The 57,671-nt window shown below is 45.2% G+C and carries 51 protein-coding genes (2 of these 51 cut by a window edge); 23 read left to right on the forward strand and 28 right to left on the reverse strand.

Annotated elements, in window-relative coordinates; all coding sequences use genetic code 11:
* From AAC006_RS10480 to AAC006_RS10500, 5 genes are all read right to left on the reverse strand, one after another.
* A protein-coding gene (locus tag AAC006_RS10480; protein WP_013786040.1) for a bifunctional acetyl-CoA hydrolase/transferase family protein/GNAT family N-acetyltransferase crosses the window boundary here: on the reverse strand, positions 1-1,773 show its 5' portion. 69 nt of this gene lie to the left of the window's left edge; the window shows 1,773 of its 1,842 coding nt (coding positions 1-1,773); the start codon lies at positions 1,771-1,773; the stop codon falls past the left edge of the window.
* Positions 1,774-1,885: 112 nt separating this feature from the next.
* Positions 1,886-2,386, reverse strand: coding sequence for a YqiA/YcfP family alpha/beta fold hydrolase (locus tag AAC006_RS10485; protein ID WP_013786041.1), 501 nt, complete (start codon positions 2,384-2,386; stop codon positions 1,886-1,888).
* Positions 2,387-2,407: 21 nt separating this feature from the next.
* Positions 2,408-5,506: an efflux RND transporter permease subunit gene (locus tag AAC006_RS10490; protein WP_126872659.1), complete on the reverse strand. Its 3,099-nt coding sequence runs from the start codon at positions 5,504-5,506 to the stop codon at positions 2,408-2,410.
* A gap of 17 nt (positions 5,507-5,523) precedes the next feature.
* Positions 5,524-6,666: an efflux RND transporter periplasmic adaptor subunit gene (locus AAC006_RS10495; RefSeq protein ID WP_013786043.1), complete on the reverse strand. Its 1,143-nt coding sequence runs from the start codon at positions 6,664-6,666 to the stop codon at positions 5,524-5,526.
* A gap of 426 nt (positions 6,667-7,092) precedes the next feature.
* Positions 7,093-7,764: a DNA-J related domain-containing protein gene (locus AAC006_RS10500; protein WP_041453106.1), complete on the reverse strand. Its 672-nt coding sequence runs from the start codon at positions 7,762-7,764 to the stop codon at positions 7,093-7,095.
* A gap of 227 nt (positions 7,765-7,991) precedes the next feature.
* Here AAC006_RS10500 and AAC006_RS10505 point away from each other — a divergent pair, with 227 nt between their 5' ends.
* Positions 7,992-8,708 (forward strand): DUF1499 domain-containing protein, encoded by a 717-nt coding sequence (locus tag AAC006_RS10505; RefSeq protein ID WP_126872660.1) that lies wholly within the window; start codon positions 7,992-7,994, stop codon positions 8,706-8,708.
* Positions 8,709-8,795: 87 nt separating this feature from the next.
* On the opposite strand, the gene AAC006_RS10510 is transcribed toward AAC006_RS10505, so the two are convergent.
* Entirely contained in the window at positions 8,796-9,113 is a 318-nt protein-coding gene (locus AAC006_RS10510; RefSeq protein ID WP_126872661.1) for a multidrug efflux SMR transporter, read from the reverse strand.
* A gap of 58 nt (positions 9,114-9,171) precedes the next feature.
* A complete protein-coding gene (locus AAC006_RS10515; RefSeq protein ID WP_126872662.1) occupies positions 9,172-9,774 on the reverse strand; it encodes a LysE family transporter in 603 nt (200 codons plus the stop codon).
* A 149-nt stretch (positions 9,775-9,923) separates the two neighbouring features.
* Here AAC006_RS10515 and AAC006_RS10520 point away from each other — a divergent pair, with 149 nt between their 5' ends.
* The 7 genes from AAC006_RS10520 (at position 9,924) to AAC006_RS10550 (ending at position 16,721) form a co-directional block, all read left to right on the forward strand.
* Positions 9,924-10,811, forward strand: a complete 888-nt coding sequence (locus tag AAC006_RS10520) for an ArgP/LysG family DNA-binding transcriptional regulator (protein ID WP_126872663.1) — start codon at positions 9,924-9,926, stop codon at positions 10,809-10,811.
* Entirely contained in the window at positions 10,808-11,401 is a 594-nt protein-coding gene (locus tag AAC006_RS10525; protein ID WP_013786049.1) for a class I SAM-dependent methyltransferase, read from the forward strand. Before AAC006_RS10520 ends, AAC006_RS10525 begins: the two co-directional genes overlap by 4 nt.
* A gap of 96 nt (positions 11,402-11,497) precedes the next feature.
* Positions 11,498-13,435, forward strand: a complete 1,938-nt coding sequence (locus AAC006_RS10530) for a diguanylate cyclase (protein WP_126872664.1) — start codon at positions 11,498-11,500, stop codon at positions 13,433-13,435.
* A gap of 73 nt (positions 13,436-13,508) precedes the next feature.
* Positions 13,509-14,462: a DUF3034 family protein gene (locus AAC006_RS10535; RefSeq protein ID WP_126872665.1), complete on the forward strand. Its 954-nt coding sequence runs from the start codon at positions 13,509-13,511 to the stop codon at positions 14,460-14,462.
* Between the two features lie 10 nt (positions 14,463-14,472).
* Complete coding sequence (locus AAC006_RS10540; protein WP_126872666.1) at positions 14,473-14,940, forward strand: group 1 truncated hemoglobin; 468 nt, start codon at positions 14,473-14,475, stop codon at positions 14,938-14,940.
* Positions 14,941-15,106: 166 nt separating this feature from the next.
* Positions 15,107-15,706 (forward strand): hypothetical protein, encoded by a 600-nt coding sequence (locus tag AAC006_RS10545; RefSeq protein WP_126872667.1) that lies wholly within the window; start codon positions 15,107-15,109, stop codon positions 15,704-15,706.
* Between the two features lie 184 nt (positions 15,707-15,890).
* Positions 15,891-16,721 carry a mechanosensitive ion channel family protein gene (locus AAC006_RS10550; RefSeq protein WP_013786054.1) on the forward strand — a complete coding sequence of 277 codons (831 nt, stop codon included), beginning with the start codon at positions 15,891-15,893 and terminating at the stop codon, positions 16,719-16,721.
* Positions 16,722-16,874: 153 nt separating this feature from the next.
* Here AAC006_RS10550 and AAC006_RS10555 read toward each other — a convergent pair whose 3' ends face one another.
* From AAC006_RS10555 to gmk, 15 genes are all read right to left on the reverse strand, one after another.
* Positions 16,875-17,705 carry a helix-turn-helix domain-containing protein gene (locus AAC006_RS10555; RefSeq protein ID WP_013786055.1) on the reverse strand — a complete coding sequence of 277 codons (831 nt, stop codon included), beginning with the start codon at positions 17,703-17,705 and terminating at the stop codon, positions 16,875-16,877.
* Between the two features lie 63 nt (positions 17,706-17,768).
* Positions 17,769-19,091, reverse strand: coding sequence for a nitrilase-related carbon-nitrogen hydrolase (locus tag AAC006_RS10560; RefSeq protein ID WP_288388871.1), 1,323 nt, complete (start codon positions 19,089-19,091; stop codon positions 17,769-17,771).
* Between the two features lie 168 nt (positions 19,092-19,259).
* Positions 19,260-20,441: an NAD(P)/FAD-dependent oxidoreductase gene (locus tag AAC006_RS10565; RefSeq protein WP_013786057.1), complete on the reverse strand. Its 1,182-nt coding sequence runs from the start codon at positions 20,439-20,441 to the stop codon at positions 19,260-19,262.
* A gap of 199 nt (positions 20,442-20,640) precedes the next feature.
* Positions 20,641-21,654, reverse strand: coding sequence for an ABC transporter ATP-binding protein (locus AAC006_RS10570; protein WP_013786058.1), 1,014 nt, complete (start codon positions 21,652-21,654; stop codon positions 20,641-20,643).
* Positions 21,654-23,174, reverse strand: a complete 1,521-nt coding sequence (locus AAC006_RS10575; RefSeq protein ID WP_013786059.1) for an iron ABC transporter permease — start codon at positions 23,172-23,174, stop codon at positions 21,654-21,656. Before AAC006_RS10575 ends, AAC006_RS10570 begins: the two co-directional genes overlap by 1 nt.
* Positions 23,171-24,205 (reverse strand): extracellular solute-binding protein, encoded by a 1,035-nt coding sequence (locus AAC006_RS10580; RefSeq protein WP_126872668.1) that lies wholly within the window; start codon positions 24,203-24,205, stop codon positions 23,171-23,173. Before AAC006_RS10580 ends, AAC006_RS10575 begins: the two co-directional genes overlap by 4 nt.
* 16 nt (positions 24,206-24,221) lie before the next feature.
* Complete coding sequence (locus AAC006_RS10585) at positions 24,222-25,031, reverse strand: hypothetical protein (protein WP_013786061.1); 810 nt, start codon at positions 25,029-25,031, stop codon at positions 24,222-24,224.
* Positions 25,032-25,436: 405 nt separating this feature from the next.
* The gene (locus AAC006_RS10590) at positions 25,437-25,910 is read right to left on the reverse strand and encodes a peroxiredoxin (RefSeq protein ID WP_013786062.1); all 474 of its coding nucleotides are present in this window, start codon (positions 25,908-25,910) and stop codon (positions 25,437-25,439) included.
* Between the two features lie 9 nt (positions 25,911-25,919).
* Complete coding sequence (locus AAC006_RS10595; RefSeq protein WP_126872725.1) at positions 25,920-26,744, reverse strand: class I SAM-dependent methyltransferase; 825 nt, start codon at positions 26,742-26,744, stop codon at positions 25,920-25,922.
* Entirely contained in the window at positions 26,737-28,809 is a 2,073-nt protein-coding gene (gene recG / locus AAC006_RS10600; protein WP_339891283.1) for an ATP-dependent DNA helicase RecG, read from the reverse strand. Before recG ends, AAC006_RS10595 begins: the two co-directional genes overlap by 8 nt.
* A gap of 145 nt (positions 28,810-28,954) precedes the next feature.
* A complete protein-coding gene (trmH, locus tag AAC006_RS10605; RefSeq protein ID WP_013786065.1) occupies positions 28,955-29,686 on the reverse strand; it encodes a tRNA (guanosine(18)-2'-O)-methyltransferase TrmH in 732 nt (243 codons plus the stop codon).
* A gap of 3 nt (positions 29,687-29,689) precedes the next feature.
* Complete coding sequence (locus AAC006_RS10610) at positions 29,690-30,076, reverse strand: RidA family protein (protein WP_057794787.1); 387 nt, start codon at positions 30,074-30,076, stop codon at positions 29,690-29,692.
* A gap of 26 nt (positions 30,077-30,102) precedes the next feature.
* Positions 30,103-32,211: a bifunctional GTP diphosphokinase/guanosine-3',5'-bis pyrophosphate 3'-pyrophosphohydrolase gene (gene spoT, locus AAC006_RS10615; RefSeq protein WP_339891284.1), complete on the reverse strand. Its 2,109-nt coding sequence runs from the start codon at positions 32,209-32,211 to the stop codon at positions 30,103-30,105.
* Positions 32,212-32,353: 142 nt separating this feature from the next.
* Positions 32,354-32,626, reverse strand: coding sequence for a DNA-directed RNA polymerase subunit omega (gene rpoZ, locus AAC006_RS10620; RefSeq protein WP_013786068.1), 273 nt, complete (start codon positions 32,624-32,626; stop codon positions 32,354-32,356).
* A gap of 111 nt (positions 32,627-32,737) precedes the next feature.
* A complete protein-coding gene (gene gmk, locus AAC006_RS10625) occupies positions 32,738-33,379 on the reverse strand; it encodes a guanylate kinase (protein ID WP_013786069.1) in 642 nt (213 codons plus the stop codon).
* A gap of 211 nt (positions 33,380-33,590) precedes the next feature.
* Between gmk and AAC006_RS10630 the strand changes: the two genes are divergently transcribed.
* Positions 33,591-34,247, forward strand: a complete 657-nt coding sequence (locus AAC006_RS10630; protein WP_339891285.1) for an alpha/beta fold hydrolase — start codon at positions 33,591-33,593, stop codon at positions 34,245-34,247.
* A gap of 99 nt (positions 34,248-34,346) precedes the next feature.
* On the opposite strand, the gene AAC006_RS10635 is transcribed toward AAC006_RS10630, so the two are convergent.
* A complete protein-coding gene (locus AAC006_RS10635; RefSeq protein ID WP_339891286.1) occupies positions 34,347-35,405 on the reverse strand; it encodes a GGDEF domain-containing protein in 1,059 nt (352 codons plus the stop codon).
* Positions 35,406-35,601: 196 nt separating this feature from the next.
* Between AAC006_RS10635 and hemC the strand changes: the two genes are divergently transcribed.
* From hemC to AAC006_RS10655, 4 genes are read left to right on the forward strand one after another with little or no spacing between them, the layout of a single operon-like run.
* Positions 35,602-36,537 carry a hydroxymethylbilane synthase gene (hemC, locus tag AAC006_RS10640; protein ID WP_126872726.1) on the forward strand — a complete coding sequence of 312 codons (936 nt, stop codon included), beginning with the start codon at positions 35,602-35,604 and terminating at the stop codon, positions 36,535-36,537.
* A gap of 35 nt (positions 36,538-36,572) precedes the next feature.
* Positions 36,573-37,304: a uroporphyrinogen-III synthase gene (locus AAC006_RS10645; protein ID WP_339891287.1), complete on the forward strand. Its 732-nt coding sequence runs from the start codon at positions 36,573-36,575 to the stop codon at positions 37,302-37,304.
* Entirely contained in the window at positions 37,305-38,513 is a 1,209-nt protein-coding gene (locus tag AAC006_RS10650) for a uroporphyrinogen-III C-methyltransferase (protein ID WP_013786074.1), read from the forward strand.
* The gene (locus tag AAC006_RS10655; protein ID WP_013786075.1) at positions 38,510-39,682 is read left to right on the forward strand and encodes a heme biosynthesis HemY N-terminal domain-containing protein; all 1,173 of its coding nucleotides are present in this window, start codon (positions 38,510-38,512) and stop codon (positions 39,680-39,682) included. The genes AAC006_RS10650 and AAC006_RS10655 overlap by 4 nt, the downstream gene beginning before the upstream one ends.
* Before the next feature lie 102 nt (positions 39,683-39,784).
* Here AAC006_RS10655 and hydA read toward each other — a convergent pair whose 3' ends face one another.
* The 5 genes from hydA to AAC006_RS10680 all read right to left on the reverse strand — a co-directional run bounded on the left by hydA (position 39,785) and on the right by AAC006_RS10680 (position 47,275).
* A complete protein-coding gene (hydA, locus tag AAC006_RS10660) occupies positions 39,785-41,236 on the reverse strand; it encodes a dihydropyrimidinase (protein ID WP_126872676.1) in 1,452 nt (483 codons plus the stop codon).
* A gap of 24 nt (positions 41,237-41,260) precedes the next feature.
* On the reverse strand, positions 41,261-42,736 hold the full coding sequence (locus AAC006_RS10665) for an NCS1 family nucleobase:cation symporter-1 (RefSeq protein WP_013786077.1): 1,476 nt from the start codon (positions 42,734-42,736) through the stop codon (positions 41,261-41,263).
* Positions 42,733-44,007: a Zn-dependent hydrolase gene (locus AAC006_RS10670; protein WP_013786078.1), complete on the reverse strand. Its 1,275-nt coding sequence runs from the start codon at positions 44,005-44,007 to the stop codon at positions 42,733-42,735. Before AAC006_RS10670 ends, AAC006_RS10665 begins: the two co-directional genes overlap by 4 nt.
* Positions 44,008-44,402: 395 nt before the next feature.
* The gene (locus AAC006_RS10675) at positions 44,403-45,902 is read right to left on the reverse strand and encodes a CoA-acylating methylmalonate-semialdehyde dehydrogenase (RefSeq protein WP_339891290.1); all 1,500 of its coding nucleotides are present in this window, start codon (positions 45,900-45,902) and stop codon (positions 44,403-44,405) included.
* Between the two features lie 44 nt (positions 45,903-45,946).
* Entirely contained in the window at positions 45,947-47,275 is a 1,329-nt protein-coding gene (locus AAC006_RS10680) for an aspartate aminotransferase family protein (protein ID WP_339891291.1), read from the reverse strand.
* A 102-nt stretch (positions 47,276-47,377) separates the two neighbouring features.
* Between AAC006_RS10680 and AAC006_RS10685 the strand changes: the two genes are divergently transcribed.
* The 10 genes from AAC006_RS10685 to AAC006_RS10730 form a co-directional block, all read left to right on the forward strand.
* Complete coding sequence (locus AAC006_RS10685) at positions 47,378-48,307, forward strand: LysR family transcriptional regulator (RefSeq protein ID WP_126872677.1); 930 nt, start codon at positions 47,378-47,380, stop codon at positions 48,305-48,307.
* A gap of 134 nt (positions 48,308-48,441) precedes the next feature.
* Positions 48,442-49,071 carry a TetR family transcriptional regulator C-terminal domain-containing protein gene (locus tag AAC006_RS10690; protein WP_126872678.1) on the forward strand — a complete coding sequence of 210 codons (630 nt, stop codon included), beginning with the start codon at positions 48,442-48,444 and terminating at the stop codon, positions 49,069-49,071.
* Between the two features lie 329 nt (positions 49,072-49,400).
* Positions 49,401-50,558, forward strand: coding sequence for a 7,8-didemethyl-8-hydroxy-5-deazariboflavin synthase CofG (gene cofG, locus AAC006_RS10695; protein ID WP_013786083.1), 1,158 nt, complete (start codon positions 49,401-49,403; stop codon positions 50,556-50,558).
* Positions 50,551-51,900, forward strand: coding sequence for a 5-amino-6-(D-ribitylamino)uracil--L-tyrosine 4-hydroxyphenyl transferase CofH (gene cofH / locus AAC006_RS10700; protein WP_339891292.1), 1,350 nt, complete (start codon positions 50,551-50,553; stop codon positions 51,898-51,900). Before cofG ends, cofH begins: the two co-directional genes overlap by 8 nt.
* Positions 51,897-52,853 (forward strand): 2-phospho-L-lactate transferase, encoded by a 957-nt coding sequence (gene cofD / locus AAC006_RS10705; RefSeq protein ID WP_339891294.1) that lies wholly within the window; start codon positions 51,897-51,899, stop codon positions 52,851-52,853. Before cofH ends, cofD begins: the two co-directional genes overlap by 4 nt.
* Complete coding sequence (gene cofC / locus AAC006_RS10710; protein WP_208805171.1) at positions 52,846-53,457, forward strand: 2-phospho-L-lactate guanylyltransferase; 612 nt, start codon at positions 52,846-52,848, stop codon at positions 53,455-53,457. Before cofD ends, cofC begins: the two co-directional genes overlap by 8 nt.
* A gap of 10 nt (positions 53,458-53,467) precedes the next feature.
* Entirely contained in the window at positions 53,468-54,250 is a 783-nt protein-coding gene (gene cofE, locus AAC006_RS10715) for a coenzyme F420-0:L-glutamate ligase (protein WP_013786087.1), read from the forward strand.
* Entirely contained in the window at positions 54,247-54,927 is a 681-nt protein-coding gene (npdG, locus tag AAC006_RS10720; protein ID WP_126872683.1) for an NADPH-dependent F420 reductase, read from the forward strand. Before cofE ends, npdG begins: the two co-directional genes overlap by 4 nt.
* A gap of 144 nt (positions 54,928-55,071) precedes the next feature.
* Positions 55,072-56,073, forward strand: coding sequence for a TIGR03842 family LLM class F420-dependent oxidoreductase (locus tag AAC006_RS10725; protein WP_013786089.1), 1,002 nt, complete (start codon positions 55,072-55,074; stop codon positions 56,071-56,073).
* A 397-nt stretch (positions 56,074-56,470) separates the two neighbouring features.
* A protein-coding gene (locus AAC006_RS10730; RefSeq protein WP_260563498.1) for a TonB-dependent receptor crosses the window boundary here: on the forward strand, positions 56,471-57,671 show its 5' portion. 1,118 nt of this gene lie beyond the right edge of the window; 1,201 of the gene's 2,319 nt are visible here — the first part of the coding sequence; its start codon is at positions 56,471-56,473; its stop codon lies beyond the right edge, outside the window.

Here is a 57,671-nt window from a genome sequence, read left to right on the forward strand (position 1 = left end):
CTGCATTTGTTCAAAGATTGTGATCATGGGGGTATTTTCTCCCCTGACATAGGCCACCATTTGATTTATTTCACGCGCTTTCGCTATACGAATGAGTTCGTTCAACAGCCGACTTGCCATGCCTTTACCCTGCTGTGTTTCTCGGGTAACAAACGCCACTTCACAGGAGTTATTGCTGGCGTTGTAATAAAACCGGCCCACGGCATGAATGGTAATTCGAGACCCTTCTTGGCGCACTATGCACAAGGCCACGTCAGAGGTTTGATCTACACTCACCAAGTTACACGACTTCTCTCTCGACATTTGTTTGGGGTCGTAGTTGTAGCGAAGTCGCAGGGTTTCTTTGGTGTGCGAATAAAAAAACTCTTGAAGGCGGCGTTCATCAGCGGGATTCAGCGGGCGCATATAAAATTTTTCGCCTTGAATATTTAGCCGTTTAAGCTGAATAGCGCCTAGCTCGGGAATATCTGTCGGGTACTTTTCTTGGTAATGCGGTACCCAATAATGCTGCCTGACTTCTTCCAATAGCTGAGATCTGAACTTAGGGTGCGCTACTCGAATAAGCTCTAGCGCTCGCTCACGAATACTTTTACCTTTAAGAGACGCAATACCGTACTCGGTAACAACATATTGCACGTTGCCCCGCGAGGTTACTACCCCAGCCCCTTCAGCAAGACGTGGCGTAATGCGAGATATGGTTTCATTTTTTGCCGTTGATGGCAGCGCAATAATGGCTTTCCCCCCTTTGCTAATAGATGCGCCTGTTACAAAATCGACCTGCCCCCCAATACCACTATAAAAATCATATCCTAGCGAGTCGGCAACCACCTGCCCCGTTAAATCGACTTCCAACGCACTATTAATCGCCACCATATTGTCGTTCTTGGCAACATTGGTGGGTTTATTCACATAACTGCTAGGGTAAAATTCAATATGCGGGTTGTTATCGATTAAATCGTAGAGCTTACGGGTACCAATAGCGAAACTGGTTACCACCTTGCCTGGGTGGAAGGTTTTTTTCTTATTAGTAACCGCACCTGATGCTAACAACTCAATAATACTGTCGGTAAGCATTTCGCTGTGAATACCTAAATCTTTGTGATGGCACAGGTATTTAAGGGTGGCACTTGGAATTTTACCAATACCAAATTGCAAGGTAGCGCCATCATCAACCAACATGGAAACGTACTGCCCAATACGTTCGGCCACGCTATCAATAGGTGGCGGCATAACTTCAACTAAGGGTTCGTTCGCTTCAATACATGCGGTAATTTCACTGACGTGAATATAGGAATGACCAGCCGTTCGGGGAACTTGCGGGTTAATTTGTGCAATCACATATTTACTTTGACGCACTGCCGACATGGCAATATCAACCGCCGCACCTAAGGAGCAATAGCCGAATTCATCAGGAGGACTTACATTTACCAGCGCGGCGTCTAAAGACAGCGTGCCATCACTAAACAAACTTGAAATTTCAGAGAGAAAAACTGGGGTGTAATCGGCTCGGCCTTCATCAACAGCTTGCCGCATCGCTTGACCACCAATAAAGAAGGTATTGGCTTTAAATAGATTTTTGTACTCATCATTGACCCAGCGCGTATCGCCAAGTGCAAGCATGTGTACTAGTTCAATATCGCTAAAGCCATCGCTATTATCAATTAGGTGCTGAATCAGTGCGTAAGGTACTGATGCATTACCACCCACAAATAATCGACAACCCGACTTTATCAGCGCTTTCCAATCTGGTTCAGACGGTAAACCTATTGCCATACCCTCGGCCTTATTCCCGCTAATCTGTACCGCTATAATGACACATTTTTCCTGTTGTGCGTTACCAAGCTGGTAAGACAACAGGAAAAACGTTACAGCAGCAAAGCTTCCGTTAGTTCAGTGTAAACGGATGCAACCAATTGCGAAAGAAAGGCGATATCGCAAACATGCTTTTCGACAGTCTGTGACCGTCTTCTAGCAGTAACAACTGAGAATTACGCAACTTCGCATAATCTATACTGTGGCTAACAGGAATGACATCATCATTCCAGCCGTGGATTACACTCGTTTTTCCGGTGTAGTTATATTCTTGCACTTCGTAGCTTGGCATATACAGCGCCGGCGCTAGTAAAAATAAACCCCGTGCAGACACACGCTCAGCGGCCACCAAAGACACGTAACCGCCCATACTAGATCCTACCAGTATAACTTCATTGCCTTGCGCTTCTACCGTATCAACCAATCGGGTGATGCGATCTTCTGGCGAAGGTAAATCCTGATAATCCACACTAATAACATCAAAGCCAACATCGCTAGCTACGTTAGACAATGTAGTGATCTTACTGCCCCAAGGGCCACTTTCTTTTCCATGAGAAAAAATGACAGTAGTCATCGTAAAACCTCAACGTCTAAGTTATTTATCTTGTTTATGAAACAGCTTTTCAACCATCACGTAGAACATAGGTACAAAGAAAATGGCTAAGAAGGTGGCAGCAAACATGCCCCCCATCACCGCAATACCTATCGCGTTTTGGCTTGCTGAACCTGCACCGCTAGCCATTGCCAGCGGTGTTACACCGAGTATAAAGGCCATAGATGTCATTAATATGGGGCGAAAACGCTGAGAAGCCGCATTTGATACCGCCGTCATTAAATCAATGCCTTCTTCGTATTGCTCTTTCGCGAACTCAACAATAAGAATGGCATTTTTCGCCGCCAGACCCACTGTGGTCAAAAACGCAACTTGTAGGTAAACATCGTTTGGTAAATTGAATAAGAACGCAGCCGTTACCGACCCTAATATACCCAAAGGTACCACTAGCATTACTGCAAAGGGCACAGACCAACTCTCATACAATGCCGCTAGACATAAAAATACAATGAGAATAGAAATAGCATACAGCATAGGCGCTTGCGAGCCTGCTTGTTGTTCTTCAAAAGATAGGCCGGACCATTCAATGGCATAACCATCAGGCAATTGAGCGACTAGCTTCTCCATCTCCTCCATGGCTTCACCAGATGAAATACCTTCAGCGGGGCTACCTTGAATGTTGACCGATGATATACCGTTAAAACGCTCTAATTTCGGCGAGCCATACACCCACTCAGTAGACGCGAAGGTACTGAAGGCCACCATGTCTCCGTCGGCGTTACGCACAAACCACTTGTCTAAATCGTCTGGCGACATGCGATATTTTGCATCCGCTTGCATATAAACGCGTTTTATACGGCCTTTATCAATAAAGTCGTTTACGTAACTTGAGCCCCACGCAATTTGCAGTGCACTGTTTATTTCACTTAGGTTTAACCCCAACGCAGATGCTTTTTCACTGTCTATATTCACCTTAAACTGAGGCACGTCGCTTAATCCATTGGGGCGAACACCAGCTAGTTTAGGGTTTTGCGCAGCCATGCCTAACAATTGATTGCGGGCATTCATCAAGGCCACATGACCATTACTTCCACGATCCACAAGCTGCATATCAAAGCCTGTGGCGTTACCTAATTCCATAATGGGCGGTGGCACAATAGGAAATGCAGAAGCATCTTCAATTTGACTAAATGCGCCAAAGGCGCGACCTACCAGCGCAAATGCTGAGTCACTTTCATCTCGTACACTCCAGTCATTCAAGTTTACAAAACCCATACCGGCATTTTGAGCTTGGCCAGCAAAACTAAAACCGACAACCGTAAATAATCCGTTAACCGCACTTTGCTCTTGGTCTAAGAAAAAGTCTTCTGCCTTTTTAACCGACTCTAAGGTACGCCCAGCAGTTGCACCAGGAGGCGTACTTATTAGCACCATTAGGCGGCCTTGATCTTCATCGGGTAAGAATGCACCAGGTAATTGGGCAAAGATATATGCCATTCCGGCGACTAAAATACCGTATACCGCAAAGTAACGCTTAGCACGTTTCGCCATGTGGGTAGTGGTACGCTGATAGCGGTCGCGGCCTTTGTTGAATGTGCGGTTAAACCAACCAAAGAAGCCTTTGTCTTTGTCATGTTCAGGATCGTGTTGTTTTAGCAGCGTGGCACACAATGAAGGCGACAATATAATTGCCACCAAAACCGAAAAGCCCATGGCAGACACGATAGTAATTGAGAACTGGCGATAAATAGCCCCAGCAGAACCACTGAAAAAGGCCATAGGAATAAATACCGTCGATAACACCGCGGCAATACCTACTAGCGCACCGGTAATTTGTGTCATGGATTTTTTAGTGGCTTCAGCGGGCGGTAAGCCCTCTTCTTCCATAATACGTTCAACGTTTTCAACCACGACAATAGCGTCATCCACTAGCAAACCAATGGCTAGCACCATGGCAAACATAGTTAATACGTTAATGCTGTAACCAAATGCCAGTAGTACTGCAAAGGTACCTAGCAATACCACCGGAACCGCGATAGTAGGAATAAGGGTAGCGCGCCAATTCTGCAAAAATAGCAGCATGACGAAGAATACCAAAACCACAGCTTCAATCAGCGTGTGTACCACTGACTCAATCGACAATTCGATAAAGGGTGAAGCATCTACCGGATAAACCACTTTTACGCTGTCTGGTAGGTTGACTCGTAGCTCTTCAACTCGTTGCTTTACCGCATTGATAGTATCTAGCGCGTTCGCACCTGACGCTAAGCTAATCGCCATACCTGAGGCAGGGTGACGGTCGTATCGAACGATTACATCGTAGCTTTCTGCACCTAGTTCAACCCGTGCAACATCGCGAACTCGAACTTGAGAACCATCGGTATTTACCCGCAGCACGATGCTTTCAAAATCATCGACGGTTTGTAAGCGTGACTGAGCTTGAATAGTCGCATTAATTTGCTGGCCTTGAATGGCAGGTAAGCCCCCGAGTTGCCCCGCAGATACATCGGTGTTTTGCACTTCTACAGCAGCTTGTACATCTACCGGCGTTAAGTTGTAGCTGTACAGTTTGTCTGGATCTAACCAGATTCGCATTGAACGCTGGGCACCAAATACCCGCACGCTTCCCACGCCGTTAACACGGGAGACTGAATCGCGAAATTGAGATACCAATAAATCACTTAAGTCGTACTGACTCATTTGCCCCGTTTCGTCATAAAAACCAATGGCTAACGAAAACGCTGAGTTTGACTTTGCAACCGTGACACCTTGTTGCTGCACCTGTGTCGGCAGCAATGGCAGTGCCGCTTGCACTTTATTTTGAGTTTGAACTTGCGCAATATCTGGGTCAGTTCCCGGCTCAAAAGTAAGGCTAATAGACATACTGCTATTTGAGCTACTGGCAGAGAAATAACGTAAGTTATCGATGCCTGATAAGTTTTGCTCAACCACCTGCGTGACCGAGTTCTCAACAGTTTCTGCTGAAGCCCCTGGGTAAGTTGCAGTAATCGTCACCGTGGGTGGCGCAACTTTAGGGTATTGCTCAATTGGCAGGGTATAAATGGCAAGTACACCTGCCATCATCGTAATAATTGCAAGTACCCACGCAAAGACGGGTCTGTCGATAAAAAAGCGAGCCATAGTAAACTAATCCTATCTTAACGTGAGCCGCGTGACGATGACTGCCACTCGCTGGTGTTTACTTTACTGCCAGGTTTCACTTTTTGGTAACCAGAAACAATAAGTCTATCGCCCTCTTTGATACCCGAGGTGGCAATATATTGGTCTTTGTAGATGTCGCTAGTTTTTAGTGCACGCGCTTCTACCACGTCATTACTGTTCACCACATAGACTGACAATGAACCGTCTTGTTGACGCATCGTAGCGCGCTGCGGTACTAGTAGAGCCTGTTCTGTACCGGTAATAACGTGGCCTTTCACGAATAAGCCTGGTAACAACAACCCGTCTGGATTTGGCATTTCGGCGCGAAGGGCGACTGAACCGGTACTTTCATCCACGGTAACTTCCGAAAACTTCACGCTACCTATGTGTTCGTATTTCTTACCCGTGGCCTCGTCCACAGTCAATTCCACAGGCATCGAGCCTTGTTCTTGCATGGCTTGGCGAAGGGTCAGTATGGCTCGACCCGACTCCTGCATATCGATGAAGATAGGGTTTAACTGCGTAATAGTGGCAAGTTGCTGCGTTTGGTTTGTGGTCGCGAGTGTACCTTCTGTCACAAACGAGCGACTGATACGGCCGCTAATTGGCGCATACACCTTGGTATAGCCTAAGTTAACTCGTGCTAAATCTACCGCCGCTTGAGCAACACTAATCGCTGCCTGTGCTTGTTCCTTTTGCGCAATAACATCGTCGTATTCTTGGCGACTGATGGCATTTTGTTTAATTAGGTCATCGTAGCGGCGAGCTTTCGCTTCTAAGGTTTTTAAATTCGCTTGTGCACTTTTAACGTCAGCAATGGTGCTGTTTAATTGAGCACGATAACGCGCATCATCAATTTGATAAAGTTGCTGGCCTTTTTCAACCTGCGCACCTTCTTCAAATAAACGCTCTGTAATCACTCCATCAACCTGAGGGCGAACCTGAGACTGACGAGATGGCGTAACCCTTCCTGGCAGAATCATTTCATGGGTTACCGCTTGGCGTGCAATAGTAAGCACCGATACAGACTGTGGCGGCATGGCTTGCTGCCCTGCGCCCGCCTGTTCAGACTCAGACGAACACCCAATCGCACCTACCAACAAAGCTAGGGTAGTGATGACATAAAAAACGCGTTTCATAATAATTTCTCGAATTTAAAAACTAACGATTACCGGCAAACGAGAACGTTTAACCGGTAAACTTAAATTTTGGGCCTGTATTAACGTAGGTAACTTCCATGCGCCGAGTTATAAATACATTGGCATTACTCAGCCCGATCACATCAACTGGACTAATGAGATCGTATGCTTCAAATGCGGCGCGACATCGCAGTAACGCACAACGTATCAATTTACTGTGACGAAAGGGTTACTCATCGGCCAGTATGAATAATGGGACACCCTATTCATGACATATCTGACACAAGCTTTACATTGTGCGCGCTTATACTAAAGATTAAAAGTAAAGGGAGTTAAAGGTGCTGATCTTATCGGTCAGTTGCAGTATTTTTATACTGTAGCGGTACCCTAAGGTTGTAAAACACGCTTTTCATTCAACTTTTAGTATTAGAGCCCGTAATACCGCAATAAGGTTTGGTACGCCGAAATAACATTTTGCGCTGCTTCGTGGCTACCTCCTTTGTCTGGGTGCACTGTTGCCAACTGCTTCTTGTAATGCCTCTTAAGCGTCGGTAACGTGATTGACACAGACTCCTCTAAGTTGAGTAAAGTGTGACATTGCACAATACTTTCTTTTGAATCGAAAGCGGGCTCAGCCCCCATCATTCGCTGCCAAAAGCCATTCAATAAAGCCTCTACATCAGCTTCACCAGTGCTGGCCAAGTTTTGCCAGTTCAGGTAGTACTCTGCAAGCGGATCGCTTTTATCTAATGTAGTGGCGTTTCTCACAGAGGCGCTTTGACTACTCGCTTTCAAGGGCAATAGAATGATGCGTGTAGTATGAATATCTAGCTCACCCACCGAGGCATCACGCCAGAGATTTCTAAGCAAATATAGGGTATGAAACAAGATGAAGTGGGTATTAAACAATGCTAGGGAATCGCGCAGCGCGTTGTCATTGAACAACTGATAGGGTGGCGACTTAAGTTGCGAAATTAGCGCATACTCTGTCATCCCTTCTTCAAACTCTGCTTTTTTTGTGGAAAGTATGTCTAACAGCACTTCCACTTTCTGTGCATTCGTCGCATTAAAAGAAGGGATCTCTTGGGCATTCCCCATAGTAAACCTCATGTTTGTATCAGCATATAGCATAGCAGAAGTTACTCTATTCCCCTTATGTAAACGCCACTAGTGCTTCTGACTCCTTCGTCCTTTCACTGCTTGCAAAGGTTTTTGCGACGGATCAAGCGCTTTACTCGCAAATTTAGTGGAAAATTTGAACCAAAAGCGCCCAATGACTGTTAAAGTTATGTTATACAAAGCAACAATAATAATTAGGAGCTCACTTGAAAGCACTCATTGCACTGACCAGCATTATTGGATTTTTAATGGTGGTATTACCAGGCCCGCTATATCAGTACGCAGGCGTTGATTTAGGCACCGCATTTACCTCTCTGCGCTATGGCGTATATGTGGGTGGCGCAGCCATTATACTTATCATTCTACAAGTACTAATAAAACGTAAAAGCGTCAGCTGGGGCAGTACGTTTGTTTTCGCTATATTAGCGTTAATTGCTGTCGCCATGCCTGTTAGCATGATGGGCAAAGCCAGTACCGTACCGCCTATTCACGATATCACTACCGATGTGACCAACCCTCCGGCGTTTGTGGCTATTGCGCCGCTACGTGAAAATGCACCTAACCCTATTACTTACGAGGGTGGTGAGGTAACACGTCAGCAAATCGATGCTTACCCTGAAATTAGAACCCAATTATTGGCGCAAAGCATTGATGAAGTCTTTGCAGCTAGTGAACAAACTATTGACGTATTAGGCTGGGAGCGTGTGTCCGATGGCGCATTGCCCTATACATTAGAAGCGACTGACACCACCCAGTGGTTTGGATTCAAAGATGATGTGGTTATTCGCCTAAAAGCAAAAGACGATAACACCCTTGTAGATATTCGCAGTAAATCTCGGGTTGGAAAAAGCGATTTAGGTAAAAACGCCGAACGCATCGACACCTTTTTAACTGCACTTCGCGCCCAGCTAAACCCTAACTAGACGCTAACTAATCGCTACTGTTAGCCGCACACAAAAAAGCTCAGGTATTCCCTGAGCTTTTTTAAACGCCACATTCTTTTAGTGGGGTTAGTGGGCTAATTTCAATACCACTACGCCCGCCACGATAAGTGCTGCGCCAAAGTAGCGCGCGACAGAAGTCGGATCGCCATAAAATACAACCCCAACTAGAAACGTACCCGCCGCACCTATGCCAGTCCACACCGCGTAAGCAGTACCTATCGGAATATTTTTTTGCGCCATCCATAAACAAAAACCACTGGCCGCCATAAAACCTACGGCTAACAGTATCCCCAGCACGCGGGTTTCAGCTTCTTGAGATAGCTTTAACCCCACCGGCCAACCTATTTCTAATAAGCCAGCCACAATCAAATAAATCCAGCTCATATGCCTCTCCTTCTTGCGATTGGCTGCTTACCGAAAAGCTTTCACTAATATTTTTATACTACAAGCTAGCCAATTGAATGCTTACCGCCCCTAGTACCGCTGCGTTTAAGCGGTTAAACCAACGCCAAAATGACGGGCGCTGCATATGGTGCGCAAATTTAGCGGTGAGGGTACTTAGCCCAACAAACCATACGATAGATGCCCAAACTGCACCGAGGACAAACCACCATTTATTTAGCTGCCACTGGCTGGCCAAGTTACCCATTAATAGCAGCGTATCTAAGTAAAAATGAGGATTCAACCACGTCACCGCCATAGCAATCAGAAACGCACGCTTAAATGACGTTTGCTTCTTCGACATTTCAAGTACCAACGCATCATCAGCCATAGAGGCTTTGAGTTTGTTAAACGCGAACCACAAAAGAAAGATAACGCCCGCCCACTTAGTGACTGATACCAACAAAGGATATTCTTGTAACAGCAACCCGAATCCCATTGCTCCTAAGCTGATAGAAATGGCATCGCTCACTATAAACAGCAGTACGAACAACCCGGTCCATTGACGCTTCAAAGACTGTTCGATTAAAAAACTATTTTGCGCACCGACGGCGATTATTAGGGTGCCGCCCATCACAAAACCACTCAACGCTGCCGCAAACATGAACTAAACCTCAAAAATTGAATGAATAAAAAATAGGCGTTGATTTTAGCTACTCTTTCAAACTAAATTAAATTAATAATTTTTCTTTGCTATTAAATTAATTAATAATACTGGGAATACCTATTTAAATAAGAGTGCTTGCTTTCATCATGCTTGATTATGCTGCCCTACACAGTTTTCGCGAAGTGCTACGCTACGGCAGTTTTGAGCGCGGCGCTCAAGCGCTCAACCTGACTCAGTCGGCAGTTTCACAAAAGATAAAGCGATTAGAGCAACAAGTGGGCGGGCCGGTTTTAGTGCGCATGAAACCGCTTAAAGCCACGCCACTTGGCGAACAACTCTTGTCTCACGTGCAAAAAGTGAGTGTGTTAGAAGAGCAGCTAACCACACGCAGCGGGGCGGCTGACCATGCTTCGCCACTGAGTGTTGCAGTAAACAACGATGTGCTGGCGACCTGGTTTACTGAGGTGATGGCAAGATTTAGTGAAATGCGTTCTAACCCCGTACATATTTATAATGCTGATCAAACCCAAACCCGCACCTTATTGCAGCAAGGTAAAGTCATGGCCTGCATTAGCCAAACTGGCACTCCCATTACCGGCGGGCAATCAGCAAGGCTTGGTACTATGAATTATCAACTCTATGCTTCGCCTGGATTTATACAGCGTTACCTTCAAAATGACATAAACCCTGAACGAGTAATGGGCACACCGGGGTTACTTTATGACGAATTTGATGTCACCCTACTCACCGACTATCAGCGAGAATGTTTAGACTTTCCGCCGTCGCTAACCACATGTCATTGGTATCCGTCATCTCATGGGTTTGCAAAAATGGCCGTAGAAGGCGTAGCGTGGGCGTTATTGCCAACCTTACAAGTTAAACAAGAAGTGGCATCGGGTCAGCTCATCTCGCTATTTCCTAGCAAACAATTAGGTGTGCCTTTGTTTTGGCATTGGACAGAACAGGCATCACATGCCCTTGGCGATTTTAGCCAAGTGGTTAAACACATTTCAAAAGAACAGCTAACACCATGAAGTACAATAAACACATCGCGTATTACCACCAGCACGCTTCAAAGCTTGCTTCACAATACACTAGTGTTGCATTTGAGGATGTACATGGCGATTGGTTGTCACATATACCGTCGCTAACCCATACCACTATCTTAGACATAGGTGCAGGAGCAGGCAGAGACGCGAAAGCGCTGGCCGATTTGGGAAATCACGTAACCGCTATTGAGCCTGCAACCGCGCTAATGCAATCAGGCATTGCCTTTACGGGAGAGTCAGTAACGTGGATTAAAGATACCCTGCCCTTACTCACATCACAGAAAAAGCAACACTACGGGTTAATTTTGATTAGCGCGGTATGGATGCACTTAACCCACGTTCAGCAACAACAAAGCTTGCAACGATGTAGCCAATTGCTTTTAACCGAAGGGCTCCTAGTCATTACTTTGCGACACGGGAAATTTGATGACGAACGGGTGGCTAATCCGGTTAATGCAAGGGACACCATCGAGTTCGCAAAATCCTGTGGCTTAACCTTAATTCATAACACAGACTCTAGCGACAAACTGCACCGCCAAGGTGTCAGTTGGCAAACTTTAGTCTTTACAAAATAAGCAAAAATGTCGCTTCACTCCGAACACTTTTCATACTAACCTAGTGCCAGATTGCAGGTTAATTAAGCAAGTTTGTAGCCATTCGGAGGGCTTTTTTTGGCTGTAGTACATAGACGCATCTGTTTTTTGATGCTTTTCGCCATTTGGGGGGTGCTGGTTAGCCTTTCTTTTCCTGTGTCTGCAACTCTTGATACCGCACCTACAGCAGTACCTGTTTCTGACACTATGCCAGGCACAATTAGTGAAAATGCATTACACGACTTTGAAAATGCTATTTTTCTATACCCTCAGCAAACCTACCGAAAATTAGTCACACTTGCGCAGTCAAATGACTTCAGTGATGACGGCAAAGTTTGGCTGTTGTTACGAAAAGCCCAAACCGAGAGTGTATTAACCTTATACAAAGAAATGGATGCCACCCTTGCCACTGTCGCAATATTCACCAATGTGATGACCAACGAACAAAATGCACTATGGCTTTATTTAAAAGGGAGCCGGATGCATCAAACAGGCAATATTTCTGGCGCTATCGACACGCTGAAGTATGCAGTTGAAGTCGCTAAAGAAGAGCCTAACAGTACTATTTACGTGCTTGCTATTAGAGAGTTAGGTTACGGATTTGCACTTTCCGGAGACTACTACCGGGCCACCCTAATACTGCAAGATGCTTATAAAAATCTCGTCATTTTAAACAACCCCTTTTTTAATGGATTGTTAGAAGAGAGCTTAGGCGACACCTATAACTATTTAGGTAATTACACAAAAGCCATTGAGTATTACGAAGGTGCGCTTACCTTCTTCGAGTCCATTGGCTACCAACCCCATGTTGCCAGTACCTTATTGGGCCTAGCTATGGTGAACCGAAAGCTGGAGAATTGGAATGATGCACTTTCTTACTTTGACCGTTACGAAATAGCGCTGAATTTTACCAACAATCACAGCGAAAATTTCTATTTGCATTATGGCCGCGCTATGACAATGGCAGAAAGAGGAGAGTGTAACCTTGCCATTGATGCTATCGATGATGCGCTGGGCTTATCGGGCCCCATTGATTACAACGCAGAACTTTACAAAAAACGCGCCCTATGCAATTTAACCCTTGATAACTTGGCTGAGGCTAAACAAGATTTATCGAAAGCACGCACTATTTTTAACGGCATAGAAGCATTGCACAATACGCAGTGGCACTTAGAGCTTGATTACATTGCAGGCTTAGTGGCATTTAAAGATAATCGCTTTGAGCAGGCTTTTGAATTTATTCATAGGTATTACAAAGACTTCCTTGAGTTGCAGCGTTTAAACAATTCAGAATATGTCACCCAAGTACAAGCCACAATGGAAGCCGAGCGTAAAGACAAAGAAATTGCCCTCCTAAAACAACAAACACAACTTCAAGCGGCTACGGCCAGGGAGCAATCGCTGAAAGTACGGCAGAAAAATATGATGCTGGTAGGCGTAGTAGTCATCTTTGCACTGTTACTTATTTTTGTGGTTTTCCAATATAAAAACTCAAGAAAGCTATTGGCCCTTTCTATTCGAGACGATCTTACTGGCTTACACAATCGGCGTTACTTCTTTGATTATTTCGAGCACAACCTAGTTAAGCTGAACCCCAGTCACGTAGGCTTGGCACTCATCTCTTTCGACATAGATAACTTCAAACACATTAATGACAACCTTGGTCATCACGTAGGCGACGAAGTCATTAAAACCGTGGCACACACAGCGGCAAATACACTACGTACTAATGACGTTATTGCACGTATTGGGGGAGACGAATTTATAATTGCCCTTCCCCGCACCACACTGCTACAAGCTAAAGAAATAGCCAAGCGAATCCTTGAAAATATCAGGAGTCACCGGTTTACCACTAAAGAAGGCGCAGATTTTAGTGTAACCGCGAGCTTGGGCGTGGCTTATCATCATCAAAACAAGCTTATTGCCTTAGATGTGAAATCGATGATGGAGTCTGCCGACACAGCGCTATACCAGTCTAAGCGGGCTGGCAAAAATCGCTTCACGGTTGCAGCTTAGGAAAAGCACGAGTAAGGCTTTATTTCTGACAAAACTTACCTATTATTTAGGTAAGCTTCAAGAAAGGGAATTTATGATTAAAGCAACATTTTTTTGCCTAGGCTTTTGTTTAATTTCATTTTTCAGCAGTGCAAACACGGGCTCTCGCCTAACTGCAACGGGCGGCGTTACTGGATTTGAAGGCACCGCTGGTGGCGGTATCACGCCTTGGGCCTTTATTAGCGGCTATGGCAGTAAAGAAGAAATTAACGGTACCGCGAATGTTCAATACCTTCATTTAAACGACTACACCTTAACCACCTTTGGTGCCAGCCTTGGCATTTACGATCGCGTTGAATTAAGCGTACAACGACAAACTCTAGATATTTCATCTGGCATTACCAGCAATGTTTTCAGCTTACTTACCGATGGGGCAATTAGCGCCGCACAATCTACCCGTATCGACATAGATATTGTGTCTGCAAAAGTGAAAATATTGGGTGATGGCGTTTTTAACCAACGCACTTGGGTACCCCAAGTGGCTATTGGCGCACAATATAAAAAACACCGAGATTTTGATACCACGCTTCTATTGCCCGATGGCACCGGCCCGCTTCCTAATCAAGGTGTAGCGCGCATACTTGGGGCTAAAGATGATAGCGGTACTGATGTTTTTGTTTCTGCAACCAAGCTTTATTTAGGCCATATTAACGGTTTCAACCTATTGACCAATCTGACCGCCCGCTATACCAAAGCAAACACCTTTGGGTTACTTGGTTTTGCTAGTGAAAATGACGATAGTTATAAACTGGAATGGGAAGGTTCTTTGGCGCTACTAACCAGCCCGTCAACCGTGGTCGGCGTTGAGTTTAGAACGCAAACCAATCGCCTAGGCGGGCTAGCAGAAGAAGATACGGTAACCGACGCCTTCATTGCTTACTTTCCCAATAAGTCATTTTCCCTCACCGCAGCTTATGTAGATTTAGGCAACTTGCTTATGCAGCCTAGCTCGACAGGCTTCTATCTAACTGTCACTGCTAATTTTTAAGTTGGTGATGATGAGTACCTATTTACACAAAACAAGCATAACGACAGCCGTAATCACGCTACTTTTTACTCTGTTAGGCGGCATCAACGGGTGTTCTAGCACGCACACTGCCAAGCAAAACGCTACCAGCCTGTACGATGAAATTGGTGGCAGTAAAACTCTTAACACTGTGTTTGGTGTTGCCATTAATCGCATCTATAAAGACCCTGTTATAGGGCATTACTTTAATGGTGTTCCAAAAAGCCATTTACGCAAACAACTGGTATCACAAACGTGCGAGCTTATTGGCGGCCCTTGTGTCTACGAAGGCAAGGCCATGCTAGAGACCCACAAAGACTTAAATATTAAAGAGCGAGAATTTTATATTTTAGTGGAGTATGTGCAAGGCGCGATGCGTGATGTTGGCTTAACCTATCAACAAGAGAATCAAATTCTGCAAAAACTAGCACCAATCAAATACGAAACGATTTACCTGTAGTTTGTGGGGGGCATCTAGTGGTATCGATGCAGTATGTTTAAAAAAGCTAGGCATAAGTGAAAATGTCCTCTTTTTACCTGAATATTGATTAACTTAGCGTTCATTTTTCGTTCATCTCACATCCCCTATTCTTCTTATTAGTTCCCCAACCTAATAAGGATATTCAATGTATAAACTTCTTATCGCTCCAACCTGTTTTTTAGCAGCAAGTGCTGTATTTGCGGCTGACAAACCCATTATTAATGCTCCTTCATACGACTTTGCACAGGTTTCATTGGTGCAAACGGAATTCGCCGATTTAGATATGTTTACTCCGAAAGGCTTTGAGTTTAAGGCAAGTAAAGTACTTGGAATGAACGTTTTTGGTGAAGCCACATACTTTATGGCTGATGACAAAACCCAAGGGGTAAACATGGATGTCGACCGCTGGAAAGTGGCAGTTGGCTATATTCACCATTTTTCAAATCGCACAGTACTGGACGGTAAAGTCGGCTATGGTGAAATTGATATTAAAATAAACGACAGTGACAATGCCGTTTCAGCCGGAACCGAGTACTTTACCGGTGAAGCCAATATTCGACATATGATAACAAGCAATGTGGAAGTCTATGGCGGATTAGAATGGCAAAAATGGGATGAAGGTTCTGATCAAAAAGCCTATAAGTTAGGCACACAATACCGTTGGGATTCGATAGCAGTTGGCGGTGAATATACTAAATTCTCCGATTCCGAGGTGTTTGCTGCCTTTGTTCGCTACACCTTTTAAAAACGTTTAATTATCTGATTAATCAAAATAAAGTAGTGAAATCCTTGTGTATTTCGCTGCTTTATTTTCACAGCTTCATACTATTGATGAATACCTTTAATGTGGTTTATGGCCTATAACATAGCGGCTTGAAGCACCCTTACGAATCATTAAAGAATAATCAATCGTTATGAGGAATTTGAGCATGGAAGAATTTATTGCATCACTTGATGTTGATCAGTATCTCCCTGGCGCACTAGCGTGGGCCACCAATATACTACTTGCGTTACTTATATTAATTATAGGCATGTGGGTAGCAGGTAAAGCATACAAAGGCATGGTTGCACTAGCCGGTCGATACCCCCAATTAGACGACACCCTATTTAAGTTTTTTGGTAGCGTAATACGCTACACCATCTTAGCTTTCGTGGGCATAGCAGTACTTAACCGTTTTGGTGTACAAACCGCATCTATCATTGCATTGCTGGGTGCCGCAGGGCTTGCCGTAGGCTTAGCACTGCAAGGCACACTGTCTAATTTAGCCGCTGGCGTTATGCTACTTATCTTCCGCCCTTACAAAGTAGATGACTTTGTAGAAGCAGCAGGCAAGTTTGGTAAAGTCACCGAAATAGATATGTTCACTACCATTTTGCAAACCTTCGATAACCAACACATTATCATTCCAAATAGCCAAATTTGGGGCGAGCAAATTACCAACCACTCACACCATGAAATTCGCGGTGTAGATATGACCTTTGGTGTTGCTTATGGTGAAAGTATTGATGCTGCACGCGCCGTTATCGACAAAGTGCTCGCTGAACACCCCCATGTACTTAAAGAGCCTGCGCCGTTTGTTGAAGTAGAAACCTTAAACAACAGCTCGGTAGACTTCATTGTACGTCCGTTCTGTGAAGGTCAGCACTACTTCGATATTCGTTACTCAGTGCCTGAGCAAATTAAGAAAGGGCTTGATGAAGCGAACATTGAAATTCCATTCCCACATCGTAAAGTTATTTTGGTTAATGAGACCAATTAGACATTGATTCTGATATGAGAAGGGCGAACTAAGAAGCCTACAAATACATTGGATTCATGGCTAAACAACAACTAAGGCCTGATTTCGATATTTTATCGAACTCAGGCCTTTTTAGCGTCAAACTAAAATACTGCCAATTTTTTATATAAAAAATTAAGAATCACTTGCTCTACAACTATCTGATAACGCTTCTTGTATTACGTTCGTCAGTTCGGTGTTTCGAGGTTGCTCCGAAACACTAACTTGATGTGGAACCTGATGGAAGCTCGGCACTATTCGACCGGAAGTTTGGGAAATAGCTTCTCTTGGTCTTATGTGGTTCACTGTTAGGTACTCAACTTTTTGCTCACCTTCCAACTCTCGAACTAGAACATAAGCCTTCTTCCCTTTTTCAGTTAAGCTATATTCTTTTGTTTTCCCATCAGTGGCACTTAGTCGTTCTGAAATAGTCCCCATTCTTTTGAGTTCTGTTGTAATTCTAGAAACTCTCTGTTTAGGTGTTATACCTAATTGGTTGGTTATATCTTGAACTGTGCAAGGCTCATTGTAAGCTAAACGAATAATACCTCTATGCTGGCTTCGCTTTGATAAAAAAACTATCTCATCTTTAAATAATTTTTGTTTTACGAGAACATTAAAAATATGCTTATATGTCCGCCAAGCAATATTTTTATCGTATGTCAGATCGGTATCTACTGCTCTCAAAATTAACTGTGATGCTGCGAATGTTGCATCTACATTAAGAATTTGTTGAGGAGTCAGTTGATCAGTAGATGCTGATTCAATAAGCCTATCAAAAAAGCTTTCAATAAATGGAATAAATGAATCTGTAATAAATTCTGGGATCGTCTTAACAAAACCTCTTAACTTTAAAATAGCATCAGGAAGTTCTTCGATACGATCAATACCAGTATTTTTAAACGAAGATAATAGTTCTACTGCTTCCAACTCTTCTTTCGAAGATGGAGCGTTTGGCGTAACCATGATGTCACCTATGTTAGAAAGTGAAATAACTATAGTTTGGTTAGTAAACAATTACAATGTTTACTACGTAACATCTTTACCAAAAGATTCATAGCCAAGACGAGAGATTGTACTTTTTTTTCCTATTTCCCCCCTCAAGAAGCCATGATAAATAGAACTAGCCCCATTGTCGGTAGGATCACCGAGTTCTTGGTTAACTAAAGCCACTACGGGCCCAGCCATTCTGTAGATTGCCTTAACGCGCGTTTCATGGAGTTTCATAGTGCTTTCACCTCCCATTGTGGGCACGAAGAAATAATCTACCCCAGATTGATGAGCAAAATCGTGCATTCTCATGTTGTCGTCACAGAAGTCTTTGCATATTAGGGTAACTCCTCTGCCAAATGGGAGTTCAATAATTGCCAAGGAACGCCCTGTAGAAGTTTTTTCTACCCCATACTTTTCGTCACCTGTAAATCGAGTCATCTTGTCATGAGTAAAAGCGATTGAGCCGGTATGATCCAATGCAGTACACGTATTAAAATACGCATCTTTCTTACGGTTATATTTGTGGAAGCTTCCTGCGATCACTAGGCTTATCCCATGACCTTTTGAATTTTCTCTATTTCTATTGGTATTTAACCAGCAGGCTATCTCGTCAACTATATTATTGGGAATAGTTAGCTCAGGAAATATAACAATGTCACAATCATTTTCGACGGCGTAGTGCAAGACTTTCTCAGCTTCAGCAAAGCGATCTACACTTGGATGAATATCTTTAGCTAAAAAGCTTACGTCAGTCTCACCTCTGTCAATTTCAAACTCAACACCTGCACTTTCAAAACTACATACGCATATCTTGGGTGTTTCTCGATTTTTACTATGAAAATTTGTCCATGCTGACTCTGGTAACGCTTTAAAATCAAATGCAAAGCTAAAAGAGTTTGTCAGAATATGATTCCAATGCATTACCCTAATTGGGTTGTCTCGTTGTTTTCTTGTCGTTATAAAGTCGTTATGAGATATATCGCTTTGCAATAGGTGAACAGTATGACGAATATCGTCGTAAATAATGTCAATGGTCTCATGAGACTTTCTGGAGTTTTCATGCAAAAATTCATCCATCAACACGAAAACTGATAGTAGGTTCGCTGTTTCAAAGTACTTGTTTATTTCCTTGAACCCGCCTTCTTCAATTTTCCGAAAAGAGGACATAAGACCTGATTCGTTTAAAAAGTCTGAACGCTCTGTGGGGGTAAAGACTGAGTAATCTCCATATTCATCACTAGATAGCTCATTGGCATACTGACTAAAGTACCCCCCTATCTCTAAATGCAAGTACAATAAACAATAGGCGTCAGATACATGTTCATGAAATTTTTTTGCTAATAACCTTCTGAACTGCATGTCTTTCATCGCTCTTGACCGTCCCTGTTGTCTTGAGGTTAGATAATGTATCGACAGAGGAATAGTAAAATATTTTCGATATCAAAACCCTCTTCCTGAAAAACTATTGCTTTGACTCAAGCGCATAGCTAACCATTTAATCTACTTGCTCTGACTAATCATTGTCAACTACACCACCTGCCCGGCTGCCCAGCCGCTGCTCCAAGCCCACTGGAAATTAAAGCCCCCTAACCAACCGGTTACATCTACCACTTCGCCTATAAAATAAAGGCCTTCTACGTTTTTAGCCATCATGGTTTTAGACGATAGCTCATTGGTGTTTACACCACCAATAGTAACTTCGGCGGTTCTGTAACCCTCGGTGCCGTTTGGTTTTATTTGCCAGTTTTCTAGCGTGTTAGCAATAGCCTCGCATTCGCTGTGGCTCAGCTGCTTCACCGGTACATTGCGCCATTGATGATATTCAATAAAGCTTTGTACCATGCGTTTGGGGAACACTTTGTTTAAACAGGTTGCCAGTAGGGCATCTGGCGTGTCGGTGCGCGCCGTATTAATAAGCGCCTGCGCATCTTCAGTTGGGAGCGTATTAATACTTAACGCATCGCCAGCTTCCCAATAGCTTGAGATTTGTAGCATGGCTGGGCCACTTAGGCCGCGATGTGTAAACAGCATAGCTTCACGGAATGAGGTGTCGTTGCATTGTGCATTTACGTCTATGGCAATGCCGCTGAGTTCGGCTAATACGTCTTTGTCTTTATCTTGCAGGGTGAAAGGTACTAGAGCTGCGCGAGTGGGTAGCACATTTAAGCCGAACTGCTCTGCCACTTTGTAACCAAATGGTGTTGCGCCTAGCTTCGGCATGCTTAAGCCGCCGGTGGCAATAACGAGTGACTCACATTGGTATTCACCCAAAGAAGTGTTAAGCGTGTAACCTGATTCGGTTTTTTCAACGCTTACAATGTCGCAGCGTGTGGTAATAGTTACCCCCGCTTTATCACACTCTTTTAGCAGGAGCTCTACAATATCTTTCGCGCTGTCGTCGCAAAATAGCTGGCCGAGTGTTTTTTCGTGATAGGCAATACCGTGCTCTGCTACCAATCCAATAAAATCCCATTGGGTGTAGCGGCTTAATGCCGACTTACAAAAGTGTGGGTTTTGCGATAGAAAGTTTTCAGGGCCAGCGTACATATTGGTGAAGTTACAGCGTCCGCCTCCAGACATAAGGATTTTACGACCTACTTTTTTGGCGTGATCGAGCACTTCTACACTGCGCCCACGGGCACCGGCTTGCGCTGCACAAAACAGCCCTGCTGCACCAGCACCAATCACAATTACATCACGCTGTTTCACACTACTCACCTTTAATTGCTGTACCTGACTTGGAATATCGTTCTAATTACCCTAACTGTCTAATAATAAGGCATAGGGCAAAAACGAGCTGAATTATACGTAAATGCTGGGGGGCTACAATGTGTGCCAGCAGTTTAATTTTAAACCACTGGTGTAGTGTATTGGTAGATAGGGGTTTTTAGTCTTCGAGTGCGAAAGTTTATGCTCGCGAAAACACCGCTAAAGGATGCGTAGTGATGAGTGCCATGTGTGCTCGCGCACCCGGTTTCATGGCGTTTTCGTGGCTTACACGTACCTTTAACTGGCTGCCGCTGTCTAGGGTTACGGCATAAAGGCGGCTTTCCCCCTCGTAACGTACCCAATCTACAGTGCCATTGGGGCATTCATGGTCTGCACGTAAACTTAAATCGTCAGGGCGCACTAACAAGTCTACCTTGCCGTTAGCACCATCTACTGATGTGCCAGGCACAGTGCCAATGTCAGTGGTAACGATGCCGTTATCGAAGGTACCTGGAATAAAGCTAGCTTCACCCATAAATCGAGCCACAAAACGGCTGGCGGGCTCTGAGTAACATGCTTCTGGGGTTGCAAGTTGCTCTAGTACGCCTTTATTTAATATCCCTACCCTGTCACCTACGCTTAAGGCTTCTTCTTGGTCGTGAGTTACCCAAATAGCAGGCACGCCTGCAGCTTTAAGGGCATCGCGAATTTCCCAACGAAGGCTGTCTTTTAAGGCAGCGTCTAGGTTTGATAGGGGTTCATCTAATAAAACAAATGCCGGCCCGTGTGCCAAGGTACGGGCTAGTGCAACACGTTGCTTTTGACCACCCGATAAACGAGCAGGCTTAGCATCACGAAAATCTTCAAGGCCAAGAAGCTTTAGCCAATGATCGGCAAGCTTAGTATCTTTTAAACGGAAGCAAACATTTTGCTGAACGGTCAAATGAGGGAACAGTGCGAAATCTTGAAACACCATGCCTACATTGCGTTTTTCAGGAGGCACCGTTTTCTTCGGCGTGGCGGTCCAGTTGCCAAGGGTCATTTGCCCTTCTGAAATAGGGATAAGGCCTGCTAATGCCTGTAAGATAGTGGTTTTACCGCAGCCTGTTGGGCCCACCAGCATGAGAATTTCGTCTGAACCTAATTCTAGGTTGAGCTTATTCACTACACGGGTAGCACCATAATTAACTGACAACTCACTCACTTTAAGCATTAACTACGATCATCCTCGGAAACGGTAAACTGGGCCCGGCGTTCGCCAGAAAGCATTAATATTAATCCAAAGCCCGATAACAATACCAGCAATAACCCCGGTACAGCAGCACGGCCGAAGTAACCTGCTTCGTACACACGCCACATGTAGGTGGCTAAGGTTTCAAACCCCGTTGGCCCCAACATTAGGGTGGCAGGTAATTCTCGCATGGCTTCTAAAAACACCAAAGCGGCACCGGCTATCATGCCCCTTAAGGTAAGTGGCAACGTAATGCGCATAAATGCTTCGCGAGGGCTAGCCCCTAACACTCGTGCTGCTTTCACTAATCCGGTATCTAAATTCTCTGCGGTACTACGCACACTGCCTACGGCAAGGGGTATAAAGCGTAGAACATACGCCATCACCAATAAACCCAAGGTTTGATACAAATAAGGTAATTGAAGGCCAACGTAAACCAATGCAGTACCCATCACGATGCCAGGTACGCCAAAACCAAAATAAGTAATGCGTTCCATTAAACGTCCAGCTTTGCCTGCAATAGCCGCGTGGGCAACGGGTATAGCCAAAATAACAGCCACAATAGCAGCTAGGAAAGACGCATAAGCCGAATTCCACGCATAACTAAATTCAAACCCACCGGTACCTTCCCGTATTAGCCACAGAGTGAATACCGCAAGAGGCAATACAATAGCCAGCAACAATATAGGCATTGCCGCTAATAACATAAGGTTACGTTGCCAACGGGCTGGCCATAAACTTAAATGCCTGCCGGGGCGTTCTTTGGCGCCGCCAATACGACTTTCAATGAATAAGATCAACCCTACAATCACCATTAACTGCAAGCTCAGCATGGCAGCTTGGCTTAAGCCAAAGGCATTGTATTCGACAAAAATAACGCGGGTGAAGGTGTCTAATCCCATGATGGCAGGCGTACCAAAGTCAGACAGTGCATAAAGTGCGGCTAATAAAGCACCGGCTGCAATACTGGTGGCTACACGAGGTAATACCACGCGCCACAAACTTTTATACAAAGATACACCAAGGGTGCGGGCCGCATTGATTAGGCTGGCATCAAGGCTAAGTAACGACGCCCGTGTGGTCATCATCACAAAGGGGTAGGTGTACAACGACATCACCAAGGCCGAGCCCCACAAACCATCAATACTGGGGGTGGTAATTCCTAATACGTTTTCTATTTCGCCGCCACGGCCAAAAGAAAAGTACATGGCGAACGCACCGATATAGCTGGGTAAGGCTAAGGGCGCAGCTAAAAGAATTAGCCAAAATCGTTTGAACGGCATTTGCACGTAAGCAGTAAAGAGCGCTAGAGGCACACCTATAAGTACCGAGCCAATAATAGTCAGCACCATAAGTGATACGGTGTTGCCGAGTACGCGCAAGTTGTGGGTGTCGAAAATTTCTGCGCTATCTGATGCTAACGAAAATAAAACGCCTACTGGCAACAATGCCATTAACGCGATAATTAGAGCCAGCGGGTACGACTTTGGCCAGTTGCTCACAGCACCCCGACTTTTCGCATAAGGTTAAGCGTGGGGCGTAAATCTGCTAGTTTTCTGAGATCCATATCGGGTGGCGATATTTCAGATAATGCAGGTAAGCCTTGCGGCGGTGTAACACCTTGTACCAACGGAATTTCGTACGCTTCGCTTGCCAAATACCCTTGTACTTCGCGGCTCAGTAAATAGCGGATAAAGTTAACAGGTAAATCACCTTCGCTTAATGCCACAATACCCGAAGCATTGACTAAACAGCCTGCATCGTTTTGCGTATAGGCAAGGGCAACATTAGCGTTTGGCTTACCGGCTTTTAAGCGCAACGTGTAGTAATGGTTAGCAAAGCCCATATCCACTTCGCCCCGTTCAACGCCCATGACTACGCCAAGTTCGCCTGCGTATTTTTTCGCTTTGCTATTAACGCCTTTAAGCCAATCGGCCGTGGCCTTTTCACCTTCTAAAATGCGCATAGCGGTAACGAATGACTGGAATGAGGCATAAGCCGGAGCCCAACCCAACGCTAAATCACTATCAGCTAAGGCCATTACGCTATCTGGGATTTGATCGGGGGTTACCCGCTCTGTGTTATACGGCAATGTACGAATACGGCCGGTAACGGGTGTCCAGCTAGGATATTGGAAACCGTCTTTCAATTGCGTGGTTAAGTCGGTAGGTAACGGCTTCGCTAAACCTGAATCGGTTACCATGCCAATACTGCCGGTATCTACCGCCCAAAATAAATCGGCGCGCTTCACCCCTGCTTTTGCTTCTGCAGCAAGGGTATTGGCTAACGCGGCTGAAGCGCCGCGTCTAATTTTTAGGTTAAGCTGTGGATTACGTTTTTTAATGGCATCGAGCACATTTTCATACAAACCACCTTCGCCACGCCCTAAATAAAGGGTGAGATCACCTTCCAACTTAGGAAGGGATTCTACCGACACACTTGCAATGGTGTTGGCAAAGCTCAAACTGCTGATAGGTAAACTACCTAACGCACCTGCGGCGGCTAAACCTTGTAAAAATGTTCTACGTTGCATTTGAAAAAACTATTCCTTAGAAAACGTCTTTACGACTTTTTTCTGCTTCTACTAACAAGGAACGAGCGCGATCTAATTTCGTTTGCATAGTTTCCACTACACCACGAACCGCCTCTACGCCTTTACCGCCAGTAATTGCTTGTGGAAGGGTTACGTTAAAGTCTTTTTCTAAGTCTTCAACTAGGTCGGCGTCTAATTCAATTAGCGCCCCTTCTACCCCTTCAAAGCGTTGTAAGTAAGTATCGTGAACCAAGGTGGTGGCAACTTCAGTCAGTTGCTCTGCCGATTTAGCCACTACGCGATCTAAACGCTTTTTAATATCGTCAATAACTTCAGGCGCGGTGGTTGGTTCAACTTCAGTGGTTTGTACTTTGGCAACCAAACCCTGCTTTTGATATTGTGACGCAAGTTTAACTGCGCCTAACGCTTGCCACAAGGCTTGATTAAGTTTGGTTTGCTCTGCGCGAACGTCTTCTACAGATTTGCCGTTTTCGATACCCATTTTAATGCCATAGATACCCTGCCATATAGACGCATAAACAGGTACGTACTGAGTTTCAATCGCAGAATGAAAATCGACTTCTTCCCAATATTCAATTAACACGTCTGTGTCCACGTTTTTGCTGTCTTTTTCGTACGCATCAACAACACTGCCGAATTTTTCTTCTAACCAGTGCACTTCTTCTGTGTACTCACCAATATGAGCTTGAAGATTGTTTACATGTTCGCTGATTACACCATTTGCAAAGGCGCTGCTTGTGCCCAATGATAAGGTCACTGCTAATACTAATACCGAGGCACTTAGCTTCTTGATTGTTGTTGTCATCACTTTTCCTAGTACGCTTTTAATTATGCAAATGATACTTATTATCATTAATTAAGTAAAGGTAACTCGACGTATGATTATGACATACTTTCGCATTACCAAATTGACATTGAAGTCAGTAACTACGGTGTTTGCACCGAAAGTTGCGTTTAGCAATTCATCGTATAACCGCTATTCACTGGCTGTTTGCGACATAGTTATATTACATTTTAACGACACTATGCGATCAACTTTATTCAGGCTAGGCAATCGTAAAAATCTATCTATAATTTTATGACGTTTACAAACTTAGGCTTGCTAACTGGGTTTGGGTGGTAATTTTTACGATCAAAAAAAAGCCTGAGCATTACGTCACAGTATGCTCAGGCCTTTCAATAGGTTTAGTGCTTAGTATTGAATTTGCTGTTACAAGCTTTTTAGCATGCTCTCGGCATCACTGACTTCAAAGCGACCAGGATCTTCTACACTGATTTTTTTCACTACGCAGTCTTCAACTAACATGGCGTAACGCATTGAGCGCAAGCCACCAAAGTCGCTGGTATTCATGTCTAAACCAATTTGCTTAGTGAAATGACCGTTGCCGTCTGCCAGCATCATAATCTCTTCAGCGTTATTCGCTTTTCCCCATGCGTCCATCACGAACGCATCGTTAACCGATAAGCAAATAACCGTATCTACGCCTTTAGCTTTAATTTTATCTGCCAATGCTACATAGCCCGGTAGATGTGCTTGAGAACAGGTTGGCGTAAACGCGCCAGGCACTGCAAACACTACTACACGCTTGTCGTTAAAAAGCTCGGCAGTGCCGGGGTTTGTCATCTCACCGTTTACTAAAAGGCTGAAATCCACCTCGGGCAAGGTGCTACCAACTTCTATCATGCTGCTCTCCTAGGATTTTTGACGTAAATACACATCGAATCTATGTTTTTTACTTTCTATTGCCATTGATGGATTATTTCCCGCTAACACTTCTGCACTATTAGGGCGTTTTACCACTACTCTAGACGACGCTAATGCCAACGCAGGCGCGAGTAACGCGTCGGCGTCGGGGTCGTGTCCAAGCAATTGTTGAAACAATCGCATTTCCTTCTTCACCAAGGCTGATTTCTTTTTGTGCGGAAACATAGGGTCTAAGTAAATCGCATCTACGTTTTCACCATTCCAGTATTGCATTACATCGCCACTATTTCCATGTTGTAGTGCTAATCGATCTGCAAGCTCTGGGTAGGCAGTTTTTAAACGTCGAATACCATCTTCAAGCAACGCCGCTACAATTGGCGAACGCTCAATCATAGTGACCTTGCAGCCTACGCTTATCAACACAAAAGCATCTCTTCCTAAACCCGGCGTAGCGTCTACTACATGCCATGGCCCTGTACTTTTAAGATCAGTATTTTTAAAATCAGCACTTTTGAGCGTATTGCCTTTAAACCCGATGGCTTTCACGATAGGTTCTTTTCTGCCACCGCCATGGGCTTTGCGATATAAACTGGCAGGAGAAGCAAAATCTACCACAACAGGCAGGGTTTTCTTTTCATTTGCATCTGCAAGCCCAAGTACATTGTCGTTAACCTGCAAGTAAAAACCCTCAACAGGTTTTTCATCAATAGGAAAACCCCAGTTTCCACTGATAGTTAGGGCGAGGGCTTTGTCGCTTTCAAAATTCGCATCAATTTCGGTGCTAGCAATCACTAGAGGCAGAGTACTAAGCATGGCCATATTGCTCCTTATGCCCTATCCAGCGGTTGATAATGGCTTGTGCATGGGAAGGATATTGCTCCCATAAGGTATAGGCAATTTCTTGTACTTTGGGAATAAGCGCGGCGTCTCGCACTAAATCAGCAATTTTAAGCTCTGTCATGCCGGTTTGACGAGTACCCATAAACTCCCCTGGGCCACGAATTTCCAAGTCTCGCTGCGCAATATAAAACCCATCATTAGACTCACGCAGTACGCTTAATCGCTGAGTTGCCGTTTTAGATAAGGGGCTTTGGTACATGAGTACACATTGGCTTTCTACTGCGCCACGCCCTACTCGCCCGCGAAGTTGGTGTAGCTGAGCTAAACCTAATCGTTCGGGGTTTTCAATAATCATAATACTGGCATTGGGTACATCTACCCCAACCTCAATAACGGTTGTAGCCACCAGTAAATCGAGCTCACCGGCTTTAAAATCAGCCATTACTTGTAGTTTTTCAGCTGGCTTTAGGCGCCCGTGCACTAAACCTACGTTAAGTTCAGGTAGTGCTGTGCGAAGGATAACCGCAGCATCTTCAGCGGCTTGGCATTCCAACACTTCCGATTCATCAATAAGGGTACAAACCCAATAGGCTTGCCTACCGTTTTCTTTGCAGGCTGTGCGAACACGCTCAATAACATCCCCTCGCCTGCTATCCGGCAATACCACTGTGGTCACAGGGGTTCTTCCCGGAGGTAATTCATCGATTACTGAGGTATCTAGGTCGGCATAGGCAGTCATGGCCAGCGTTCGAGGTATAGGGGTGGCCGTCATAATTAACTGGTGCGGGTATCGCCCCTGCTGTTCGCCTTTATCTCGAAGCGCAAGGCGTTGATGTACACCAAATCTGTGCTGCTCATCCACAATCACTAACGCGAGTTGTTGGTAGTTTACGCTTTCTTGAAAAATCGCGTGGGTGCCCACCAACATTTGTACATCGCCACTTTCAAGCCGCGCTAACACTTCGGTGCGGGCTTTTCCTTTAAGCTTACCGGCTAGCCACCCTATTTCTATCCCCAACGGTGCGAACCATTCTCTAAAATTATTCGCATGTTGTTCGGCAAGTAATTCGGTGGGTGCCATAAGCGCAACCTGATGCCCAGCCCCAATAGCAGATAGCGCTGCAAGGGCGGCCACTAAGGTTTTCCCTGAGCCTACATCACCCTGTACTAAGCGCATCATGGGCCTGGGGTGTTGCATATCTTGCTGAATATCGGCTACTACCCGCTGCTGTGCCCCTGTGGGAGAAAACGGTAATTGGGCCAACATTTTTTCAATAAGAGGCTTGTCGACCTTAATGCTAATGCCTGGCTGCGCATCTGAAAGCTTACGTACTTTTAATACACTTAAATGGTGTGACAAAAGCTCTTCTAAAATTAATCGATACTGAGCAGGATGAAGCCCTTCTTCCATTTCATGCACATCGGTATCGGGGGCTGGCCGATGTACCGCATGCAATGCTTCGTTTAGGCTTATCTGGTCGCTGTACATACCTTCAGGCAGTAAGTCGGCCAGTGCGCCTTTATCTAACATTTTAAGCGCTTGGTCGGTTAAGTTTCGCAGGGTGAGTTGCTTTACCCCTTCGGTAGTGGGGTAAACAGGTGTTAAGGATTCTGCTTCTAGCGGTGCATCTTCATCAATTAATTTGAATTCGGGATGCATCATTTCAATGCCCCACTTGCCAGTGCGAACCTCACCAAAACATCGTATTAGATTGCCCGGTGTCATCATCGTGCGCTGCACTGCGCCAAAGTGAAAAAAGCGTAAAGTAATAGTGCCTGTACCATCGCTTAGCTTCACCACTAACATGCGTTTTTTGCCGTATTGGATGTCGGCGCTTTTCACTTCGCCCTGCACACTAACATGAGTAAACGGACGGCACTCTGCCACACTGTAAACCCGTGTTCTGTCTTCATAACGCAGCGGCAAGTGAAACAGCACGTCTTGTAAGGTAAATAAGCCAATTTTAGCCAGCTTTTCGGCCACTTTAGCGCCTACCCCTTTTAGGGCGGTGATGGGCGTGGTGGCAAGAGTTTGCATTTGACCGACATTCCTTAAAACAAGCGTATGATTTCATTAGGGTAATGAAAGCAATCATTTATTAGAAACGAAGTGTAATAGATTGCGAGAAGCTTGGCGAGTACGGTTTAAGGCCAGTATGACAGGTACTATAAGTATGAGCAGGCTAGGCGCGCGTAGACACTGCCTCGTCATTGTCAGATAGGGCGTGTAACGCTTCAGGCGTTAGCTGCATTTGCTTCCACCAACTTGCTGGTGCATCAATGCGGCCAATGTCGTCAATCGCAGGATATGGAACCCCTTTCGTCTTACTTAGAGCGCACAGTCTGGGGTAACCTCTTTCGAACAAGAGTTTTTGGCATTCTTCTTCGGGTAAGTGTTCAACATCGTACATGCCGGCTAGTTCCCGCTGACGCTGTGCTTCATAAAGCACTAACGCTGCCGCAACCGACACATTCAACGACTGCACCATGCCCGCCATAGGAATGATGATATCTTGATCGGCCATAGCAATGGCTTCATCGGTAGCGCCGTAGCGTTCTTGACCAAAAATAATCGCGGTAGGTTTGGTGTAATCCACCTCACGAAAGCCCACGGCAGTATCAGACAAATGAGTGACTAACACTTGCATACCCTGCTGCTTCAGTGCGCCTATAGCGTTTCCTAAACTGTCGTGATTAGTTTGGCGAACCCATTGCTGGCTGCCCATGGCGGTGTCGCCACGAAACTGATATTTCTCTTCCCACACGGTATGCACGCGGTGAATGCCAATGGCATCACAAGTACGGACTACCGCCGATACATTGTGGGGTTTGTGTACATTTTCGAGGCAAACCGTAAGGTCAGTTTGCCTTTTTGCCAACGCACTACGAATGCGAAGGTAGCGCTCTGGCGACATGGCTTACTCCGGCAATTCCATCACGCCGTCGATTTCAATTTGTGCGCCTTTAGGCAATGCAGAAACTTGTACTGCAGCACGAGCCGGGTATGGCTTGTTGAAGTAACGGCTCATAATTTCATTAACCGTAGCAAAGTGACCTAAATCGATAAGAAAGATGTTCACTTTTACCAAGTCGTTGGTGGTGCCACCAGCGGCATCACACACGGCTTTTAAGTTTTCAAAAACCTGTACCGCTTGTTCAGCGAAGTCTTCTGACACCATTTCCATGGTTTCTGCAACCAAAGGAATTTGGCCTGAAAGATAGACCGTAGTGCCAGCCTTAACTGCTTGACTGTAAGTACCAATAGCGGCAGGTGCCTTATCGGTCTGAATAATAGACTTAGACATAATGGATCCTAAAAATTTTTAAAAAGTTAGTGTCTGGACTGACTATGACGTGACACTTTCTGAACCTCTGGCATGGTGCGGATTTTTTTCATCACTCTTGCCAAATGTACGCGATTTTGCGTGGTAATTTCGATGTCGATAAAGTAGATATTACTCTCTTTTTCTTCTGTTTGCAGTCCAATAATATTGGAATCGCAACCAGAAATTGTGTTCGTTAGGGTAGCAAGGGTACCCTGATGATTAAACAACTCAATCCGAAGCGAGGCTTTAAATTCACCTTGAGGCTCTTCATCCCAACGCATAGGTAATACACGCTGAGGCTCTTCTCTTGATAGCTTACGAATATTGTTACAACCAATCTGGTGAATCGTCATACCACGGCCAGGGCTTAATACCGCCACAATTTCATCGTCAGGAATAGGGTGACAACAACGGGCATAATGCACCAATAGGCCTTCGGTACCACGAATAGCTACGTTACCTTTCTTCTCTGGTAAGTCTGTGTTTTCACCTAGCAATCTGCGGGCAACAATAGCGCTTAGCTCGTTACCCAAGCCTATATCGATAAGTAAAGAATCAAAGTCGTCGTGCTTAGTTTCAGCCACTACCCGTTCAATATCGGCCTCTGGAATATCGTCCAGCTTCACTTCACCTAATGCATGGCGCAGTAAGCGGTTACCCATGTTCACAGCTTCTTGCGAATGCTGTTTACGCAAATATTGGCGAATGCGGGTGCGTGCGCGAGCACTTACTACGAAGTTCAGCCAATTAGCATTGGGCTTAGCTTTAGGTGAGGTAATAATCTCTACGGTTTGGCCATTTTGTAGTGGCTTACTTAAGCTGTAGTTTCTACGCTCTACTCGAACACCAACGCAGGTGTTACCAATATCTGAATGCACCGCGTAGGCGAAATCTACGGCTGTAGCGCCCATAGGCAGTTCAATAATGCGGCCATCTGGAGTAAATACGTAAATTTCTTCTGGGAATAAATCTGTTTTAACCGATTCAATAAATTCGAAGGATGAACTGGCAGACTGTTGAAGCTCAAGTAACGATTGCATCCACTTACGCGCTCTTAATTGCGCAGTAGTGCCGTTGTCGCCAGGCTCTTTATAAAGCCAGTGCGCAGCAACCCCTTTATCTGCCATCTGATCCATTTCTTGGGTACGAATTTGAATTTCTACCGGAATACCATGGGGGCCAATAAGCGAGGTGTGCAATGATTGATAGCCATTGGTACGTGGAATGGCAATATAATCTTTAAAACGGTTTTCAATCGGCTTATACAAGCTATGCATAGCCCCTAACGAGCGGTAACAATTATCTACCGAGTCGACCACAATACGAAACGCATAAATGTCCATCACTTCGTTGAACATTAGCTCTTTGTTACGCATTTTACGGTAAATAGAGTACAGGTGCTTTTCGCGGCCAAGTACGTCCGACTCAATTTTATAAGCCGCTAAACGAGTGCTGAGTTCTTCACGAATATTTTCGATAATTTCTTTACGATTACCACGGGCTTGGCGAACCGCCGATTTAAGCGCGCGGTGACGCATGGGATACATGGCAAGAAAACCTAGGTCTTCTAGCTCATTTTTAATATCGTGAATACCTAAACGATGGGCAATAGGTGCATAAATTTCAAGGGTTTCAAGAGCAATGCGACGGCGTTTGTCAGGGCGAAGCGAACCGAGTGTACGCATATTGTGGGTACGGTCAGCTAGCTTAATCAGAATAACCCGGATGTCTTGCACCATGGCCATCATCATTTTACGGAAGTTTTCAGCCTGTGCTTCTTGCTTACTGCTAAAAGCAATTTTATCTAGCTTACTTACCCCTTCCACCAGCTCAGCAACGGTTTCACCGAAAGCTTCAGCAAGATCTTCTTGGCTGTAAGGGGTGTCTTCAATCACGTCGTGTAGCAAAGCTGCCATGAGAGTTTCATGGTCTAAATGCATGTCGGCAAGAATACTGGCAACAGCAACAGGGTGCGTAATATAAGGGTCGCCACTTGAGCGCATTTGGCCATCGTGAGCTTCTTGAGCCAACACAAATGCCTCTTGTACCAGCTGAACTCGGTCAGAGGGTAAGTACTTTATTACTTTCTGTTTTAAGCCTTCAAACAAATACACGGACTAGTGCGACTCCTGATTAACGTTACAACCTTTAGAATACGTAGAATTGAGCCTTTAGCCAATACCCAAAAAGCAAAGCGCCAGTGCTTTTTTCAAAGCACTGGCGCTTAAACATACAATAGTTACCTATACGACGTAACTATTGATCAGAAAGAATGTTAGCAACTGATGAAAATTCAGCGTGTTCTTGTTGTTCTTGATCACGCAAATCGTCTTGTTCAAGTGTGCTAGCAGTTACCAAACCTTGTTCGATTTCACGAAGTGCAGTTACGGTAGGCTTATCGTTTTGCACATCAACCATTGGAGTTTTACCTTCGGTGGCAATTTGGCGTGCACGACGAGCCGCTACTAAAACTAAATCAAAGCGGTTACCAATTTTATCTACGGCATCTTCAACTGTTACGCGGGCCATGTATTTCTCCGAAAATTAGGTTGATCAAGTAATTCAAAAAACGGCCGCGCAGTATACACTCTTGTACTGCGCGATCCTAGCGGTTTGTGCGAATTTAAATCAATATAAATATTAAGCAGATCCGAGCAATTCGTCCAATAAAGGCTGATAACGCATTTGTTGTTTCATTGTTCGTAAACGCTGTGAAATCACAATCGCTTCTAAATCGTTAAGCGCGGTCGCAAAATCATCATTAACAATAACGTGGCTGAACTCACTAAAATGGGACATTTCTGCCACGGCCTCTTTCATTCTACCGGCAATCACTTCATCGCTATCTTGACCACGATTGGTTAAACGTTGCTCTAGCACCTCGATTGAAGGAGGCAAAATGAAAATACCGCATGTATCAGGCATCAGTTTCTGCACCTGGCGTGCGCCTTGCCAATCAATATCTAGAAATACATCTATACCACGGTGCAAGGTTTGTTCAATGGTTACCCGTGATGTGCCGTAGTAATTACCGAACACTTCAGCCCATTCAAAGAAAACGCCTTGTTCAATTAGCGCTTCAAATTGTTCACGGCTGACGAAGTGATAATGCTGCCCATCCACTTCCCCCGGACGAGGTTTACGGGTAGTGTGGGACACTGACACTTCCATTGCATTATCGCTATTAGACGCGTACTTTTCCATTAACGCCTTTATAAGGCTGGATTTTCCTGCGCCGGAAGGCGCTGCAAGTATAAATAAGTTTCCGAGTAAAGATGCCATGAAAGTATTAAATATATCTTAAAATATGGTGATTTCGTGGAGCAATGATAGCATATTGAACCGTTAAGCCGTAGTAGCAATCGTTTCGAACACATACTCACATTGCCTACGCGTGTACCTTTAACAAAGCAATGCATTTACCGTTAGCTTAAATTCGGCGCTGTTTTAGGGAAAGACAAAAAGTACGACACATAAACATGGAGCAACAACTTTGCCTTACGTTGAACACAACCCCAGCTCTACGCCAAATGCCTGTGTGATTTGGCTTCATGGTTTAGGCGACTCGGGTCATGGCTTTGCGCCTATCGTCCCTGAGTTAAAGCTACCCGATAGTATGTCGGTAAAATTTATTTTTCCTCATGCTCCAGAGCGCCCCGTTACCATTAATGGTGGTATGCGGATGCGTGCTTGGTATGACATAAAGTCACTCGATTTTAATAGCCGTGCAGACTTAAGTGGTGTGCTTGAGTCCGCCGCTCATGTAGAAACACTTATCCAAGAGCAAGTCGACAAAGGCATTCCTACCGATAGGATTGTATTAGCAGGCTTCTCACAAGGGGGGGTTATTGCACTTCACCTTGCGCCTCGCTTTAAGCATAAGTTGGCTGGTGTTATGGCACTTTCCACTTATATGTGTGAACCAAGTTTGTTGGCACAAGAAGCTACCGACGTAAATCGAGACATTCCCATCATGATGGCTCATGGCGAACAAGATGAAGTGGTGCCTATTTTTATGGGTAACGCGGCTTATAAAACGTTAACTGAGAATGGTTTTAATGCCACTTGGCAAACCTATACCATGCAGCACAACGTCTGTATGCAAGAAATAAGTGATATTTCAGTGTGGCTTCAAAAGGTACTAGCTTAGGCTTTTTGGGTTAGGTTCTTTTACTAAGCGCCTTAGGCTATATCGTCTCGCTAATACAGCGCTACTAAATAGCACTTTTATTCGCTCAGTGAGTTAGCACTACATAACACGGTTTCTGCCAGCACCTTTCGCTTCGTAAAGGTGCTCGTCGGCCAGTTTAATCGCAGCATTGATGTTGATGTCAGTGAGTGCTGTCGCCACCCCAAAACTGGCTGTGATCGGATGGTGAATATTGCCTTCTATGAAAGGTGACTTTTCAATCTCCACACGAATTTTTTCAGCCAACTTCACTGCCACACTCAAGCTTGTTTTGGGGTAAAGAATTAAAAATTCCTCCCCCCCTGTACGTGATACAACATCGGTGGATCTAATCGCTTTTTTCATTAGTGTAGCAAGCTTAATTAGTACCCTGTCTCCTACATCATGACCGTAGTTATCGTTTATTTTTTTAAAATAATCGATATCCACCACCACAACACTTAAAGGAAAGTAATCCGCTGGGTTTTTAATTGCGCGTTCAAAATAAACCGATTCCAGAAAACGCCGGTTTGGTACTTTCGTTAACGGGTCAGAGTTAGCTTGGCGAAGCTTCTCTAAATTATCGGTCATCATCTCTTTTCTGCTTTTGTGCCAAAAGTATTCAGAAATAAACGCAACCACAATGAAACAGCCAAGCGCTATTAAGAAGCGAGAGACATCCTCACCACGATAGTTCGCGGGAATGGATTCTTGGTTGTAAACGATAAAGGCTAATACGACTACTGTACCCGTGACGTAAAAAATAGCAGCTCTAAAACGCACAATAATAATTTGAATCAAAATGATCGGGTACACGAAGTGCAGCCCAGTGTTATTGTAGCCGCCGGTAATGGTGAGCACAGCCACCATTACCGCAACGACAAACCCCGCTATATAGTAAAAAATATTACTGTTTTTAAAAATATGCGACAACGCGGCATTAACAAAAACTGAAAACGAAAAAAAACCTAACCAAAACGCAAGATAGTGATCACCCCGCGCTAAATTTTGAACCGCAAGCGCGGCCATAATAAAACCGCCAATATACGAAATAAAATACAGCGTTAATCGGCGTCGTTTCGCTTCGGCATTATTTAAGTGTGTATTTTCGAGAAATTCACGTAATGAAGCACTGTCCATATAACAGAGGGCTTATCGTTATATTATGATTGCATTAGTCATAGTCACTCTACGTACAATTTCGCAACTGTAAACCTGTGCGCAAGTTAAAGATTTAAGTACAATGTATTTATAGTCGAACAAAAGCCTCAAGCAAAAGCCGTCAGGTTGCTTTAGGTTCTATGCCTTAATCAAGGCCCTAGACAGGATATTAATGATGCAAGCAGCCCCCAAGAGAACAATTCGTATCGCCACTCGCAAAAGCGCGCTGGCGCTGTGGCAAGCAGAATACGTGAAAGCGAAACTGTTAGAGCATCACGATGGGATAGCGGTTGAGTTGGTGCCTATGAGCACTCAGGGCGATAGAATACTTGATACGCCGCTGGCGAAAATTGGTGGTAAAGGCTTGTTTATAAAAGAGCTTGAAGTCGCCATGTTAGAAGGCAGAGCCGATATTGCCGTGCATTCAATGAAAGATGTACCGGTTGAATTCCCAGAAGGCTTTGGCCTTCACGCTATTTGCGAACGCGAAAACCCATTTGATGCCTTTGTTTCAAATCACTTCGATAATTTAGACGCGTTACCAGAAGGTGCTGTGGTGGGTACCTCGAGCCTTCGCCGCCAATGCCAAATTCGTAAGCATCGCCCAGATCTGAAAATTAAAGACTTACGCGGCAATGTGAATACCCGCCTCGCCAAACTAGATGCGGGCGAATACGATGCCATCATTCTTGCCTCGGCGGGCCTCATACGTTTGGGCATGGAAGAGCGCATTAAAACGGGCTTACCGGCTTCGGTATCACTTCCTGCCGTTGGGCAAGGTGCTGTAGGTATTGAGTGTCGCAATGACGATGCCGAGCTTATTGCGTTACTTCAAGCGCTGAACCATGGTGAAACTCAAACCCGAGTGAGCGCAGAGCGTGCTATGAATGAACGCTTAGAAGGCGGTTGCCAAGTACCTATTGGTAGTTTTGCTACCCTTGACGGAGACAGCATAACCTTAACCGGCATGGTGGGACAGCCAGATGGCTCAACCTTATTGTTCGCTTCTGCTACAGGCCCTACAAAAAATGCGAAGAGTATTGGCGTAGAAGTCGCCGAGGCATTGCTTGAACAAGGTGCAGGGGAAATTCTTAGCGCATTGTATGACTAATGTATGTTAACGCTAACATATGCGGTTGCTGACTTATGCTATTAATTACCCGCCCGCTTCCTAAGTTACAGGCAAGTGCAGATGCTTTCGAACAGGCGGGTATTGATGCAATAGGCGTTGCTACATCAGATATTCAAAGCATCCCTAGTAAGGCAGGCAAGCTACAACAGTTTTTGTTGGGCTCCCCCAGCATTAATATTATTATTGTTACTAGCATTTATGCCGTGCCAGCAGCACTTCACGCACTTAATCAAGCCTCTTTTTTATCTGCGTCCCCTACGTTAATAGCGGTTGGCGATGCCACGGCTAACGCCTTACACAGCGCTAATTTACCTTTAAAAATCGTCACCCCTTCGCTACATACGTCCGAAGGTATACTGGTCATGCAGCAACTTAATGAGGCAAACTGTACACAAGTCGTTATTATTAAGGGCGAAGGTGGTAGAGATACGCTTTCTCACGTTTTGGGCGAGAGAGGCATATCGGTTACCGAGTTTTGTGTTTATAAAAGAGAACCACTTACAAACCCAATTTACACAAAGCGCTGGAAAATTGGCGATGTTAGCGGCATTATCGCTACAAGCGAGAATTTAGCAAAGCAACTTATTTCTACTCAGAGTAAACAAATATTAGCGTTGCCCTGGTTAACGGTAAGTGAACGAGTTGCAACGAGTTTACGTAATCTTGGGATAGCACGCGTTTCGGTGTGCAACCGCGCCACCGATCAGGCATTAATTGCCTGGGTAAAGGAAAATTGGGAGTATTAAATGTCTGACAAGAATGAGAAGGACCCTCAAAACGGGGAATTGGTAAGCGTGGAATCATCATCAAGTACGACATCAGAAGCGACGTCAGCGAACACGGCTTCCGCTAGCGATACCGTATCACCTAAAGCTTCATCTAAAAGCACACCACAAAAAACGAAAAAATCGTCGGGAACCAAGCTTCTATGGTTTGTGGTTATTATTATTTTCCTTTTAGTTCTAGGCATTATTGGTGCTGGTTACTGGTACTACACCCAACAACAAGGCAGCAGCGATTCCCTTGCCAAAGCCCAACAGGCAAATACAGCGCAAGTCAACGACATGCTTGCCGATCGTAAGCAGACAGCAGACGCATTGCGTACGCTAAATAGGCAAAACGATGAATTGAAAGAGACGCTTAATGCACTGCAACAACAAAACAGTGCGTTAGTGCAACAAGCAGAAGCAACCCAGCAACAACTAAATAGCATGGAAGGTCAGCGCCCTGCCGATTGGCTTATTGCCGAGGCTGATTATTTGGTTCGCATGGCAGGTAGAAAATTGTGGTTGGAAAACGATGTTCGCACAGCAACCTTGTTATTAGTGAACGCAGACAAGCGATTGAAATCACTAGCCGACCCTTCGGTGTTGCCGGTTCGCGCTAAACTTGCCGAAGACATTCAAACCCTTCAGCAAATGAACCCTGTATCACAAAGTTCAGTGGCGCTTGCCCTCACCGGCATGCTGGCGCAAATCGATAAGTTACCGTTAGATACTTTTGAAAAACCAGTAGACGCAAATGCTGATAGCAACGAACTGTCTGAATCGGCGGACGACTGGAAAGAGAACCTTGCGAAAGTATGGCACTCCATTGTCGATGGTTTCTTAACCGTGAAAAGCTTAGAGGGTCCGGTTGAACCTGTGATGTCGCTGCAAGCTCAATTTTTAGTGAAAGAGCAGCTTCGCTTACAATTAATGCACGCTCAGTCTGCTGCACTTAAAGCGGACTCAGGTCTATATGAGCAATCTTTGCTTTACGCTAAAACCATGCTTGAAGAGCATTACGATGTAGAAAAGAGCCAAGTTACTGGTTTTATCTCAGCACTTGATAACCTTGTTGATACCGACATTTCACAACCAATCCCTAGTCAGTTGGCATCACAAAAGCCGCTTGAGCAATTATTAGAATCTCGTGTAAAACAAGCATTCAGTCAGGGAGCTAGCGCATTATGAAATGGTTAGTCATTGCCCTTGCGGTGCTGGCCGCATTTATTGTTGCGCTTATTGTTGGCCCCATGATTTTGGGCGACAAAGGCTACGTGCTGATTTCATTAGGTAATACCGCGATAGAAACCAGCCTAATTGGTTTTTGCATTATCATTATTTGCGCCATTATCAGCTGGTATATTATCTCTAAGTTGGTGTTATGGACATTAAGCTTGGTAACGGGATCTCACCGTTGGTTTGGTGCATTAGGTGAGCGTAAACGCAAGCGTGCCTTTTACCATGGTTTACAGTCATTAGCAGCTGGCGACCTAAAAAGTGCTCACAAGGCACTTAGCCAAACCACAAATGGTGATTTTGAAGGGGTAAACTACTTGGCTGCCGCACAAGTAGCACAAAGCCAAAACGACCCACAAAAAGCCCGTTACTTCTTACTGCAAGCAGCAGAGTATGACAGTGCCAAAGTGGCTGCCACTATTGTGATGGCGCGCATTGATGTTTCTGAAGGTAAGTATACCGACGCACTTGAAAAGCTAGATAGCTTAGATGAAGAAGAAGCCAACAACCCACAAGTGATACAGCTGAAAGCGTCGATAATGGCAGAGCAAGGCCAATGGCAAACCTTGCAAGAAAAGCTAAGCGGTTGGCGCAAGGCGTTACCAAAAGAAGATTATACCGCATGGTCACAGAGAATTGCCAAGGGCAAGCTAGCTGAAATTGCCAGCAAAAACGGCGCTGCTGAGCTTAAAACCCACTGGGAAGGATTACCTCGTAAAATTAAGCAAGACGATGCTTATCGCGCGGCTTATATTCAACAATTGCTTGAACAAGGCATGCATGCCGAAGCACAAACGCTGCTAGTAGAGTGGCAAAAACGTGGCCCGCACCCTGCTCTATTTCCCTATTTCACCCAGTTGAACATTCCGAATGCTGCCCCTTCATTGCGGTTGCTGGAAAGCTGGATTAAACAAGACAGCGAAAATGTTGAGTTATATTCAACGTTGGGAAGAGTCGCGTTTAACGCTGGTGACGACATTCTAGCGGAGAAAGTGTTATTAAAAGCCGTGAAGATGGAATCGAACAAAGATGACCTGTTATTGCTGTCAGCCATTAGTGAACGTAGACACGATAGCACCACGGCGTTGCAATATTATAAGGAAGGTCAACAGCTGGTGTAGCTTTACGCTGTAAGCTTTTAATTTAAAAGAAGATAAAAGAAAGGCCAGTCATTTCAAATCGACTGGCCTTTTTCTTTTTTATTGTACGCTATACGCTGAGTTTTACGCTGATGTGCGGTCTACCGCTTTAGGTTCGGCTAAGGCTTTACGCCGTTGCAGCGATTGATAAAACGGTGCGTAAGTGGGGCGCATCACGTATTTACCATCGCCCGCCTTTGCTAATAACTCGCCATTTTGCCACGCGATATTACCGTTACAAATGGTCATAACGGGCACACCTGTAATTTCCATACCTTCGAAAATATTGGTTTCAATATTCGACATATGGGTGTCGGCAGAAATCACTTTTGTGCCTTTCGGATCCCATATCACTAAATCAGCATCCGAGCCTTCCCGTACCGCGCCTTTGGCAGGATACATATTGAAGATTTTGGCAGCATTGGTAGACGTCACTGCCACAAACTCGTTAGGGGTAATTTTGCCGCCGTTAACGCCTTTTTCCCATAATACCGCCAAGCGTTCTTCTACCCCGGCAGTGCCGTTTGGAATTTGAGTGAAGTTGTCTTTACCCATGGCTTTTTGTTCATTACAAAAAGCGCAGTGGTCGGTAGCGGTGGTTTGCAACGTGCCCGATTGTAGGGCTTTCCATAGTACGTCTTGATGCTTTTTAGGCCTAAACGGTGGGCTCATAACGTGGGCCGCTGCGCGCTCCCAACTGACATCTTGATACACGCTATCATCTACCGTTAAATGCCCAGCCAGCACTTCACCATAAACGTGGTGCCCGCGCTGCTGTGCATAACGAATAGCATCAACCGACTCTTCCACCGAGCAATGCACTAAATACAAAGGTGCACCTAGGGTTTCAGCAATACTAATGGCACGGTAAGCCGCTTCACCTTCAACCATAGGCGGGCGAGATAATGGATGCGCTTCAGGCCCTGTTATGCCTTTTTCCATTAATTGCTGTTGTAAGTGATACACCAATTCACCGTTTTCAGCATGCACGGTTGCAATAGCGCCCAATTCCATACAACGGGTAAAGCTAGACACCAGAATATCATCGGTGGCCATGATGGCATTTTTATAAGCCATGAAGTGCTTAAAGCTATTAATGCCGTATTCGGTAGCCAGGGTTTCCATGTCTTTATGAACGCTGTCATCCCACCAGGTTATCGCCACGTGGAAGGTATAGTTAGACATGGATTTTTCAGACCAGTCTCGCCACTGCTGATAAGCCTCCATCAAAGGCTGTCCTGGGCTGGGGATAACAAAGTCAATAATGGTCGTGGTGCCACCTGCTAGGGCGGCAGCGGTGCCAGAGGCAAAGTCATCGGCGGCTACCGTACCCATAAATGGCAGTTGCATATGTGTGTGCGGGTCGATGCCACCCGGCATGATTAGCTTTTCAGAGACATCGACTATCTCTACATCTGATTCATTTACAGCAAGATCTTCGCCTATTTTAGTAATTTTTCCGTCTTCGCAAAGTACATCGGCTTTGTAAGTCATTTCGTGGGTAACTACGGTACCACCGCGTAATAATATGGCCATTTTTGTGTCCTGTTTCGCGTAAAATTAAGAGGCTTTTGCTAGCTCACCAACGTTTGTGTTCACGGTGTTAACTAGCTTGCCCGCCGCAAAGTAATAAATGATGGCGCCAGAAATAGAACCGGTAAACCATCCATAGTTATAAAACCATGTGAATACATCTGCAGTAATGGCTAACAATGTGATGCCAACTGGAATTAAGAAAGCAACAAAACCAGCCCAATTCACTTTCGGGTAAGCGGCACTGCTGGTGTACAGTGCGGCTACATCTAGCTCTTGTTTTCTAATCAGGAAGTAATCAACAATCATTATGCCCGCAATAGGGCCCAGTAAGCTTGAATAACCCAGCAACCAATTTGAGTACAGGCTTTCTACACTAACGTCAGACTCTATAATGCCGGCCTTCTTTAATAGCTCCCAACTCATCAATAACACACCTACTAAGCCAGTTAATAAAACGCCGCGGGTATGGTTAATATATTTTGGTGCTATGTTTTGAAAATCGTTGGTGGGAGATACTACGTTAGCGGCGGTGTTAGTAGATAAGGTAGCCACAATAATAAGTAGCATGGCGATTGCCACAAAAAACGGGCTATCAATATGACCAATAAGCGTTACCGGATCGGATACGGTTTCACCAACTAAGGTCACTGACGCAGAGGTCAGTAATACCCCTAAGGCAGCAAACATAAACATGGTGAGGGGTAAGCCTATGATTTGCCCAGTTACTTGGGCTTTTTGGCTTTTAGCATAACGACTGAAATCAGGAATATTTAACGACAGTGTTGCCCAAAAACCTACCATGGCAGTGAGTCCGGCGAAGAAATAGCTGAAAAAGCCTGCATCTTCAGGGCGACTTGCGGGTGTGGCTAAAACCTCAGTAACCGATACTTTATCACTCGCCCACCAAATAAGCCCTGCACCTACAATAAGGAGCAACGGGGCAGCTAGGGTTTCTAACCATTTAATCGACTCTGACCCTTTAATTACGATAAAGACATTTAACGCACCAAAAGCAAAAAAGCCAATGACTTCCCCCATACCGCCAAGCTGGGCCCAGCCGTCTGATACCGACGATAAAAACAAATGGATGGCAAGGCCACCAAACATGGTTTGAATACCAAACCAGCCGCAGGCTACAAAACCCCGAATTAAGCAGGGAATATTCGAGCCCACCACACCAAACGATGAACGAAGTACCACCGGAAAGGGAATACCAAACTTAGTGCCAGGAAAGGCGTTTAACGTAAGAGGAATAAGTACCACTATGTTTGCTAACAAAATAGTGAATAAGGCTTCCATCACCGATAAACCGAAGTAGCTGGTAAGCACGCCGCCAAGGGTGTAAGTAGGTACGCACACCGCCATACCTACCCATAGCGCCGCTATGTTTCCCGTACCCCACGTACGCTCAGAAAGCTTAGTAGGTGCAAGGTCTTCGTTAAAATAGTCGCTCTCGGTCACCGATTTACTAAGTGTGACCTCACTGATTTCTGAACTCATACGCTTGCTCCCTCGTCTTCAGTAACAGGGGCACCAGCGGCTTCAGCAATACGCTTGCTGGCGGTTAACATGGTATGAAGCAACACATTTGCGCCATCTTCACATTGCTCAGGGCTAGAGTATTCAATTTCGTTGTGGCTAATACCATTTTCACAAGGCGTGAAAATCATGCCCGCAGGAACCAGGTCGGCCATATAACAGGCGTCGTGACCTGCGCCCGCGTAGATATCCATGTGTGAATACCCTAAGTTTTCAGTGGCGGCTTTCACATCGTCGGAAGCGTTAAATTCGACCGGCGCAAAGTACCAGAAGTTATCAACAGTAATCTCTAAATTACGCTCTTTGGCTACCGCGTCGCAGTAGGCCACGAACTCTTCATGCATGGTAGCCAACACGTCGGGGTTAGGATTACGTAAATCGGCGCTGAATTTCACGTTTCCAGGAATAGTATTACGTGAATTTGGATAAACCTGCATAAAACCTACGGTGCCCAAGCCGTTGTCATAACGGTTAGCTAGCGATTCGATTTCCGCTACAATTTTGCCTGTGGCAACCATGGCATCTTTGCGTAAGTGCATTGGCGTGGTGCCAGAATGAGACTCTTGGCCTTGTATTTCTACGTTGTACCAACGAATACCTTGGCCTAAACGTACTACACCAATACGCTTTTCTTCATCTTCTAATATTGGGCCTTGCTCAATATGGGCTTCAAAAAAGGCGCCTATGTTACGGCTACCTAACTCTTCTTCACCCAAGTAGCCTATGCGAGCTAATTCGTCGCCTAAACGTAAACCGTTCACATCGGTTTTATCTAGTTCTTGTTGTAAATCAAAACGGCCTACATATACGCCAGAACCTTGCATGGCAGGCTGAAAGCGTGAGCCTTCTTCGTTGGTCCACACACTAACTTCAATGGGGGTTGGGGTAGTAATATTATTTTCATGTAGGGTGCGAAGTACTTCAACGCCTGACAATACGCCAAATACGCCGTCGAACTTTCCGCCGGTAGGCTGGGTATCTAAGTGGCTTCCGGTAGCCACGGAAGGTAGTTCGTTATTAATACCTGGGCGTTTAGCAAAAATATTACCGAACTTATCTACTTTAATTTCACAACCGGTGGCTTCACACCATGCGCAAAACAAGTCTCTAGCTTGCTTGTCTAGATCTGTGCCGGCCAAGCGGTTACATCCGCCTTTTTCAGTGCCGCCAATCTCGCCCATTTCCATCAGGCTGTCCCATAATCTTTGACCGTTAATTCTAAGCTTATCCATTGTTTTGTCCTCGCAGGTGGAAGGTTATTCCTATTAACACTTTGCCCCAAGTTAGCTCAGCGAACGTACTATAAGAGTGCAACCTTGATAAATTTATTTACCAAACGGTAAATATAATTTCTCTCTGATTTTGTACTGATTGTTCACTCATTATTATGTATCGCTACTATTGCTGAGACGCCTAAAGCAAAGGGCGTGATTATTCTTTTGTCTAATGCGCTGTTCTTTTTTTATGCGCTTAGTTAATGCCGATAACACGATAAAAATTGACCGAATGGTAAATTCTTATATTTTGGACTTTCAACATTTATGCCAGAGGCCGTTGCACCGGTTTTTAATGGCCAACGAAGTTCGCTGATTTGCGAACTTCATCGGTTTAAACGCTAGCTTTATGATTAATTGCTTGGGAAAGAAAATTGACTGCCTTCACGCAAATTCGTTGAAGGCCAGCGTTGTGTAATGGCTTTTCTACGCGTGTAGAAACGTACGGAGTCCGGCCCGTAGGCATGTAAATCGCCAAACAATGAGCGCTTCCAACCACCAAAGCTGTGGTAAGACACAGGCACGGGTAACGGTACGTTCACACCCACCATGCCCACTTGAACCTGATCGATAAAGAAACGCGCGGCTTCACCATCACGGGTGAATATACAGGTACCATTGCCGTATTCGTGCTCGTTAATTAGCTCAAGTGCGGTTTGCATATCAGGTACACGTAGCATCACAAGTACAGGGCCAAAAATCTCTTTTTGGTAAATTTCCATGTGAGGTTTTACCTTGTCGAACAAGGTAGCTCCTAAGAAATAGCCTTCTTCAAAACCTTCTACACTAAGCTTTCTACCATCGCTGACTAAATCCGCTTCTTGGCTAACACCGGAGTCGATGAATCCACTTACAGTATCGAAATGTTGAGCACTGATTAACGGCCCCATGTCATTGCTGTTGTCGCTACCCGCCCCCACTTTTAAGGTTTCGATTTGTGCTGATAGCCTATCACGCAGGGTATCGCCCATTTCATCACCTACTGCCAGCACTACCGATAACGCCATACAGCGTTCGCCGCATGAGCCAAACGCAGCGCCCATTAGCGCATTAACAACGTTATCTACATCCGCATCTGGCATAACAATGGCGTGGTTTTTCGCGCCACCTAAGGCTTGGCAACGCTTACCGTTAGCACTGGCTTTTTGATAAATAGCTTCGGCAACAGGTGTTGAACCTACAAAACTTACCGCTTGAATCGTTGGGTCTTCAAGCAGTTGATCTACAGCAGCTTTGTCGCCGTTTACAACGTTTAGCACACCCGGCGGCAAGCCTGCTTCAGCCGCAAGCACTGCAATGTATAAAGCGCTAGATGGGTCTTTTTCAGATGGCTTTAACACAAAGGTGTTGCCACACATGATAGCGCTGGGCCACATCCATAAAGGTACCATGGCCGGAAAGTTAAATGGCGTAATACCTGTCACTACACCTAGGGGCTGGAATTCACTCCACGCGTCAATGCCTGGGCCCACGTCTTTGCTGTGCTCACCTTTCAGCAATTGAGGCATGCCACAAGCAAACTCAACGTTTTCAATACCGCGCTGCAACTCACCTTTCGCATCGTGTAGCACTTTGCCGTGCTCTTCACTAATCAGTTCACAAATTTTGTCGCTGTGCTGCTCTAGCAATACTTTTAAGCGAAACATAACCTGTGCACGCTTTGCTGGTGGCGTGGCACGCCATGCTGGATAAGCCGCTTTTGCTGAATCTATCGCCTTTTGTACTAATGCCGACGACGCCATTTCTACTTGTCCGCACACCGCGCCAGTAGAAGGGTTGTGGATATCAATCAAATTTCCATCTTGCGGCGCTACGTGTTCGCCATGAATGAAGTGTCCTACCAATGAAGTCATATCTGTATCTCTTTTTGCGTAAGTGGATATAAGACGGTAAAGGGCTACTTGCCCATTAAAGTGTCTTGCATCGCGTTAATTAAGGTGTCGATTTCCGCTTTTTCGGTGGTAAACGGAAGGCCTAGCTGAATAGTGTCGCCGCCGTAGCGCACGTAAAATCCTTTCTTCCACATGGCGTCAGCAATTTCATACGGGCGCCTTGCCGGTTCGCCTGGGTAGCTTTCAATGCTAAACCCTGCTGCAAATCCGAAGTTTCGAATATCACTCACGAATGGCATGCCTTTTAAGCTATGCACCGCCTCTTCAAAATACGGACTAAGTTCGGCAACCCGGCTAACAAGCTTTTCTTGTTCTAGAATATCAAGGGCAGCCATGGCTGCAGCGCAAGCAACAGGGTGGCCGGAGTAGGTGTAACCGTGTGGCAATTCAATGTTGTAGTCGGCACCGCCTGCGTTAATCACAGTGTCGTAGATAAATTCGCGAGCCAATACCGCGCCCATAGGAACAGCGCCATTGGTGATCTGCTTGGCCACGTTAATCATATCGGGTACTACATCAAACGCATCGGCGCCAAATAAGCTACCTGTGCGGCCAAAGCCCGTAATCACTTCATCGAAAATAAGTAAAATATCGTGCTGGTTACACAGTTCACGTAAGCGGCGTAAATAGGCTTTTGGTGGAACGATAACCCCAGCAGAACCACTCATTGGCTCAACTATTACTGCCGCAATATTCGACGCATCATGTAATGCCACTATTTCGATAAGCTCATCAGCAAGCTCTTCACCATAGTTCGGTGCGCCTTTGCAGAATTGATTGTTCGGCAACAAGGTATGTGAAAGGTGATCAGACTCCATGGCTGGCCCCCACATTTTTCGGTTTGCGCCAATGCCGCCAAAGCTAATGCCGCCCCAGCTTGCACCGTGATAGCCTTTCGCGCGACCAATAATACGGGTTTTAGTAGGCTGACCTTGCTGGCGCCAATAGGCACGAGCAATCTTGGTCGATGTATCAGCGGCTTCAGAACCTGAGTTAGTGAAAAACACTTTATTGATGTCGGCCGGCGCCATGTTAGCTAGCCTGTCGGCTAGTTCAAACGCCAAATTGTGGCCATACTGAAAGGCGGGCGCGTAATCTAGCGTTGTTAACTGTTTCGCGACTGCTTCGGCAATTTCAGGGCGGTTATGCCCTGCGCCGCATGTCCATAACCCAGATAATCCATCAAAGATTTTGCGACCATTGTCATCAATGAGGTAATTGCCTTGTGCACCGGTAATCATTTTAGGCGATGCTTTAAACTGGCGATTTGCAGTGTAAGGCATCCACAACGCATCCATTTGCGATTGTGATAGCTTGGAAGCCCACTGGGTCATAATTGTTTTCCTATGATATTTGTTCACTTGGTCTACTTTACCCAGCCTCATAAGTTCGATAAATTATAAATATTCAAATCTTACTTTCATAAACATGAAACTATGCGCGCAATTCTTGGAAATCTATCAGATACAGACATTCGCTTATTAAGAGTATTTATAGTGGTGGCGCAGGCTGGCGGCCTTTCTGCTGCCGAGCTAGAACTCAATATTGGGCGTTCTACCATTAGCCGACATTTAAAAGATTTAGAAACTCGATTGGGTATGGTGCTTTGTCATCGAGGCCGTGGGGGCTTTTCGCTTACCGAAGAAGGAAAGCGAATTTATGAATCGACTCAACGCTTACTGCTGTCTCTACAAGACTTTAGAAATGAAGTTAACGACATGCACCGGCATTTGCAGGGCAATGTGGTGGTAGCCATGTTCGATAAAACCGTGTCGAACGATGCGTGCAAGGTGAATGAAGCCATTTACACCTATCAGCAACAGGCGCCTAATGTGAATGTAGAAATTCATGTGGTGCCGGTTAATACCATTGAGCAAGGCATATTGGATGGGCGCTATCATATTGGCATTATTCCTACCCATCGTTCGTCTTCAAGCCTAAATTACTTACCCTTGTTTGGTGAGCAAATGCATCTGTACTGCGGAAGAAAACACCCCTTTTACATTGAACTTGGCGACATTCCTCGAGAAGAAATATGCGAAGCTAAGTATGCGGGGCTAAGCTTTCACAGCCCAAATATGGATAAAAGTATGTCGCTAGGGCTCAACAAAATGGCGGTAGCGAACGATCAGGAAGGTATTGCCACACTGATTTCTTCGGGCTGTTATTTAGGCTTCTTGCCTGATCATTATGCGGAATCTTTCGTAAAAAAAGGCCAGATGCGCGCTATCGAACCTAATAATTTCGCCTATCATTGTGAATTCGCGGCCATCTATCGTAAGTCACCTAAGCCCACCCGTTTGGTTGAGTTATTTTTAGAAGCCCTTGCCAAGGAACATGGGAAGGAAGAAACAATGGCTATTTAGCGTAGCGATTACACTGACTTTATGACATTCAAGGTTGTGCTTTCAATGCTTAGGTAAGCAGTAAAGAGAACGAACAATAAGAACAAGTGGCAAATTTATACAAGGCCACATGGAAGCGGTAACAGGAAATAAAAATGACAAAACCTACAAAGACGCAGGCCAATCGTGCAAAAACAGAGGCCGGAATTCTACGCGCCGCAGAAGAGGTATTTGCACAAAAAGGGTTTGCTGGCTCTTCAATGGATGCAGTGGCGCAACAAGCCGGCATCTCTAAACAGCTCATTTTGTATTACTTTCCAGGCAAAGATAAGTTGTACCAAGCCGTACTAGAAAACATGATTGATTTATGGCTTGAGAAAATGCAGTTCAACGACGACCCAGAGGCTTCACCAGCCAGCACCATTCGTCAGTACATTCAGCAGAAAATCGAGTTATCTCGTGATTATCCCAATGGGTCAAAAGTATTCGCCCATGAAATTATTAACGGTGCACCTGTACTGAAAACCTATTTGATAGAAAATTTGAAGCCTGCGTTTGAACGAGACGTAAAAATTATTGAGCGCTGGATAGCCGCTGGCCATATTCGCCCTGTCGATCCTAAGCATCTGTTTTTTACCATATGGGCTGCCACGCAAACCTATGCCGACTTCTCAACGCAAATTCAATTACTGTTAGGTAAGCCGTCTTTAGAACAAGATGACTTTAACGAGGCCACTGAATTTTTATGCAATTTCGTTTTAAGTGCCCTAGATGCACAACACTAGTGCATAAAAATTAATTTATCCTTCTTTTTCTGGCGCGCCTCATCGAAAAGGCGCGCCTTTTACTTTCTACTCCCCCTACTTTAGCATCAGCAATAAACCAAATTAAGCCATTGTTATATATAAGATTTAGCAAAATTAAGCCAAGCATTAAAACCTACCCAACTCCCTACTAGCGCACCCAACTTGCTCTATTTTGAGACACACTTCGCACCAAAAAAACCTGCAAATATTTTCTTTACCATTTGGTAAAAACCATGATAAAGATTAAAAAAGCAACAGCCTAAATTGAATATTTAGTGCATTAACCTTACTTGCAGGAGACGCCCATTATGCTATCGCGCCAACACGCCATTGCCCTTGAACATGCTACAGGTGCACAGCTAGATGCACTTTGCGAACAAGCTGCAGGCGTTCGCGATACGCACTGGCCTAATACCCTCACGTACTCACGAAAGATATTTATTCCACTTACAAACATGTGTAGGGATACCTGTGGTTATTGCACGTTTGTAAAACATCCAGATTCGGGGCAAGCCAATATCTTAAACCCAAGTCAGGTGTTAGCTTCCGTGCTAAAAGGTCAGGCGCAAGGGTGTAAAGAAGCCTTGTTTAGCTTGGGTGAAAAACCGGAGAAGCGTTATCGCTACGCGAAAGATTGGTTGGCAACATTGGGCCATACCAGCATGGTGGATTACCTTACCGAAGTATGTGAAATGGTGCTGGATAAAAGCTTGATGATCCCCCATGTGAATGCGGGAACGTTAACCTTTAACGAACTGAAACAGCTGAAAAACGTAAGCGGCAGCATGGGTATGATGCTCGAGTGCACCAGCGACCGTTTGATGAAAAAGGGCCAACCCCATTATGCCTGTCCAGACAAAGTGCCAGGTATTCGCTTAAAAACTTTGGAAGACGCAGGAAAGCTAGATATTCCCTTCACCACCGGCATTCTTATTGGCATTGGTGAAACGTGGGAAGAACGTGTTGATAGCTTAATGGCGATTAACACCCTGTACCAAGAATACGGCCATATTCAAGAAGTCATTGTTCAGAATTTTCGCGCAAAAGCCGGTACAGCCATGGCAAATGCACCAGAGCCTACCCTAGATGATATGCGCCGCACATTGGCCATGGCACGGTTAATATTAGACCCGGCTATTTCACTGCAGGCGCCGCCTAACCTAGCCCAAGAATACCCTCACTACATAGCCGCAGGCATTAACGATTGGGGCGGTATTTCACCGTTAACGAAAGATTTTATTAACCCTGAACGTAGCTGGCCGCAAATTACAGAATTAGCCACTGCATGCGAGCAACAAGGCTATGCATTGCAAGAGCGTTTAACGGTATATCCAAAGTACCTACAAGCTGGCGAACGTTACGTTACCAAAGCGTTGCATCAAGCTATGCCAGCTTGGCGCAACGACGGCCTTGCCGTAGAGCAATGTATAGATAACACCACTTTTCAAGGAGTTGCTCATGGGTAACATACTGCAAAATATCACCTCGGTTTCACCTTGCGACCTAACCCCAGCGGGCGACTTCACCTTACCGTACAGCGATACGCCTATTCAAAGTAAGCTAAGCCAACTTCGCCCTGCTATTGCACATATTTTACAGCGGGCTTTAGAAGGTAAAATGCTTAACCACGAAGAAGCAGAAGCCTTGTTTTACTGCCAAGGGCCAGAAACAGATGCCTTGTTGCATACCGCAGACATTGTGCGTGAACTGCGCACCGGCAATGATGCATCCTTTGTGATCACTCGTAATATTAACTTTACCAACGTATGCCATATGGGCTGTCAGTTTTGTAATTTTGGGGTGAATAAAAACGCTGGCGATGCAGAGTTTTTAGCCCCTCATCAAGTGGCCGCTAGAGCCAAAGAAGCCCACGCTCGCGGCGCAACAGAAATTTGTGTTCAAGGTGGTTTGCATCCTGACTTACCTGCCGGTTTTTACGGTGATTTACTTGATACGGTGTCATCTACCGTACCCGATATTCATATTCATGCCTATTCGCCCTTTGAAATTTGGTATGGCGCAATGAAAGGCCGCAAAACCTATACAGAATTATTAACCGACTTAAAACAACGTGGCTTGGCTTCTATGCCAGGTACGGCTGCTGAAATTCTTGATACCGAAGTAAGGCGCAAGCTAACTAAAAATAAACTCAGCACCGAAAACTGGCTTAAAATCATCGAAACTGCGCATAACGTTGGCTTACCAACCACATCCACCATTATGTATGGACATATAGATGGGCCATCGCACTGGGCCGCTCATCTTATTTTATTGCGTGACATGCAAGCGCGGACTGGCGGCTTTACCGAATTTGTTCCGTTAGGCTTTATACATAATGACAGCCCCCTTTACAAAAATAACCCTAGCGAAGTAAGAACCGGCCCAACTGCCGATGAGCATTTCAAAATGCACGCCATTGCGCGATTAGTGTTACAAGGCTATATCGATAATATTCAAGCCTCATGGGTAAAAATGGGCCCAGATATGGCGTCAAAAGTGCTACGCGCAGGCGCTAACGACTTAGGCGGTACGCTAATGAACGAGAGTATTTCTCGTGCAGCAGGGGCTAGCCATGGTCAGGAAATTGTCCCTAGGGATATGGTGAACTTTATTCAGCGTGCGGGGCTAAACGCCCATCAGCGCAATACCTCGTACGACGTAGTTACCCCCTACGGCCGAGACAAAAAGCCAGCTCACCAAGAGGCGCTTGTGGGTTCAGAAGTTGCCAAGCCAGTATCTAAAACTCCCAAGCCAGCCATTAGTCCATTTAACGCAGCATCTCACATTCCCGTGAAGGTAAGCGCATGAAGAACATAGTGTTATTCGCAGGCGGCGTAGGCGGTGCAAAAGCCGCAAAGGGCCTGTATCAATCAGACTACAAAGATAACCTAACCATTATTGGCAATGTGGGTGATGACGACGAGTTTCATAATTTATGGGTGTCGCCTGACCTAGACACGCTCACCTACACGTTGGCGAACGAAGTAAATCCAGTCACTGGCTGGGGTCTTAAAAACGACAGCTGCCGCATATTGTCGCGACTTGCTCAGTTTGGATCTAGTACGTGGATGCACTTGGGCGACATGGATATTGCCACCCATATTTTCAGAAGTGCTAAGCGAGCAGAAGGTACTAGCATGACGGCCATCACGCGCCAAATTACTACCCGATTAGGTATTACCGTACCTTTGCTGCCAGCTACCGACGATACCGTGCAAACCCGACTCAAGACCGAAAACGGCTGGGTAGACTTTCAAACTTACTTTGTACATCAACGCTGCGAAGCTGATGTAACTGATATAGCGTACAAAGGTGCAGAGTTCGCCTCTGCCACACCGGAAGTATTAGCCGCCATAGAAGCTGCAGACATCATTGTTTTTGCCCCTAGCAACCCGTTGCTCAGTATTGCACCTATGCTTGCTATACCACAAATTCGCGATGCACTAGCAGCAAGTGAATCCACGAAAATTGCGGTATCGCCACTTATAGGAGGAAAAGCAATAAAAGGCCCTGCTGAAAAGCTACTACAGCAAATGAGCTATACGCCGGGCAACAAAGGCATTGCTGAATTCTACCAAGGCCTGTGCGATGTATTAGTAATTGATAATCAAGATGATGGCGACATAGACACCATCGAAAGCTTTGGCTTACATGCGCATTGCACGTCAACCCTAATGAAATCAGACCAAGACAAAGTCACCCTTATGGAAGAGGTTATTTCGGCGGCCACCGCTTATCAACTGGAGGAGCCTTGTGCATAAACTATGCGTTGTTATTCCAATGAAAGACCCGGCGTTTAGTAAGCAGCGCTTGTCACCGCATTTACCTGCCAGTGTGCGTAAAGCCTTAGCAATCAAACTGTTTAAGAAAACCGTTATGTCGTTAAACGGTGCGTTTCCTCAATGGCAGAAACTGGTAGTAACGCCGTCACTTTATATCGCCGATTTAGCCACCAGCTTGGGTTGCAAGGTCATATTCGAGCAAAAAGGCAGTAATTTAAATACCGCGCTTGCCCAAGCTACTGAGTGGAGTATGTCTCACGGCTTTACCCACCAGCTTATTTTGCCTGCCGATATCGCTCGGTTGGATGCAACCGAACTAACGTCAATTACCTCACTAGCCTCAGGAGACACCTCTGTAGTTATTGGCAGTGCCTATGATGGCGGCACAAACGCGCTTTGCACAACACCACCAAATGCCATCGACTTTGCATTTGGTAAAGCGTCTTCTTATGAACATCATCAAGCTGCTATAGAAAAAGGCTTAAAGTGCGTAACGATACAGCCCAAATACCTAAGTCAAGACATCGACCATCCAGACGATCTTCGGCACGTGAATGACGTTATCGACTCTTTGATTGCTTAAGGTAGAAAGTATGCGAGCACTTACCATCAACACAATTGAAGGCCTACCGGATATCCGCGAAGGCGACAATCTTGTGGGCTTGATAATTGAGAAGCTTACCGCACAGCGACAGGTTTTATGTGAAGGCGATGTATTGGTTATTGCCCAGAAAATCATATCGAAGGCTGAAGGCGCGGTTTGCCATGTTGACGATATTACCCCAACGCAAGAGGCCATAGACGTGGCTGAAAAGGTGAATAAAGACCCTCGCAAAGTTACGGTTATTTTATCGGAATCTACCCGCTTGGTAAAAGTGCATAAACACCCTGGCGCTAACGAAGGCATTATTCTTACCGAACATCGTTTAGGTCATATTAGTGCTAACGCAGCGGTTGATGAGTCGAACACCGATAACCCAGGCGAGTTAATTTTACTCCCCAAAGATCCCGACGCTAGTGCGCGAGAAATTGCTGAAAGTCTATGCAAATATTATGGCGCACCAGCCCACAGTATTGGCGTGGTGATAAGTGATACCTTTGGCCGCCCTTGGCGATTAGGCCAAACCAATGTGGCCATTGGCGTAGCGAATGTGCCCGCCTTAAACCCACTTTTTGGTGAATGTGATGCTTGGGGTCGCCCCCTAAAAGTTACAGCGCCTGCCCTTGCCGATGAACTTGCTGCAGCTTCTGGCTTGCTGATGAGTAAACAAGGTAAGTGTCCCGTTATTTTATTCAAAGGGCTTGAATGGGAAAGTAACCCAGACAGTAAAGCCTCAGACCTGTTAAGACCAACCCAAGAGGATTTATTTGCATGAAGATTGCTATTTTAGGCGGCACTGGCCCGCAAGGTTCGGGGCTAGCGAAACGCTTCGCCCTAGCGGGAATAGACGTCGTTATTGGTTCACGAGATGGTGAGCGGGCAGCAGAAAAAGCCCAAGCATTACAAGAATCTATTGCAGCGGCAAGTACCGCCACAACGGGCACCATCAGTGGCACAGATACGATTGCAGCCACATCGGCAGCGGATGAGTTCGTTATTATTTCAGTACCTTGGGCTGCGCATCACGCGACCTTAGATGCAATCCGTCCATTGCTTCGCGACAAAATCGTTATCGATATTGTTGTACCGCTGGCAGAGAACAACCCCAAAGCGGTTGCCATGCCGCCAGAAGGCTCAGCCACAGAATCTGCCCAAGCATTGTTAGGCGATGACTATGCCGTGGTAGGTGCGCTACATAATGTATCTGCTGTCACCCTTAACAACCTTGAGCAAAGCATTAACTGCGACATTTTGGTCTGCGGTAATCAGCTTGAAGCCAAAAATAAAGTCATAGCATTGCTAGATAACTTAGGTGTTCAAAGTTACAACGCTGGCCTAGCAGAAAGTGCCCGCTGTATTGAAGCCATCACCCCCATTTTGATTCGCTTAAACATATCCAAAGCAGTGCCATTTAGCCATGCAGGTATTCGTATCTGCCCACCCGATCATTAAAACGGCGACGTAAAAAACAAGGTAAGCAGCTAGTGATTAGCTACTAGGTATTAGCTACTAGGTATTAGCTGCCAAATAAATTAAGCAAAGAAAATTAAGTAAAGACACGCATTAAACAAAATAGAAAAAGCAGAGGAAGAACTCATGGAATTTGGTATTACATTTAAAGGCTTTGTTAGCCCAGATCGTGCCCGTAAATTAGTAAAAATGGCCGAAGAAGCCGGTTTCGATTATTGCTGGTTTTACGATTCACACATTCTTTGGCGCGAGTCTTTCGTGGCAATGGCTATGTGTATGGAGCACACCACCAAAATGCGCTTTGGCCCCTGTGTGACTAACCCTAACGTACGTGACTGGTCGGTAGCGGCAAGCTTGTACGCCAGCTTGGCGTTGCAAAGTAATGGCCGTTTCGACATTGGTTTAGGCCGTGGCGATTCTTCCATGCGCGTAATGGGTAAAAAGCCTGCTAACCTAGCCCGCTTAACCGAATTCACTCACAAAGTGAAAGCCATGGTGCGCGGAGAAGAAGTGATGTACGGCGAATGCGAAAAGCCGGTTAAATTCCCTTGGGCTACAGGCTATGAACTGCCAGTTTGGGTGGGCGCTTATGGCCCGAAAGCCCTAGCAGTAGCTGGCGAGCATGGCGATGGTGTTATTCTTCAAATCGGCGACCCAGATTTAGTGCAATGGTTTGGCCAACAGTGCCAAGACGCAGGCAACAAGGTTGAGCGCGACATGAGCGACTTCAAAGTTCAAGCGGCTGCACCTGCATACTTTGGTGACATGGAAACCTGTATTGAAAAAACCAAATGGTTCCCTGCCATGGTAGGTAATCACGTGGCTGATATTGTAGAAAAATACGGTACAGATTCAGGCTTAGTACCAAAAAGCTTAACCGATTATATAGAACAACGTCGTGGCTACGATTATTCAAAACATGGTCAAAGCGATAACCCTTACCTAGACTTTATTACCGACGACATCGTAAAAAGCTTCTGTGTATTAGGTGAAGCTGAAGATCACATTACTAAAATTCAGGCACTTAAAAATGCCGGAACCACGCAATTTAATATCTATTTAGACAACGGTGATGAAGAAAATATTATCACCCGTTACGGCAAAGAAGTTATCCCTGCCTTCCGATAAATTTGGTGACTAGCCAAGGGTGAGTTTCACGTAAATTATTGTCATTTAATTTGCGTGAAACTTCGCCCTACGCTATCGCTTTTCCTTATAGCCATATCAATAAACCCTTTACCCTAAATCAGTTCCAACACCATAAAAAACAAACTTTACCTATATATATTAGCTATTTAAGCACCAACCACCTAATTTCGCTTAAATCACCACATTGTTAATATATTGTAAACTTAGGAAAGTAAATGCCACTTAGTTTCATAAATATGAAACATGACTTCGACACATGAATATTTACCCCTTGGTAAAACCCCTTTAGTTTCGTTAGAACAAAAGTTAATCAAATAAAAAACAAAAAAATACTTCTATGTAGTTTGTAGATGTAACAACAACAAGAAGGGAACACATGATGAAATCGAAACAGACGCTATGCGCTTTAGCAATCGGATTAGCACTTCAATCTTCATACACTGCAGCAGCAGATTCGGTGGTACTTGAAAAAATTACGGTTACTTCGCAAAAGCGTGAGCAATACATAAACGACGTAAGTATTGCGGTAACGGCATTTAGTGGCGAGCAAATGGAGTCACTAGGTTTTGAAAGCAGCACTGATCTTATTGCGTTTACGCCAGGTGTATCCCTAGCCGGTGATATTGGTGGTCAACGTGCCATCTTTAACATTCGCGGTGTTGTACAAAACGATTACGCCGACATTGCTGAAGCTCCTGTTGCGGTATACGTAGATGGCGGGTACTTAGCCAGTACACAAGCGCAAACATTCGGTTTATTCGATATAGCCCGTGTTGAAATATTAAAAGGCCCACAGGGCACCCTTTTTGGCCGTAACGCCACTGGCGGTATGGTAAATACCATTACAGCGAAACCTACTGAAGAAGTGGAAGGTTACGCTGAACTCACTTTCGCTAGCTTCGAACAAAAACGCTTTGAAGGTGCGGTATCTGGCGCATTAAGCGATAAAGTATCGGGCCGTATCTCTGTGATGGCGAACCATATGGGTAACATCCTTGAGAACGTGTACGAAGATGAAGCGGCCCCCGACACCCGTGCCGGAAGTATTGGTGGCGGCGAAGACGGTTACAACGACGATACCAAAGCATTTCGTGCACAGTTAAACTTTGACTTAAGCGCTAATTCTAACCTTTTGGTTAGTGCAAACTGGGCCGATACCACAAAAAGTGAAGGCCCTTATCAGGTAGTTAATACCACAGAAGTTAAAGACGCTGCTGGTAATGTTATTGATGTTATTTACGCCGCTGACGATCCTCTAGGCTGCGACACCATTCAAGCTGGCGCTTGTGTAGACGGTAACTTTAACGGTGATCCGTTGCGCCCAGTTCAAGGCGGTGACTTTAACGGTAATATCGACCCTGATGGTAGCGGCGAAAAAGTAAATAAAGATTTCGCCTTTGACGATCAAAACAAAATTAAGTCACGCGGCCTAGCGGCAACTTATGAATATGACTTTGACGACTTCACCTTTACCTCGGTGACCGACTGGAAAAACTTTACCCGTGTTATCGGCCTAGATTCAGATCAAACCGCCTCACCAGAATTGATTTTCCAATCAGACGGCGACATTACCCAGT

The organism is uncultured Alteromonas sp. (genome assembly GCF_963976965.1).
Lineage (GTDB): Bacteria > Pseudomonadota > Gammaproteobacteria > Enterobacterales > Alteromonadaceae > Alteromonas > Alteromonas naphthalenivorans.

Bases quoted from the DNA above. Each gene is read 5' to 3' on its own strand.
- AAC006_RS10485 (WP_013786041.1), bottom strand. From the start codon at position 2,386: ATGACTACTGTCATTTTTTCTCATGGAAAAGAAAGTGGCCCTTGGGGC.
- AAC006_RS10490 (WP_126872659.1), bottom strand. From the start codon at position 5,506: ATGGCTCGCTTTTTTATCGACAGACCCGTCTTTGCGTGGGTACTTGCA.
- AAC006_RS10495 (WP_013786043.1), bottom strand. From the start codon at position 6,666: ATGAAACGCGTTTTTTATGTCATCACTACCCTAGCTTTGTTGGTAGGT.
- AAC006_RS10500 (WP_041453106.1), bottom strand. From the start codon at position 7,764: ATGGGGAATGCCCAAGAGATCCCTTCTTTTAATGCGACGAATGCACAG.
- AAC006_RS10510 (WP_126872661.1), bottom strand. From the start codon at position 9,113: ATGAGCTGGATTTATTTGATTGTGGCTGGCTTATTAGAAATAGGTTGG.
- AAC006_RS10515 (WP_126872662.1), bottom strand. From the start codon at position 9,774: ATGTTTGCGGCAGCGTTGAGTGGTTTTGTGATGGGCGGCACCCTAATA.
- AAC006_RS10520 (WP_126872663.1), top strand. From the start codon at position 9,924: ATGCTTGATTATGCTGCCCTACACAGTTTTCGCGAAGTGCTACGCTAC.
- AAC006_RS10525 (WP_013786049.1), top strand. From the start codon at position 10,808: ATGAAGTACAATAAACACATCGCGTATTACCACCAGCACGCTTCAAAG.
- AAC006_RS10535 (WP_126872665.1), top strand. From the start codon at position 13,509: ATGATTAAAGCAACATTTTTTTGCCTAGGCTTTTGTTTAATTTCATTT.
- AAC006_RS10540 (WP_126872666.1), top strand. From the start codon at position 14,473: ATGAGTACCTATTTACACAAAACAAGCATAACGACAGCCGTAATCACG.
- AAC006_RS10545 (WP_126872667.1), top strand. From the start codon at position 15,107: ATGTATAAACTTCTTATCGCTCCAACCTGTTTTTTAGCAGCAAGTGCT.
- AAC006_RS10550 (WP_013786054.1), top strand. From the start codon at position 15,891: ATGGAAGAATTTATTGCATCACTTGATGTTGATCAGTATCTCCCTGGC.
- AAC006_RS10555 (WP_013786055.1), bottom strand. From the start codon at position 17,705: ATGGTTACGCCAAACGCTCCATCTTCGAAAGAAGAGTTGGAAGCAGTA.
- AAC006_RS10560 (WP_288388871.1), bottom strand. From the start codon at position 19,091: ATGCAGTTCAGAAGGTTATTAGCAAAAAAATTTCATGAACATGTATCT.
- AAC006_RS10570 (WP_013786058.1), bottom strand. From the start codon at position 21,654: ATGCTTAAAGTGAGTGAGTTGTCAGTTAATTATGGTGCTACCCGTGTA.
- AAC006_RS10580 (WP_126872668.1), bottom strand. From the start codon at position 24,205: ATGCAACGTAGAACATTTTTACAAGGTTTAGCCGCCGCAGGTGCGTTA.
- AAC006_RS10585 (WP_013786061.1), bottom strand. From the start codon at position 25,031: ATGACAACAACAATCAAGAAGCTAAGTGCCTCGGTATTAGTATTAGCA.
- AAC006_RS10590 (WP_013786062.1), bottom strand. From the start codon at position 25,910: ATGATAGAAGTTGGTAGCACCTTGCCCGAGGTGGATTTCAGCCTTTTA.
- AAC006_RS10595 (WP_126872725.1), bottom strand. From the start codon at position 26,744: ATGCTTAGTACTCTGCCTCTAGTGATTGCTAGCACCGAAATTGATGCG.
- recG (WP_339891283.1), bottom strand. From the start codon at position 28,809: ATGCAAACTCTTGCCACCACGCCCATCACCGCCCTAAAAGGGGTAGGC.
- trmH (WP_013786065.1), bottom strand. From the start codon at position 29,686: ATGTCGCCAGAGCGCTACCTTCGCATTCGTAGTGCGTTGGCAAAAAGG.
- AAC006_RS10610 (WP_057794787.1), bottom strand. From the start codon at position 30,076: ATGTCTAAGTCTATTATTCAGACCGATAAGGCACCTGCCGCTATTGGT.
- rpoZ (WP_013786068.1), bottom strand. From the start codon at position 32,626: ATGGCCCGCGTAACAGTTGAAGATGCCGTAGATAAAATTGGTAACCGC.
- gmk (WP_013786069.1), bottom strand. From the start codon at position 33,379: ATGGCATCTTTACTCGGAAACTTATTTATACTTGCAGCGCCTTCCGGC.
- AAC006_RS10635 (WP_339891286.1), bottom strand. From the start codon at position 35,405: ATGGACAGTGCTTCATTACGTGAATTTCTCGAAAATACACACTTAAAT.
- hemC (WP_126872726.1), top strand. From the start codon at position 35,602: ATGCAAGCAGCCCCCAAGAGAACAATTCGTATCGCCACTCGCAAAAGC.
- AAC006_RS10645 (WP_339891287.1), top strand. From the start codon at position 36,573: ATGCTATTAATTACCCGCCCGCTTCCTAAGTTACAGGCAAGTGCAGAT.
- AAC006_RS10650 (WP_013786074.1), top strand. From the start codon at position 37,305: ATGTCTGACAAGAATGAGAAGGACCCTCAAAACGGGGAATTGGTAAGC.
- AAC006_RS10655 (WP_013786075.1), top strand. From the start codon at position 38,510: ATGAAATGGTTAGTCATTGCCCTTGCGGTGCTGGCCGCATTTATTGTT.
- hydA (WP_126872676.1), bottom strand. From the start codon at position 41,236: ATGGCCATATTATTACGCGGTGGTACCGTAGTTACCCACGAAATGACT.
- AAC006_RS10665 (WP_013786077.1), bottom strand. From the start codon at position 42,736: ATGAGTTCAGAAATCAGTGAGGTCACACTTAGTAAATCGGTGACCGAG.
- AAC006_RS10670 (WP_013786078.1), bottom strand. From the start codon at position 44,007: ATGGATAAGCTTAGAATTAACGGTCAAAGATTATGGGACAGCCTGATG.
- AAC006_RS10675 (WP_339891290.1), bottom strand. From the start codon at position 45,902: ATGACTTCATTGGTAGGACACTTCATTCATGGCGAACACGTAGCGCCG.
- AAC006_RS10680 (WP_339891291.1), bottom strand. From the start codon at position 47,275: ATGACCCAGTGGGCTTCCAAGCTATCACAATCGCAAATGGATGCGTTG.
- AAC006_RS10685 (WP_126872677.1), top strand. From the start codon at position 47,378: ATGCGCGCAATTCTTGGAAATCTATCAGATACAGACATTCGCTTATTA.
- AAC006_RS10690 (WP_126872678.1), top strand. From the start codon at position 48,442: ATGACAAAACCTACAAAGACGCAGGCCAATCGTGCAAAAACAGAGGCC.
- cofG (WP_013786083.1), top strand. From the start codon at position 49,401: ATGCTATCGCGCCAACACGCCATTGCCCTTGAACATGCTACAGGTGCA.
- cofH (WP_339891292.1), top strand. From the start codon at position 50,551: ATGGGTAACATACTGCAAAATATCACCTCGGTTTCACCTTGCGACCTA.
- cofD (WP_339891294.1), top strand. From the start codon at position 51,897: ATGAAGAACATAGTGTTATTCGCAGGCGGCGTAGGCGGTGCAAAAGCC.
- cofE (WP_013786087.1), top strand. From the start codon at position 53,468: ATGCGAGCACTTACCATCAACACAATTGAAGGCCTACCGGATATCCGC.
- npdG (WP_126872683.1), top strand. From the start codon at position 54,247: ATGAAGATTGCTATTTTAGGCGGCACTGGCCCGCAAGGTTCGGGGCTA.
- AAC006_RS10725 (WP_013786089.1), top strand. From the start codon at position 55,072: ATGGAATTTGGTATTACATTTAAAGGCTTTGTTAGCCCAGATCGTGCC.